Annotated in this window: 54 protein-coding genes (2 of these 54 cut by a window edge); 15 read left to right on the top strand and 39 right to left on the bottom strand. The window is 66.3% G+C overall.

The genetic code is table 11. The features are described from left to right. Positions 1-345: the start of a hypothetical protein gene (locus tag AC1M0F_RS16315; RefSeq protein ID WP_480239314.1), read on the bottom strand. Its footprint begins 735 nt before the window's first position; only the first 345 of its 1,080 coding nucleotides appear in the window; the start codon lies at positions 343-345; the stop codon falls past the left edge of the window. An 89-nt stretch (positions 346-434) separates the two neighbouring features. Here AC1M0F_RS16315 and AC1M0F_RS16310 point away from each other — a divergent pair, with 89 nt between their 5' ends. Continuing rightward, on the top strand, positions 435-1,028 hold the full coding sequence (locus AC1M0F_RS16310; protein ID WP_480239313.1) for a TetR/AcrR family transcriptional regulator: 594 nt from the start codon (positions 435-437) through the stop codon (positions 1,026-1,028). Here AC1M0F_RS16310 and AC1M0F_RS16305 read toward each other — a convergent pair. Further along, the gene (locus AC1M0F_RS16305) at positions 1,025-1,804 is read right to left on the bottom strand and encodes a glucosamine-6-phosphate deaminase (protein ID WP_480239312.1); all 780 of its coding nucleotides are present in this window, start codon (positions 1,802-1,804) and stop codon (positions 1,025-1,027) included. The genes AC1M0F_RS16310 and AC1M0F_RS16305 overlap by 4 nt on opposite strands. Before the next feature lie 116 nt (positions 1,805-1,920). On the opposite strand from AC1M0F_RS16305, the gene AC1M0F_RS16300 reads away from it, so the two are divergent. Next, positions 1,921-2,340 (top strand): hypothetical protein, encoded by a 420-nt coding sequence (locus tag AC1M0F_RS16300; protein ID WP_480239311.1) that lies wholly within the window; start codon positions 1,921-1,923, stop codon positions 2,338-2,340. A 65-nt stretch (positions 2,341-2,405) separates the two neighbouring features. Here AC1M0F_RS16300 and AC1M0F_RS16295 read toward each other — a convergent pair whose 3' ends face one another. Continuing rightward, positions 2,406-3,620 (bottom strand): NADP-dependent isocitrate dehydrogenase, encoded by a 1,215-nt coding sequence (locus AC1M0F_RS16295; RefSeq protein ID WP_480239310.1) that lies wholly within the window; start codon positions 3,618-3,620, stop codon positions 2,406-2,408. Between the two features lie 202 nt (positions 3,621-3,822). Between AC1M0F_RS16295 and AC1M0F_RS16290 the strand changes: the two genes are divergently transcribed. Together AC1M0F_RS16290 and AC1M0F_RS16285 are read left to right on the top strand one after the other, a co-directional pair. Next, complete coding sequence (locus AC1M0F_RS16290) at positions 3,823-4,272, top strand: GNAT family N-acetyltransferase (protein WP_480239309.1); 450 nt, start codon at positions 3,823-3,825, stop codon at positions 4,270-4,272. Next, positions 4,241-4,579: an MGMT family protein gene (locus AC1M0F_RS16285; RefSeq protein WP_480239308.1), complete on the top strand. Its 339-nt coding sequence runs from the start codon at positions 4,241-4,243 to the stop codon at positions 4,577-4,579. Before AC1M0F_RS16290 ends, AC1M0F_RS16285 begins: the two co-directional genes overlap by 32 nt. A gap of 106 nt (positions 4,580-4,685) precedes the next feature. Here AC1M0F_RS16285 and AC1M0F_RS16280 read toward each other — a convergent pair whose 3' ends face one another. The 8 genes from AC1M0F_RS16280 to sucC all read right to left on the bottom strand — a co-directional run bounded on the left by AC1M0F_RS16280 (position 4,686) and on the right by sucC (position 15,766). After that, complete coding sequence (locus AC1M0F_RS16280; protein ID WP_480239307.1) at positions 4,686-6,503, bottom strand: ABC transporter ATP-binding protein; 1,818 nt, start codon at positions 6,501-6,503, stop codon at positions 4,686-4,688. Beyond that, positions 6,500-8,380, bottom strand: a complete 1,881-nt coding sequence (locus AC1M0F_RS16275) for an ABC transporter ATP-binding protein (protein WP_480239306.1) — start codon at positions 8,378-8,380, stop codon at positions 6,500-6,502. Before AC1M0F_RS16275 ends, AC1M0F_RS16280 begins: the two co-directional genes overlap by 4 nt. Before the next feature lie 379 nt (positions 8,381-8,759). After that, positions 8,760-9,971: a dimethylargininase gene (gene ddaH, locus AC1M0F_RS16270; protein ID WP_480239305.1), complete on the bottom strand. Its 1,212-nt coding sequence runs from the start codon at positions 9,969-9,971 to the stop codon at positions 8,760-8,762. 94 nt (positions 9,972-10,065) lie between these two features. Further along, positions 10,066-11,655, bottom strand: a complete 1,590-nt coding sequence (gene purH, locus AC1M0F_RS16265) for a bifunctional phosphoribosylaminoimidazolecarboxamide formyltransferase/IMP cyclohydrolase (protein ID WP_480239304.1) — start codon at positions 11,653-11,655, stop codon at positions 10,066-10,068. A gap of 4 nt (positions 11,656-11,659) precedes the next feature. Beyond that, a complete protein-coding gene (gene purN / locus AC1M0F_RS16260) occupies positions 11,660-12,274 on the bottom strand; it encodes a phosphoribosylglycinamide formyltransferase (protein WP_480239303.1) in 615 nt (204 codons plus the stop codon). Positions 12,275-12,329: 55 nt separating this feature from the next. Then, complete coding sequence (locus AC1M0F_RS16255; RefSeq protein ID WP_480239302.1) at positions 12,330-13,607, bottom strand: cell division protein PerM; 1,278 nt, start codon at positions 13,605-13,607, stop codon at positions 12,330-12,332. A 91-nt stretch (positions 13,608-13,698) separates the two neighbouring features. Next, positions 13,699-14,586 (bottom strand): succinate--CoA ligase subunit alpha, encoded by an 888-nt coding sequence (gene sucD / locus AC1M0F_RS16250; protein ID WP_480239301.1) that lies wholly within the window; start codon positions 14,584-14,586, stop codon positions 13,699-13,701. Positions 14,587-14,602: 16 nt separating this feature from the next. Then, positions 14,603-15,766 carry an ADP-forming succinate--CoA ligase subunit beta gene (sucC, locus tag AC1M0F_RS16245; protein WP_480239300.1) on the bottom strand — a complete coding sequence of 388 codons (1,164 nt, stop codon included), beginning with the start codon at positions 15,764-15,766 and terminating at the stop codon, positions 14,603-14,605. 161 nt (positions 15,767-15,927) lie between these two features. On the opposite strand from sucC, the gene AC1M0F_RS16240 reads away from it, so the two are divergent. Then, positions 15,928-16,707 (top strand): oxygenase MpaB family protein, encoded by a 780-nt coding sequence (locus AC1M0F_RS16240; protein WP_480239299.1) that lies wholly within the window; start codon positions 15,928-15,930, stop codon positions 16,705-16,707. On the opposite strand, the gene AC1M0F_RS16235 is transcribed toward AC1M0F_RS16240, so the two are convergent. The 6 genes from AC1M0F_RS16235 to AC1M0F_RS16210 form a co-directional block, all read right to left on the bottom strand. Further along, positions 16,671-17,903, bottom strand: coding sequence for a low temperature requirement protein A (locus AC1M0F_RS16235; RefSeq protein ID WP_480239298.1), 1,233 nt, complete (start codon positions 17,901-17,903; stop codon positions 16,671-16,673). The genes AC1M0F_RS16240 and AC1M0F_RS16235 overlap by 37 nt on opposite strands. Before the next feature lie 111 nt (positions 17,904-18,014). Then, complete coding sequence (locus AC1M0F_RS16230; protein WP_480239297.1) at positions 18,015-19,715, bottom strand: ABC1 kinase family protein; 1,701 nt, start codon at positions 19,713-19,715, stop codon at positions 18,015-18,017. Positions 19,716-19,752: 37 nt separating this feature from the next. Continuing rightward, positions 19,753-20,334, bottom strand: coding sequence for a PadR family transcriptional regulator (locus tag AC1M0F_RS16225; protein ID WP_480239296.1), 582 nt, complete (start codon positions 20,332-20,334; stop codon positions 19,753-19,755). A gap of 164 nt (positions 20,335-20,498) precedes the next feature. Then, on the bottom strand, positions 20,499-20,921 hold the full coding sequence (panD, locus tag AC1M0F_RS16220) for an aspartate 1-decarboxylase (protein ID WP_480239295.1): 423 nt from the start codon (positions 20,919-20,921) through the stop codon (positions 20,499-20,501). Beyond that, positions 20,921-23,308 carry an ATP-dependent helicase gene (locus AC1M0F_RS16215; protein ID WP_480239294.1) on the bottom strand — a complete coding sequence of 796 codons (2,388 nt, stop codon included), beginning with the start codon at positions 23,306-23,308 and terminating at the stop codon, positions 20,921-20,923. The genes panD and AC1M0F_RS16215 overlap by 1 nt, the downstream gene beginning before the upstream one ends. Positions 23,309-23,342: 34 nt before the next feature. After that, the gene (locus AC1M0F_RS16210; protein WP_480239293.1) at positions 23,343-24,368 is read right to left on the bottom strand and encodes a glycerophosphodiester phosphodiesterase family protein; all 1,026 of its coding nucleotides are present in this window, start codon (positions 24,366-24,368) and stop codon (positions 23,343-23,345) included. A gap of 161 nt (positions 24,369-24,529) precedes the next feature. Here AC1M0F_RS16210 and AC1M0F_RS16205 point away from each other — a divergent pair, with 161 nt between their 5' ends. Both AC1M0F_RS16205 and AC1M0F_RS16200 read left to right on the top strand, forming a co-directional pair. Continuing rightward, positions 24,530-25,336 carry a Bax inhibitor-1/YccA family protein gene (locus AC1M0F_RS16205; protein ID WP_480239292.1) on the top strand — a complete coding sequence of 269 codons (807 nt, stop codon included), beginning with the start codon at positions 24,530-24,532 and terminating at the stop codon, positions 25,334-25,336. Between the two features lie 82 nt (positions 25,337-25,418). Continuing rightward, positions 25,419-26,075 (top strand): pentapeptide repeat-containing protein, encoded by a 657-nt coding sequence (locus AC1M0F_RS16200; RefSeq protein ID WP_480239291.1) that lies wholly within the window; start codon positions 25,419-25,421, stop codon positions 26,073-26,075. Positions 26,076-26,083: 8 nt separating this feature from the next. On the opposite strand, the gene AC1M0F_RS16195 is transcribed toward AC1M0F_RS16200, so the two are convergent. Beyond that, on the bottom strand, positions 26,084-26,644 hold the full coding sequence (locus AC1M0F_RS16195) for a CGNR zinc finger domain-containing protein (RefSeq protein ID WP_480239290.1): 561 nt from the start codon (positions 26,642-26,644) through the stop codon (positions 26,084-26,086). 104 nt (positions 26,645-26,748) lie between these two features. Here AC1M0F_RS16195 and AC1M0F_RS16190 point away from each other — a divergent pair, with 104 nt between their 5' ends. After that, complete coding sequence (locus AC1M0F_RS16190) at positions 26,749-27,699, top strand: EamA family transporter (protein WP_480239289.1); 951 nt, start codon at positions 26,749-26,751, stop codon at positions 27,697-27,699. 231 nt (positions 27,700-27,930) lie between these two features. On the opposite strand, the gene guaA is transcribed toward AC1M0F_RS16190, so the two are convergent. The 6 genes from guaA to AC1M0F_RS16160 form a co-directional block, all read right to left on the bottom strand. Next, complete coding sequence (guaA, locus tag AC1M0F_RS16185; RefSeq protein WP_480239336.1) at positions 27,931-29,514, bottom strand: glutamine-hydrolyzing GMP synthase; 1,584 nt, start codon at positions 29,512-29,514, stop codon at positions 27,931-27,933. Then, positions 29,510-29,959: a DUF3817 domain-containing protein gene (locus AC1M0F_RS16180; RefSeq protein WP_480239288.1), complete on the bottom strand. Its 450-nt coding sequence runs from the start codon at positions 29,957-29,959 to the stop codon at positions 29,510-29,512. Before AC1M0F_RS16180 ends, guaA begins: the two co-directional genes overlap by 5 nt. A gap of 4 nt (positions 29,960-29,963) precedes the next feature. Then, complete coding sequence (locus AC1M0F_RS16175; protein WP_480239287.1) at positions 29,964-30,737, bottom strand: SURF1 family protein; 774 nt, start codon at positions 30,735-30,737, stop codon at positions 29,964-29,966. A 55-nt stretch (positions 30,738-30,792) separates the two neighbouring features. Further along, a complete protein-coding gene (locus AC1M0F_RS16170) occupies positions 30,793-32,166 on the bottom strand; it encodes a cation:proton antiporter (protein WP_480239286.1) in 1,374 nt (457 codons plus the stop codon). A 2-nt stretch (positions 32,167-32,168) separates the two neighbouring features. After that, on the bottom strand, positions 32,169-32,699 hold the full coding sequence (locus AC1M0F_RS16165) for a cation:proton antiporter regulatory subunit (protein WP_480239285.1): 531 nt from the start codon (positions 32,697-32,699) through the stop codon (positions 32,169-32,171). An 87-nt stretch (positions 32,700-32,786) separates the two neighbouring features. Then, entirely contained in the window at positions 32,787-34,517 is a 1,731-nt protein-coding gene (locus tag AC1M0F_RS16160) for a glycerol-3-phosphate dehydrogenase/oxidase (RefSeq protein WP_480239284.1), read from the bottom strand. A 212-nt stretch (positions 34,518-34,729) separates the two neighbouring features. Between AC1M0F_RS16160 and poxB the strand changes: the two genes are divergently transcribed. Further along, entirely contained in the window at positions 34,730-36,460 is a 1,731-nt protein-coding gene (gene poxB / locus AC1M0F_RS16155; RefSeq protein ID WP_480239283.1) for a ubiquinone-dependent pyruvate dehydrogenase, read from the top strand. A gap of 18 nt (positions 36,461-36,478) precedes the next feature. Here poxB and AC1M0F_RS16150 read toward each other — a convergent pair whose 3' ends face one another. Both AC1M0F_RS16150 and guaB read right to left on the bottom strand, forming a co-directional pair. Next, positions 36,479-37,609 carry a GuaB3 family IMP dehydrogenase-related protein gene (locus AC1M0F_RS16150; RefSeq protein ID WP_480239335.1) on the bottom strand — a complete coding sequence of 377 codons (1,131 nt, stop codon included), beginning with the start codon at positions 37,607-37,609 and terminating at the stop codon, positions 36,479-36,481. Between the two features lie 443 nt (positions 37,610-38,052). After that, a complete protein-coding gene (gene guaB, locus AC1M0F_RS16145) occupies positions 38,053-39,555 on the bottom strand; it encodes an IMP dehydrogenase (RefSeq protein WP_480239282.1) in 1,503 nt (500 codons plus the stop codon). A 269-nt stretch (positions 39,556-39,824) separates the two neighbouring features. Between guaB and AC1M0F_RS16140 the strand changes: the two genes are divergently transcribed. Genes AC1M0F_RS16140 through AC1M0F_RS16125 form a run of 4 tightly spaced genes read left to right on the top strand, consistent with a single transcriptional unit; the run spans position 39,825 to position 43,868 of the window. After that, a complete protein-coding gene (locus AC1M0F_RS16140; RefSeq protein WP_480239281.1) occupies positions 39,825-41,132 on the top strand; it encodes a branched-chain amino acid ABC transporter permease in 1,308 nt (435 codons plus the stop codon). 9 nt (positions 41,133-41,141) lie between these two features. Continuing rightward, complete coding sequence (locus AC1M0F_RS16135) at positions 41,142-42,125, top strand: branched-chain amino acid ABC transporter permease (RefSeq protein ID WP_480239280.1); 984 nt, start codon at positions 41,142-41,144, stop codon at positions 42,123-42,125. Continuing rightward, positions 42,112-43,119 carry an ABC transporter ATP-binding protein gene (locus tag AC1M0F_RS16130; RefSeq protein ID WP_480239279.1) on the top strand — a complete coding sequence of 336 codons (1,008 nt, stop codon included), beginning with the start codon at positions 42,112-42,114 and terminating at the stop codon, positions 43,117-43,119. The genes AC1M0F_RS16135 and AC1M0F_RS16130 overlap by 14 nt, the downstream gene beginning before the upstream one ends. Continuing rightward, positions 43,116-43,868 (top strand): ABC transporter ATP-binding protein, encoded by a 753-nt coding sequence (locus tag AC1M0F_RS16125; RefSeq protein ID WP_480239278.1) that lies wholly within the window; start codon positions 43,116-43,118, stop codon positions 43,866-43,868. Before AC1M0F_RS16130 ends, AC1M0F_RS16125 begins: the two co-directional genes overlap by 4 nt. Before the next feature lie 464 nt (positions 43,869-44,332). Here the strand turns inward: AC1M0F_RS16125 and AC1M0F_RS16120 are convergent, their stop codons facing one another. From AC1M0F_RS16120 to groES, 3 genes are all read right to left on the bottom strand, one after another. Next, positions 44,333-45,610, bottom strand: a complete 1,278-nt coding sequence (locus AC1M0F_RS16120; RefSeq protein ID WP_480239277.1) for an ABC transporter substrate-binding protein — start codon at positions 45,608-45,610, stop codon at positions 44,333-44,335. Between the two features lie 149 nt (positions 45,611-45,759). After that, positions 45,760-46,704: an EamA family transporter RarD gene (rarD, locus tag AC1M0F_RS16115; RefSeq protein ID WP_480239334.1), complete on the bottom strand. Its 945-nt coding sequence runs from the start codon at positions 46,702-46,704 to the stop codon at positions 45,760-45,762. A 152-nt stretch (positions 46,705-46,856) separates the two neighbouring features. Next, positions 46,857-47,153: a co-chaperone GroES gene (gene groES / locus AC1M0F_RS16110; RefSeq protein WP_121672470.1), complete on the bottom strand. Its 297-nt coding sequence runs from the start codon at positions 47,151-47,153 to the stop codon at positions 46,857-46,859. A 133-nt stretch (positions 47,154-47,286) separates the two neighbouring features. Here groES and AC1M0F_RS16105 point away from each other — a divergent pair, with 133 nt between their 5' ends. Next, positions 47,287-48,474 carry a class I SAM-dependent methyltransferase gene (locus AC1M0F_RS16105; RefSeq protein WP_480239276.1) on the top strand — a complete coding sequence of 396 codons (1,188 nt, stop codon included), beginning with the start codon at positions 47,287-47,289 and terminating at the stop codon, positions 48,472-48,474. Positions 48,475-48,814: 340 nt separating this feature from the next. Then, positions 48,815-49,288 (top strand): SRPBCC family protein, encoded by a 474-nt coding sequence (locus AC1M0F_RS16100; RefSeq protein WP_480239275.1) that lies wholly within the window; start codon positions 48,815-48,817, stop codon positions 49,286-49,288. Positions 49,289-49,303: 15 nt separating this feature from the next. On the opposite strand, the gene AC1M0F_RS16095 is transcribed toward AC1M0F_RS16100, so the two are convergent. The 10 genes from AC1M0F_RS16095 to glmS form a co-directional block, all read right to left on the bottom strand. Then, positions 49,304-50,119: a nitroreductase family protein gene (locus AC1M0F_RS16095; protein WP_480239274.1), complete on the bottom strand. Its 816-nt coding sequence runs from the start codon at positions 50,117-50,119 to the stop codon at positions 49,304-49,306. A gap of 3 nt (positions 50,120-50,122) precedes the next feature. Then, positions 50,123-50,452, bottom strand: coding sequence for a hypothetical protein (locus AC1M0F_RS16090; RefSeq protein ID WP_480239273.1), 330 nt, complete (start codon positions 50,450-50,452; stop codon positions 50,123-50,125). Positions 50,453-50,465: 13 nt separating this feature from the next. After that, the gene (locus AC1M0F_RS16085) at positions 50,466-51,269 is read right to left on the bottom strand and encodes a DUF4190 domain-containing protein (RefSeq protein WP_480239272.1); all 804 of its coding nucleotides are present in this window, start codon (positions 51,267-51,269) and stop codon (positions 50,466-50,468) included. Between the two features lie 118 nt (positions 51,270-51,387). Then, a complete protein-coding gene (gene tsaD, locus AC1M0F_RS16080) occupies positions 51,388-52,461 on the bottom strand; it encodes a tRNA (adenosine(37)-N6)-threonylcarbamoyltransferase complex transferase subunit TsaD (protein ID WP_480239271.1) in 1,074 nt (357 codons plus the stop codon). Beyond that, a complete protein-coding gene (rimI, locus tag AC1M0F_RS16075) occupies positions 52,458-52,946 on the bottom strand; it encodes a ribosomal protein S18-alanine N-acetyltransferase (protein WP_480239270.1) in 489 nt (162 codons plus the stop codon). Before rimI ends, tsaD begins: the two co-directional genes overlap by 4 nt. Further along, positions 52,943-53,560: a tRNA (adenosine(37)-N6)-threonylcarbamoyltransferase complex dimerization subunit type 1 TsaB gene (gene tsaB, locus AC1M0F_RS16070; RefSeq protein WP_480239269.1), complete on the bottom strand. Its 618-nt coding sequence runs from the start codon at positions 53,558-53,560 to the stop codon at positions 52,943-52,945. Before tsaB ends, rimI begins: the two co-directional genes overlap by 4 nt. Before the next feature lie 61 nt (positions 53,561-53,621). Beyond that, complete coding sequence (gene tsaE / locus AC1M0F_RS16065; protein ID WP_480239333.1) at positions 53,622-54,050, bottom strand: tRNA (adenosine(37)-N6)-threonylcarbamoyltransferase complex ATPase subunit type 1 TsaE; 429 nt, start codon at positions 54,048-54,050, stop codon at positions 53,622-53,624. Positions 54,051-54,091: 41 nt separating this feature from the next. Beyond that, complete coding sequence (gene alr, locus AC1M0F_RS16060) at positions 54,092-55,198, bottom strand: alanine racemase (RefSeq protein ID WP_480239268.1); 1,107 nt, start codon at positions 55,196-55,198, stop codon at positions 54,092-54,094. Then, on the bottom strand, positions 55,195-55,569 hold the full coding sequence (locus AC1M0F_RS16055) for a holo-ACP synthase (RefSeq protein WP_480239267.1): 375 nt from the start codon (positions 55,567-55,569) through the stop codon (positions 55,195-55,197). Before AC1M0F_RS16055 ends, alr begins: the two co-directional genes overlap by 4 nt. A 43-nt stretch (positions 55,570-55,612) precedes the next feature. Then, positions 55,613-57,089: the 3' portion of a glutamine--fructose-6-phosphate transaminase (isomerizing) gene (glmS, locus tag AC1M0F_RS16050; protein WP_480239266.1), read on the bottom strand. It continues 374 nt past the right edge of the window; 1,477 of the gene's 1,851 nt are visible here — the last part of the coding sequence; its start codon lies off the right edge, out of view; the stop codon is at positions 55,613-55,615.

Here is a 57,089-nt window from a genome sequence, read left to right as displayed (position 1 = left end):
CGCAACGGGGCTGGCCGCGGATGCCGTGAGCACTTCAGGAGGCTGGGAGAGCACGATCGCACCGTAGACCGTGCGGTCCTCGATGAGGGCCCTGGCGTCTCCTGCACTCTCGACCTCGACCAGGTCGAGGAGCCCTGCTGCGTTCTCTTCGAGAGCGGCAGCCACCTGCTGCACCTGGGCGGTCTCACCCGAGATTGCGACAGGAAGATTTTGCGGTTCGCTTGTCACCGCCGGCCAGGAGAAGGCCAGAAGAATGCCAGCGACCATGGCGGCGAGGCCGAGGACCAGAACGGTGATCCGGCCGAACGACGTCGGTTCGGAGGTCCGGGTTGTGTGTGTGGACATGACTCCTCCTAAAAAGAATGTTCGTTCTTTATAGCGTGACACCGGTCCCGAAACTTGTCAAGAACGATCATTCTTTTTAGGCTGTGTTCATGCCCAAAGTAAGCACCGAGTACCGCGCTGCCCGTCGCGAGGAGATCGCGGAAGCCGCTCTGCGGTGCTTCTCGGAACGTGGGTTCCAGGCGACGTCGATGGCCGACATCATCGAGGCATCCGGGCTGAGCGCCGGCGCGATCTACGGCCACTACGCCGGAAAGCAGCAGATCGTCATCGCGGTGGCCGAACGAATCCTCGGGCAGCGGTCGATCGAGCTCGAGCATTTCGCCTCCGCCGAGTCGATCCCCTCCCCCGCAGAGGTGATCCGCTTGATGGTGACCCGGGTGGCCGGGGAGTTCGCCGGCACACGCGCGCTCCTCCAGGTCTGGGCCGAGGCGGTGGTGTCTCCGGAGATCACCGAGCTCGTCGACCACGTCTTCGAGCGGGTACGAGCGGCGCTCGTGCTGTACCTGGGAGCCTGGGCGGCTCAGAACCCCCACCCGACCCGCGAGGACCCCGAGGAGTGGGCAGCGACGATCGCCCCAGTGCTCTTCGGCATCGGGCAGGGCTACGTCGTACAGTCGACCCTGCTCGAGTCGTTCGACGCCGACACCTACTTCAGCGGCGTCGAGGTTCTTTTTACGCTCTAGATCCCCTGCCACCCCGGCTTGTTCGCATAGGTGTACCGGTAATAGTCCGCGAGCTTGAGCTTCGATGCCGCAGCTTCGTCGACGACGACCGTCGCGTGAGGGTGCAGCTGGATGGCGGACCCGGGCACCATCGCAGACAGCGGGCCTTCGAGCGACGCGGCGATGGCATCCGCCTTGCCATCACCGAAGGCGAGCAGGACGAGGTGCCTGGCCCGGAGGATCGTGCCGAGCCCCTGCGTGATGCAGTGCATCGGCACCTGGTCGGGCGAGTCGAAGAATCGGGCGTTGTCTCTGCGGGTCTGCTCGGTGAGGGTCTTCACCCGCGTGAGCGAGGCGAACGAGGAGCCCGGCTCGTTGAAGCCGATGTGTGCGTCGGTGCCGACCCCGAGGATCTGCAGGTCGACACCACCGGCTGCGATGATGGCGCGTTCGTAGTCTGCACCGGCGGTCTCGATGGTCTCGGTACGTCCGTCGGGGACGTGGATGCGCTGCGGGTCCAGACCGAGGGGTTCGACGACCTCGCGGGTGATGACGGAGCGGTAGCTCTCGGCGTGGGAGACCGGGAGGCCCACGTACTCGTCGAGCGCGAACCCGGAAACGCGGCTCAGGTCGAGGTCACGTGCGCGGCCGGCCATGGCCTGGTAGACCGGCAGTGGCGTGGACCCGGTGGCGAGGCCGAGGACGGCGTCAGGTTTGCGCCCGATCAGCTGGACGATCGCATCCGCAACGAGTTCCCCCGCGTCGTTCGAGTTCCCGACGATCACTACTTCTGCCACATCCGCCTCTTTCACGTTGTTTCCCCCAGTCTGGCAGAACCGCCCTCCCGGGTACCTCCCGGAATGCTGCTGGTAGTGTTTTCGGATTCCCCTCCCACCAGACCAGAGGATTTTCCGTGCCCCGAAACCGCACTACGACGGCATCCGTTTTCGGCATCGTCGCCATCGCCGGCCTGATGCTCACCGGCTGCGCCGGCGGACAGTCCAGCGCTGAAGCATGCACCGTCGTACAGACCACAATGGTCCAGGCCCAGGAGGACCTCTCCGAGAGCGTCGCATCGTTCGGCAACGACCCGGCGGAGGGCGCTAAAGCCGTCGACAAGCTGGCAACGGCGTTCGCCGGCGCCAACGACGACATCACCAACGCCGATGTGAAGAAGACCACGGACAAGGCCGAAAAGGCCCTGGACGGGTTCGCCGCCGAGATGAAGAAGGCAGCGGACGACCCGGCCAACGTGGACTCCGAGGGCCTCACCGACGCCCTCGACGACATCGAGACCACGTTCGCAGCCGTTCAGAAGGCCTGCGAGGCCTGACACTACGCCTCGACGACGAATGCCCCCGATCTCGCGATCGGGGGCATTCGTGTGTCAGCAGGGTCTTAGCCGAGACGGGCCTTGAGGTTGGCCGTGATCTCAGCGAGGAACTCCTCCGTGGTCTGGTACGACTGCTCAGGGCCGACGAGAAGCGCGAGGTCCTTGGTCATCTTCCCTGACTCGACCGTCTTGATGACGACGTCTTCGAGGGTGTGGGCGAACTCGACGAGTTGGTCGTTTCCGTCCAGCTTTCCACGGTGCTGCAGCCCGCGTGTCCAGGCGAAGATCGACGCGATCGGGTTGGTCGAGGTCGGCTTGCCCTGCTGGTGCATGCGGTAGTGACGCGTCACCGTGCCGTGCGCTGCCTCAGCCTCGACGACCTTTCCGTCTGGCGTGGCGAGCACGCTGGTCATCAGACCGAGCGAGCCGAATCCCTGCGCGACGGTGTCCGACTGGACATCGCCGTCGTAGTTCTTGCAGGCCCAGACGTAGCCGCCCTCCCACTTCATGGCGGATGCCACCATGTCGTCGATGAGGCGGTGCTCGTAGGTCAGTCCTGCGGCGTCGAACTGCTCCTTGAACTCGGCGTCGAAGATCTCCTGGAACAGGTCCTTAAACCGGCCGTCGTAGGCCTTGAGGATCGTGTTCTTCGTGGAGAGGTACACCGGGTAGTTGCGGGTGAGACCGTAGTTGAGGCTCGCACGGGCGAAGTCGCGGATGGATGCGTCGAGGTTGTACTGAACCTGAGCGATACCGTCTCCAGGCGACTGGTAGACCTCGAACTTCTGCGGTTCCGAGCCGTCCTCGGGCGTGAACTCGACGGTCAGCGTGCCCTTGCCCTTGAACAGGAAGTCGGTGGCGCGGTACTGGTCGCCGAAGGCGTGACGGCCGATGATGATCGGCTTGTTCCAGCCGGGCACGAGGCGCGGAATGTTCGAGATGATGATCGGCTCACGGAAGATGACGCCGCCGAGGATGTTGCGGATGGTCCCGTTCGGGCTCTTCCACATCTTCTTCAGGCCGAACTCCTCGACCCGGGCCTCATCAGGCGTGATGGTCGCGCACTTGACGCCGACGCCGTGCTTCTGGATGGCGTGGGCGGCGTCGATCGTGATCTGATCGTCGGTCTCGTCACGCTTCTGGATTCCGAGGTCGTAGTACTCGAGGTTGACGTCGAGGTACGGGTGGATCAGCGTGTCCTTGATGGACTGCCAGATGATGCGGGTCATCTCGTCGCCATCGAGCTCGACGACGGTTCCTTCAACCTTAATTTTTGACAATGGAGAGCTCCTAGCTTGTGGGGCCTTACGGGCCGCGGACTAGCTTACCCGAGCCGCGCAACTATCTTGATATCGAGAGATATCGCGGCGCAGCGACCGGACGCCCTGCACGCGACATCCTCCGCTGTGAACATCTGACGAATTGTGTCACGCACGAAGGCATCGCTACCGATGAGACCTCCGTTCGGGCTAGCCTTGCACCATGCCTGAGCTGAGACTTGAAGAACTGTCCGCCTCCACGATCGTCGCGGTCAACGCACTGACGCTCAAGCCCGGCCAGGAACAGTTCGTCGCCCCCGTGTCCTATTCGGTCGCCGCGGCCGTCGTGAACCCGGAGACGAGCTGGCAGCGTGTCATCCTCGACGGAGACGAGGTCGTCGGCTTCGTCCAGGCGAACTTCGACCCAGAGGGCCAGGACGAGTTCACGAGCATCCTCTGGCGAATCAACGTCGACGCGGACGACCAGGGCCGTGGCGTCGGCACCTATGCCGTCAAGGCACTCAGCGAAGAGGCCGCAGCGCGCGGCTTCGATCACGTCAACGTCATCTACGAACCGGGCGAGTCCGGGCCGGAGGCTTTCTTCCTCCGCGTCGGCTTCGAGCCCGTCGGCGAAACGCAGTATGGCGAAACAATCGGCGTCCGCAAGCTCTGATCCCGGGCGGCTGTCCCCCGACGATTTCGTCGAGGCGGTCCTCGACGTGGCCGCTTCCATCCCGCCAGGACGCGTGATGAGTTACGGCCAGCTCGCCGCGACGCTCGGCTCGAGGTCAGCCCGCGGTGTCGGGCGCGTGATGGCGCACCACGGCAGCGAGGTGCCCTGGTGGCGGGTCGTCCGCGCCGGCGGCCTTCCTCCTTCGGGACATGACGCCGAAGCGCTCGAGCACTACCTGGCCGAGTCGACGCCGATGGCGGCGATGGCGGACGGCGGTTACCGCCTGACACGGTCGGCGTTCCTGTGAGGAACGGCACCGTTGAGTCGCAGCGTGCGACGCCTGCGCGTGCCAAACGGCTTCGCGCGGGTGTTTTCACACCCGCGCGAAGCCGGAACACCCGCGTCGGCCCGCTCTAGACGAGCGACTCCCTCCACGCCGCGTGCAGCTGGGCAAACCGCCCGGTACCCGAGATGAGGTCGCGGGGTGTCCCGTCCTCGACGATCCTGCCGTGCTCCATCACGAGCACGCGGTCGGCGATCGCGACCGTCGACAGCCGGTGGGCGATGATCACGGCCGTACGGTCGGCGAGCAGGGTCTGCAGTGCCTCCTGCACGAGACGCTCACTCGGGATGTCGAGCGACGCCGTCGCCTCATCGAGGATGAGCACGGACGGGTCGGCCAGGAACGCGCGCGCGAAGGAGATCAGCTGGCGCTGCCCTGCTGACACCCGCCCTCCGCGCTTGTTGACGTCGGTCTCGTAGCCGTTCGGAAGCGAACGGATGAACTCGTCGGCTCCGACGGCCTTCGCCGCCGCGGTGATCTCGTCAGCCGTGGCATCCGGCTTGCCGATGGCGATGTTGTCCGCCACCGAGCCTGAGAACAGGTACGCCTCCTGCGTCACCATGACGATGGCCCGGCGCAGGTCCTTCGGATGAAGGTCACGCAGGTCCACGTCGTCGAGCGTCACCGTGCCGTCCGTCGGGTCGTAGAACCGCGAGATCAGCTTGGCGAGTGTCGATTTCCCGGCACCGGTCGAGCCGACGAGCGCGATCGTCTGCCCGGCGGGGATGTCGAGGGTGAAGTTCGGCAGCACGACGGTGTCGTCCTTGTACGCGAAGGTGACCTCGTCGAAACGTACGTGGCCGTGCGCCGTCCACAGGTCGACGGGCTGGACCGGGTCCGGCACCGTCGGCTTCTCCTCGAGCACGCCGGAGATCTTCTCCAGCGCGGCCGCTGCTGACTGGTAGGAGTTGTAGAACATCGCCATCTCCTCCATCGGGTCGAAGAAGCGCCTCGTGTAGAGCACGACGGCCAGCAGGGCACCGATGGCGAGCGAACCGTCGACGACACGGAAGGCACCGACCAGCAGGACGGTGGCGACCGCGATGTTCCCGATCAGCACCAGCCCGGGGTCGAACACGCCGAACAGCTGGATGACGCGAGCGTTCACGTCGCGGTAGTCCTCGACGAGACCGCCGAACTCCTTCTCGTTGCGCTTCTCCTTGCGGAACGCCTTCACGGCACGGATGCCTGTCATCGTCTCGACGAACTGCACGATCACCCGTGCAGATGCGACGCGCGACTGGCGGAACAGGACCTGTGACCGCTTCTGGAACCACCGGGTCAGGAAGTACAGCGGGATGAGCGCGCCGAGCAGCACGAGGCCGCTGGTGCCGTCGAGGAGGAACAGCGCGATTCCCGTGAACAGCATGTAGAGGAACCCGGACACGAGCTGGTTGATGCCTGAGTCGAGCAGCTCACGAATCGCGTCGAGGTCGCTCGTCTGGCGCGAGATGATCCGCCCAGACGTGTAGCTCTCGTGAAACTCGAGGCTCAGCTTCTGCGTCTGCAGGAAGACGCGCTTCCGCAGGTCGATGAGGATGGCCTGGCTGATCCGCGCGCTGAGCACTGTGTACCACGCGATGAGCCCCGCTCCCACGATCCCGGTGACGAGGTAGATGGCGACGATGAGGAACGTCGGCATCCAGTCACCCTGCTCGAGCACGGCGGGGAGGCCGCGGTCGATGCCGAACGCGATGAGGGCAGGCCCGGCGACCTGCGCGGCCGTCGACACGACGACCACGAGCATGGTGAGTACGACGCGCAGCCGGAGAGGGCGCAGCAGCGACCCGAGCAGGCGCAGCGAGCGCTCCCGGATCTGGGCGCTCTCACCTTTGGTGAAATCGTCGCGTTCTTCGCCCTCGACGCCCTGTACTGAAACGTTGGTCATGCGCCCGCCTCCACGGTGTCGGCGTCGACACTGGACTCGTCGAGCCTCTTGTCGATCTGATCTGCTGCTTCGCGCTTCTCCTCGTCTTCGAGGCTGGAGATCACGAACTTGTAGTGCTCACTCGTGGCGAGGAGCTCGCTGTGCCTGCCGACGGCCGTCACCTTCCCGTTCTCGAGCAGTGCGACGCGGTCGGCGAGCATCACCGTCGACGGCCTGTGCGCGACGACGAGCGCGGTGGTCGACGCGAGCACGCGCCGCAGGGCCGCTTCGACGAGCGCCTCGGTGTCGACGTCGAGCGCCGACAGCGGGTCGTCGAGCACGAGGACTGCCGGCTTGGCAGCGACGGCTCGGGCGAGGGCCAGGCGCTGGCGCTGTCCGCCTGACAGGCTCAGTCCTTCCTCACCGACCATGGTGTCGACCCCGTCGGGCAGGTCGCGCACGAAGTTGGCCTGTGCGATGTCGAGCGCCTCGTCGAGGACGGCTTCCCCTTCGGCGCTGCGCGGGTCGAGGTCGCCACGACCGAGCAGGACGTTGTCGCGGACGGATGCCGAGAACAGCGTCGCATCCTCGAACGCCATCGCGATGTGCCTGCGCAGGTCTTCCCTTGACAGGTCTCGGATGTCGACGCCGTCGAGGGTCACAGCACCGCCTGTCACGTCGTACAGCCGCGTGGTCAATGCCGTCAGCGTCGTCTTCCCCGATCCGGTCAGCCCCACGAGCGCCATGGTCTCCCCCGGCTCGAGTGTCAGGGTGACACCGTTCAGCAGGTCGGGGAATCGTTCGGGCGAATCCTGGTAGCGGAAGTGGGTGTTCTCGAAGCGGAGTCGGCCACGCACATCCGCGATGGTCTTCGGGTGCTCAGGGTCGGTGATCGTGTTCCGGGTGTCGAGCACCTCGAAGAACCGGTCTGTCGCCGTGCGCGTGTCGAAGGTCATGGAGAGCAGGAAGCCGATCGACTCGATCGGGAACCGGAGCACCGTGGCTGTCGCGAAGAACGCGAACAGCTGGCCGACGCTGATCTCACCGGCCGACGCGAGCCACACACCGGTGAGAAGACACAGCGCGAATGCGACGTCCGGCAGAAGCAGGAGCCACAGCCAGATGCCCGCGATCGCCTTGGCCTTCTCGATCTCGGTTCCTCGCAGGCTCTCCGCCTGCGACTCGAAGTTGCGCAGGGCGTACTTTCCCCGGCCGAACGCCTTGAGCACGCGGATGCCGTGGACGGACTCCTCGACGGCGGTCGCGAGGTCACCTGCCTGGTCCTGGCTGCGCCTGGCGATGATCGAGTACTTCTTCTCGAACACGAAGCCGTAGATCCAGATCGGAACGGCCAGGGTCAGGAAGATCGTGCCGAGCAGCCAGTGCCAGTAGAACAGCACGACGGCGCCGATCACGATCGTGACGGTGTTCACGACGAGGAGGACGAGGCCGAATGACAGCCAGCGCCGGATGAGGTTGAGGTCACTGACCGCCCGCGACAGGAGCTGGCCGGACTGCCAGCGGTCGTGGAATGACACCGGAAGATCCTGCAGCCGCGCGTACAGGGCGTTGCGCATCTCGGCCTCGACGTATGTGCCCGGCTTGAGGACGAACCAGCGCCTGAGCGCGATCATCACGGCTTCGATCACGCCGAGTCCGAGCACGGCGAGCACCGCCCACCAGATCTGCGACGTGTCACCGGTCGACAGCGGTCCGTCGACGAGTGCCTCGAGGATCAGCGGAATGCACAGGGCGACCAGGCCGGCGGCGAGAGCGGCCGCCATGCCCAGGGAGATGCGCGGCAGGGCCTTGCGGGCGTACGGGAGGATTCGCCAGAGCGCAGCCGCCGTCGACAGCTCGGACTTGTGGGACTTCTTGTCGTCGGGATGACGAGACATGTGTGGACTGATCTTCCTGCGCGGCCACGGCGGGCAGCGCGGTAAATTCCCGGGAAAAGGGGATGCGTCACCAAGGGTGAACGTCGAACGGAGAGGGAGGATTCCGACAGAACCGGAATCAAGCGCAGGGTCGCGCCGAAGCGCTGTGCGACCGGGTTATGAACCCGGTAGGGCCGGTCGGCGTGCGCCGAGCGCACCACGGACTGAGACGTGGGAAACCGTCGACCTTGATGTCGGCGATGTGATGTTGTACGTCATGACAGTCCTCCTCAACCGGTTCTGCGTCACTCCACTGCCCCGCGAACCGGCAGGACCGGAACCGCGACAGCCTTTCACCCTATGCCCAAGCCAGCCGGTTGGGCAAGAACTTTTTTCCGGGTCAGCGCACCCGGACCGAGAGGCAGGTGACGCAACCCTCGAGCTTCTCGAATTCGCTGATGTCGACGGGAACGACGGTGTAGCCGCGATCCTCGAGCAGCGCTGCGGTCGCGGGTGCGGCGGCGGAGAGCAGCACGGTGTCGTCGGCCAGCACGACGACGGCGACGCCCTCGCGCTCGGGGACGGCCAGGAAGTGCGGGAAGAAGGCCGGGTCGTCGACGAGGTCGGCGTGGCCGAGGATCGTTCCGTCCGGGAGGGCGGTCACGCTGCTCTTGAGGTGCAGTGCCTTCGTCACAGGAACGACGACGACGGTGTAGCCGAGAGGCGCGGCGATGGCGCGGAGCTGGCGGATGCCGTCGGCGTTGGTCCGGCTGGACCGGCCGACGTACACGGTCGATCCGACCTTCAGCACGTCGCCACCCTCGAGGGTGCCGGGGCTCATGATCCGTTCGATGCGCAGTCCCAGGTCCCGAGCGGCGTCTTCAGCGGCCTCGGCCTCTTCGCGGCGGCTGTCCGTCCCCGCGCGGGCGACGACGGCGGTGTCGCCGAGCAGGACGAGGGTGTCTTCGACGAAGACGGAGTCGGCCAGTGTGTCGGCGAACGCGACCTCGCTGGTCGCCCAGCCGTTCTCGACGAGTGCCGCGACATAGCCGTCCCACTGCGTGTCAGCGAGTTCGGTGTCGACCTCGGCGCGTTCCAGGTGGGTGAGCTGGCCGTCTGCGAGGTTGCCTGCAGGCATCCTGACCAGCGCGATGCGGCGGTCAGTGGCGTGCGGCGCCGTGCGGAAGGCGAGCGAACGGTTGTACACGGAGCGACCGATGGTCGCGGCAAGAATGGTGACGACGATGACGTAGACGCCGTTGATGGTGAGGAACGAGCTCCACAGGTAGGTGATCGCCTCGGCATCGAGGGCTGAGCCCGCGGCCATGATCGTGATTCCTGAGCCGATCAGGCAGGCGACGATCCCGGTGAACAGTCCTGCCGCGAGTGCCGTGTACCAGCGGACCAGGCCGCCGATGAGGGCGAAGACGAACAGCAGGAGCACGGTGAAGACGCTCGACAGGAAGTAGAAGTCGCTGACCTGGCCGATCACCGCCGCCTGGTACTGCTGCGCGACGTAGAAGAGGAAGACGCTCGCCGCGTGGGTGACGACCGCGACGGTCAGAGCGGCCAGGATTGAGGAAACGAGCCGGCGGCCCCACGAAACAGTCATGCTGCAGAGCCTATCTCCCAGGGGGAGCCGCACCGTGCGCGTGCGACTCCCCCTGCGTGACGTGGAGCGGTTTCAGAGCCCCCTCATCGGCGACTCAGTGGAAGAAGTGGCGTTCCCCGGTGAAGTACATGGTCACGCCGGCCGCCTGCGCGGCAGCGATGACCTCGGGGTCGCGTACGGAGCCACCCGGCTGCACGACCGCACGGACGCCGGCGTCGAGGAGCACCTGCAGCCCGTCGGCGAACGGGAAGAAGGCGTCGGATGCCGCAACGGATCCGGCTGCGCGGTCGCCTGCGCGGGTGACCGCGAGCTGGCAGGAATCGACCCGGTTGACCTGACCCATCCCGACTCCCACGGATGCCCCGTGGCTGGCGAGCAGGATGGCGTTCGACTTGACCGAACGGCAGGCCTTCCAGGCGAAGGAGAGGTCGGCGAGCGTCTCGGCGTCTGCCGGTTCACCGGCTGCGAGCGTCCAGGTGGAGCTGACGGCCTCACGCGGGAATCGGTCCGCCTGCTGCACCAGGATGCCGCCGGAGACCTGCTTGGCCTCGAGAGGTTCGGGGGTGAAACCCTCCGGCAGCTGAAGCAGGCGCAGGTTCTTCTTGGTGCGGAGGACATCGAGTGCGTCCTCATCGAAGCCGGGGGCGACGAGGACCTCGGTGAAGATCTCCCTGATGGTCTCAGCCATCTTGAGGGTGACCATCCGGTTGGCTGCGATCACTCCGCCGAAGGCCGAGACGGGGTCACACGCGTGGGCACGGCTGTGCGCCGAAGCGATGGCGTCTGGGGCCTTCGGGGCGGCGACAGCGATGCCGCACGGGTTGGCGTGTTTGATGATCGCGACGGCCGGCTCGGAGAAGTCGTAAGCGGCACGCACGGCGGCGTCGGCGTCGACGAAGTTGTTGTAACTCATCTCCTTACCGTTGAGCTGCGTCGCCTGGGCGATGCCCTGCCCACCCGAACGCAGGTAGAGCGCTGCTTCCTGGTGCGAGTTCTCGCCGTACCGGAGCACGTGGGCCAGTTCGGCCTGGATCGTCAGGGACGCACCGAAGCCCTCGGCGGTGTCGGTGAACCAGCCGGCGACTGCTGTGTCGTACGCGGCGGTGTGGGAGAAGGCACGCGCGGCGAGGTCGCGGCGCTGTGTGAGTGTGGTTCCGCCGGAGTTCAGGGCGTCGATGACCTCCCCGTAGCTCGCCGGTGACACGACGATGGCGACGTTCGGGTGGTTCTTCGCGGCGGCTCGCACCATCGCGGGGCCGCCGATGTCGATCTGCTCGACCACGTCGTCGTTCTCGGCGCCGCTGGCGACGGTCTCGACGAACGGGTACAGGTTGACGACGACGAGCTGGAACGGCTCGACGCCGAGGTCATCGAGCTGCTGCTCGTGCGACGCGAGCCTGAGGTCGGCGAGGAGCCCGGCGTGGACGGACGGGTGCAGCGTCTTGACGCGCCCGTCGAGCGATTCGGGGAATCCGGTCACGTTTGCCACGTCGACGACGTCGAAGCCCGCGTTGCGGATCGTCTGCGCGGTCGAGCCGGTGGAGACGATCTCCACGCCGGCGCCGGCAAGCGCCCTGGCGAGGTCGAGAAGGCCGGTCTTGTCGCTGACCGAGATCAGTGCACGCCTGATCGGGACGAGGTCGCGTTCCCGGTAGAGGCTCTTGTCGTGGCTGGGGCCTGCCATGGTGTTACTCCTTGATTGAGGCGGGAAGGCGTCGGGTCGACAGCGCGCTGAGGTCGAGGCCGTTGGCGATGTCGAGGACGGTCTGCACGAGCAGCCGGCGTTCGACGGGTTTGATGCGTTCGTGCAGTTCGTGCTCGGTGTCGCCCGGGAGGACCGGGACGCGTTCCTGAACGATGATCGGGCCCTGGTCGACTCCGTCGTCGACGACGATGATCGATGCCCCGGTCTGCTCGACGCCGGCGCGGATGGCGTCGCGGACACCGTGGGCGCCGGGGAACTCGGGGAGGTAGGCCGGGTGGGTGTTGATGAGGTTGGGCGCGAGGGCGCCGACGACGTTCGGCGGGAGCAGGCGCATGAGCCCGCTGAGGACGACGAGGTCGGGGCTCCAGACCGCGATCTGCTCGAGGAGGGCGGCGCCCCACGCGTCCCTCGACTCGTATGAGCTGTATGGGACGACGAATGAGGGGATGCCGAACTCCTCTGCGTGTGCGAGGCCCGTCGCTGCGCGGTCCGCGCCGACGGCGACGACCCTGGCCGGATACTCAGCGTCGGCAGAGGCTTCGAGGAGCGCACGGAGGTTGGACCCCGTGCCCGAGATCAGCACGACGATATTCAGCACGCGGCAATTCTACCGGTGACCGCGCGATCGGGCTGCCAGATGTCCGAGCGACGCCTCACCGCACGCGGTCGGAGGCTCGCATCGACGGCACCGGTTCAGCGTGTGACGTGTGAGTGGAACCGGATGCCATGCCGATCGCGGCGGCGATCGTCACCTCGGCTGCGGCGAAAGCTGCCACCAGCCAGGGGTTTGGGCCCACCTGCACCAGGCGGCCAGGCCCGATCGCGCCTCCGGAGATCCAGGCCAGCAGGCCGAGCAGGACTCCGGCAACAACTCCGATCCCGACAGCCGCGAGGAGCAGCCTCCCGACCAGCGGACGCCCGCTGAGAGCGCTGACCAGCCGGGGCCTGACGAGCGTGGCCGCAAAGAACCCGATGAGCACGGGGACGAGGAGTCCGAGGAATCCGAAGGCGAAGTCTCCGCTGGGCACTGCGCCGAGGATGGGGAGCCCAGGCACGGGTCCGACGATCGTGTTCACGGGGGAGATCGCACTCCCGGCCCCGAGCGCGAAGCCCGGGCCGACCAGCCACGATGCGGTCCACACGACGAGGTTGGGAACGAAGGCGATCTGCGCGAGAGTCGTGGCTGCACCGCCGGTGACGCCGAGCTGGGCGCCCTGGTAGAGGCTGGTCACGAGTCCGAAGTTGACGAGGAGGAGCAGACCGAGAAATACGGCGGACACCGCGATGATTCCGGTGACGGCCGCGAACCCGCCGCGGACGGCAGCGGAGAACACGGCACGATCGAACCGGTCGAAGCGCTCGTCGAGGCGTTCCCGGATGCGCGACACGAGACGTCCGATTCGCCCGCCCTGACCCCCCGGCATCCGGTGCCACCCTCTGACCACCCCGATCGTCAGGCCGACGCCATAGACCAGACCGGGCAACAGGAGCGACTGGACGATCGACGGCCGCAAGACCTCGTCGAGGGCGCTGAAGGCGGCGAGACCGCCGAGGAGGACGACGGTGACCAGCCCGGCGAGGACGGCGCTCTGCCAGTAGCGCGTCGCGACGGACCTGACGCCCGCTCGCGCACCCATGACGACGGTGAACGCCGTCAGGGCGAGCGGCGCGATCGTCAGGAAGAACGGCTCAGCAGCCGCAGGGAGGCCTGTACCGGCCACGACGGCCGAGGGAAGCACGACCCGGATGTCGACGCCGTTCCCGAGGAGCCAGATGTCGACGGCACCCCGCCAGAACACGAACCAGTCGACGGAGAACCCGTATTCGACGGCCCAGAGCAGGGTGAGCGGGACGAGTGAGATGCCGATGCCGATGGCCACAGTGATGAGGGCCTCGAGCGCGGCGAGCATGGCGAGCGTTGTACGGTTCATTCGACTCGAAGTTTAGCTGGCATGCCGGTGGTGCCCGGCCGGAACACGACGAAGGGCGGCAGTTTCCTGCCGCCCTTCTGTGTTGCCTGACCTACAGTCCGGCGATGATCTCCCGCATGAGCCGGGCTGCCTCGCTCGGCGTCTTGCCGACCTTGACTCCCGCGGCCTCGAGGGCCTCCTGCTTGGCCGCTGCGGTTCCCGCAGAGCCAGAGACGATGGCGCCGGCGTGGCCCATGGTCTTGCCCTCGGGTGCTGTGAAGCCGGCGACGTAACCGACGACGGGCTTCGTGACGTGAGCCTTGATGTAGTCGGCTGCGCGCTCCTCTGCGTCTCCGCCGATCTCACCGATCATCACGATGGCCTTCGTCTCGGGGTCGGCTTCGAATGCGGCGAGCGCGTCGATGTGCGTCGTTCCGATGATGGGGTCTCCACCGATGCCGATGGCCGTTGAGAAGCCGATCTCGCGCAGTTCGTACATCATCTGGTAGGTCAGGGTGCCTGACTTCGAGACGAGGCCGATCGGACCCTTGCCCGTGATGTTGGCCGGGGTGATGCCGACGAGGGCCTCACCTGGCGTGATGATGCCTGGGCAGTTCGGACCGATGATCCTGGTCGTGTTGCCCTTCTTCTGTGCGTACGCCCAGAACTCGGCCGAGTCGCCGACAGGGACACCCTCGGTGATGATGACGAGCAGCGGGATCTCGGCGTCGATGGCCTCGATGACGGCGTCCTTGGTGAAGGCAGGGGGGACGAACGCGATCGACACGTCTGCGCCGGTCTTCTCGATGGCCTCAGCGACGGTACCGAAGACGGGCAGTTCGACGTCACCGTGCAACACGGTGGTGCCGGCCTTGCGTGCGTTCACTCCGCCGACGACGTTGGTGCCGGCCTTGAGCATCAGCGCCGTGTGCTTGGTGCCTTCACCGCCGGTGATGCCCTGGACGATGACCTTGGAATCCTTGTTGAGGAAAATTGACATTTTTTCGTTCGTCCTTTTACTTCGAAGCCAGCTCGGCGGCCTTGTCGGCGCCTTCGTCCATGGTTGCGGCGAGGGTGACCAGCGGGTGGTTGGCCTCGTTGAGGATGCGTCGGCCTTCTTCGACGTTGTTGCCGTCGAGGCGGACGACGAGGGGCTTGTTCGCGGCTGAGCCGAGCTCGGCGAGTGCGCCGACGATGCCCTTCGCGACTGCGTCGCAGGCGGTGATGCCTCCGAAGACATTGACGAAGACGCTCTTCACCTGCGGGTCGCCGAGAATGACGTCGAGGCCGGCTGCCATGACCTCAGCGGATGCTCCGCCTCCGATGTCGAGGAAGTTGGCCGGCTTCACGCCGCCGTGGTTCTCACCGGCGTACGCGACGACATCGAGCGTCGACATGACGAGTCCTGCGCCGTTGCCGATGACGCCGACTTCACCGTCGAGCTTGACGTAGTTGAGGTCGGCCTGCTTGGCCTTGGCCTCGAGCGGGTCTGCGGCGTCCTTGTCCTCGAGCTTCGCGTGCGATGCGTGGCGGAATCCGGCGTTCTCGTCGAGCGAGACCTTGCCGTCGAGGGCGACGATGTCGCCTTCCTCGGTGAGAACGAGCGGGTTGACCTCGACGAGAGTCGCGTCTTCGCTCTTGTAGACGTTGTACAGCTTGACGAAGACGTCGGCGACCTTGTCGACGAGTTCTGCCGGGAAGTTCGCGGCGACAGCGATCTCACGCGCCTTGGCGGCGTCGATGCCGTCGAGCGGGTTGACCTCGATCCGCGCGAGGGCTTCAGGCTTCTCGACTGCGAGAACCTCGATCTCCATACCGCCCTCGACGCTTGTGAGCGACAGGTAGGACCGGTTGGCCCGGTCGAGGAGGACCGAGAAGTAGAACTCCTGGGCGATGCGTGCGCCGCCTGCGACCATGACGCGCTTGACGACGTGGCCCTTGATGTCGAGGCCGAGGATGGCCTTCGCTGCCTCGTATGCCTCGTCGGGGGTCTTGGCGACCTTGACGCCGCCGGCCTTGCCGCGGCCTCCGACCTTCACCTGGGCCTTGACGACGACGACGCCGCCGAGCTTCTCAGCTGCCGCGCGCACCTCCTCCGGCGTTTCCGCGACGATACCCGGCAGCACCGGGACCTCGTATTTTTCGAACAGGTCTCGTGCCTGGTATTCGTAAAGATCCACGTGGGTTTCCGTTCCGCTGAGTGCATTGCTGATGTTCGCGTTGGGTGGCGGTCCCGGCGTGAGGGTATCTCGATGCCGAGAGAATTTTGGCCGGTTCCACTCTACTTCGTTGCGGAAGAGCGTGAGCACGCCGCAGAATCCGCTGGACTACAGTTGCCCGGGTGAGCACTCTCCGCGATATGGCCGGCGACGCCGTCCTCATCGCGGGTGGCGGGCGGGCGATTCTGCTGCAGATCGCTGAGCCGGCGGTCGGCGCAGGCGTCGCTGCGCACAGTGATTTCTCGTCTCGACCCCTCGACAGGCTCCACGCCACACTGACCTTCGTCTACACCCAGGTGTACGGCACCGACGCCGAGAAGGACCTGGTGGCGCGGCGTGTCAATCGGGCCCACGCGCCGGTGAGCGGGGACGGGTCAGCGGATGCCCCGCCATACTCCGCATTCGACCCTCACCTGCAACTCTGGGTCGCAGCGACGCTCTACGACACGGCCACGCGGGTGCATGAGCTCATCTATGGCCCGCTCGACGATGCGGCGGCCGACGAACTGTATGCGGAGTATTCGATCATCGGAACGGCATTGCAGATGCCTGCGGAGCTCTGGCCGGAGGACCGTGCTTCGTTCCGGGCCTGGTTCGACGACCACGTCGAGGAACTCCAGGTGACACCTGCGGCACGGGCCGTGTGCTGGCAACTCCTCACGGCTCGCTCGGCACCGGTGTGGGTGCGCGCCCTTCTTCCTGTCGTTCGCCTGGCGACAGCCGGGCTGCTGCCTCCCCGCCTCCGCCGCCCGTACGGCTTCGTCTGGACGCCGAAGCAGCGCAGACGGTTCGACCGGATGATCCGTGTCGCCCGTTTCGTCTGGCCGAAGATCCCCCGAGGCATCCGTCACCTGCCTGTGCGGTTCTACCTGGGGCGGTTCCGCGCCTCCACGGGCGGCTGATTGCGCGTCCGGCGCCGGTGGCTGACGTGGTCGGCGGCGACAACTGCCGCGAGGATCAGGTTCGCGATCCAGCTGAGCGTCAGTGGGGAAACGGTGGAGAAGGTGAAGAAGAGCAGAGCCAGCGCGCCCGCGCCGACGAGGTGGGAGAACTGCCACGGCAGGCCGACGGCACGCTTGAACAGGAAGTTGCCGATCAGGTAGACCGTGCTCGAGCCGCAGATGAGACCGGCCGTCCACCGTTCGACTGCATCCCCGCCAGCGCCACCCAGGGGATGGGCAAGAACCATCTCGTCGGCCACCGCGGTCAGCAGAATGCCGACCACGAGTAGTAGCGGAATGTAGGTGTATGCCACCTGCGCGACAAGTCCTGGTTTCTCGGCCTCGCTGATGAAGTCGCGTCCACCCTCCTGGCTGTGGTTGAAGTAAAGCAACCACATCAGCACGGTGCTCGTGAAGGCGGCCAGGAACGAGAGCATGTCCAGCGGGCTGAGCGTGCTTTCGGCGAAGGACCGGCCGGTGACGAGAATCGACTCTCCGAGCACGATGATGAGGAACAGGCTCACCCGTTCGGCGAAGTGCTCACCCGAGACGTTCCACGTCTCGGCGTCGGAGCGTCCGAGACCCGGAACATGGAACCGTACCCGGGGACCGATCATCGCAATGACAATGGCTACAGCCCAGATCCACAACCGCGTCTCTTCCGACATGAAGGCTCCACCCAGCCACAGCAGGCCGGTGCCGACATTCCAGATCGCGATGCGCACGAAGTTTCTGGCGTTCTCCGGACGTGACCTTCGGAAGGCGATCGCCGCGAAGACGCTCCGGCCAAGCTGAAGCGTGACCAGGCTGGCCGCGAACAGGATGGCGTGCTCACCGAACGCGTCCGGAATGGCACTCGACATCAGTACGCCCAGCAGCATCAGCACGAAAAGCATGCCGCGCACGCGGGGATTCTCCGGGTTGAGCCAGTTGGTCACCCACGTCGTATCGACCCACACCCGCCAGACCGCAGCGATGAGAATCAGGGTCTGGAGAAGGGTGACGAGATCGGGGTGGTCGATCAGGGAATGCGAGATCTGCGTGACCGCGAAGACGAAGACGAGGTCGAAGAAGAGCTCGACGTAGGTGACGCGGTGTGCGTCGGCGCCTTCGGTCGGACGCAGCAGGCTGCCGGGTTCCCGCTTCGAAGAATTCATGTCCGTCTCCAGATCGTCGTGCACCCGCTGTCATCCTGCCACCCGCGAAGCGGCCACGCCGGGAACCGGCCGGTCACATCGAATGAGCTGACCCGTTGGCGGCGTCGATGTTCAGGGCACGCGGCGGCTGACCCACCCTGCGAACAGGGCGTGCAGCAGTGGCAGGACGGAGATCGCCATCAGCACCGTGCCGAAGACGGCGTCGTCGGCACGCAGAATGATGCCGCCGAGGAAGAGCGTGGCGAACAGGATCGCGGAGATCACCCGTCGGGTCGTGCGTTCGAGGCTGCCGATGCGCCGCTCGAGTCGGGGATTCTGTACCGAGAACCGGCCCTCGTCGATCCGCGTGGTGAGCTCGTCGAGTCGCTGCGGGAGCCGGGCGACCGTGCCGGCGACCGAAACGGCCTGCTGTGCGAACGACTGGACGACGTTGCCGCTTTCCTGGCGGATCAGCTGACCGGCGTACGGTTCGACGGCATCCCAGATGTTGAAAGCGGGGTTGAGCGAACTGCACATTCCAGACACCAGGGACATCGCACGGATGACGAGCAGGAAGTTCTCGGGGAACTGGAACGGGAGCGAGCGCACGACGTCGCCGAACTCGATCGCGAACGCCCGGAACTCGCGCGGATCCACCTCAGCGAGCTCGGCGAAGCCCATGCCGCCGAATCGAGCGAACAGCGTGGTCATCGCCCGTTCGAGCTCGGCGGTGTCCGCGGACGGCAGCAGAACGCCGACGTCGCGGATGCCGTCCACCATGCCCTTTCCGTCACGCGACGCCGCAGCGATGAGCACCCTGCGCAGGCCCTTCCGGAGTCCTGGGGGCACCTCGCCCATCATCCCGAAATCGATGAAGGTGAAGTGCCACGCGCGCATGTCTGGCTCGCTGTCGCCGGTCTCGCGGTGAGGTGTCACGAAGATGTTGCCCGGGTGCGGGTCCGCGTGGAAGAACCCGTCCGTGAAGAGCTGGTCGAACATGACGGATGCGAAGTCGATCGCGACCTCGGCGGGGTCGATTCCCGCGGCCCTCAGACCGTCGAGGTCGTTGATCTTGATCGCAGTGACATCCTGCAGCGTCAGCACGCGCCTGGTCGTGCGCTCCCAGACGATCTCGGGAACGCTGACCCGCGAGTCGCCGGCGAAGACCTCCGCGAAGCGCTCGGCGTTCGCCGCCTCGTGCAGGTAGTCGATCTCCTCGCGGCTCGTCGTTGCGAACTCTTCGACGAGGGACGGGGCGTCGACGCGGTCGGAGACGAGCCGGATGCGGCTCAGCCAGCCCCCGACACGGCGGAGCGCCCGCAGGTCGACGTCGACGATCAGGTCGATGCCCGGCCTCTGGATCTTGACCACGACATCGCGCAGTCCGGTGTCCTGGGCATCGGCATCCGCCAGCGTCGCCCGGTGCGCCTGGCCAAGCGATGCCGCCGCCAGAGGCACCGGGTCGACGAACGAGTACGCACGTTCGAGCGGGACGCCGAGCTCTGCCTCGGCGAGAGCCCGGATGGCGTCGAACGGCACGGGCGGGACCTCATCCTGCAGCCCCTCGAGTTCCTTCGTGATCTCGGGCGGCAGCACGTCGAGGCGCGACGACATGAATTGTCCGACCTTGATCATGAGTCCACCGAGTTCGACGGCGAGCGCGTGGAAGCGCTGTGCGATGCGCTGCAGTCGCGCCGCCCTGCCCCGCGCGGCGAGTCCGCCGAGACCGATCCGGGGAAGGAACAACTCGAACCACCACGTCTGGACGAGGTAGCGCGCGGCGAACCGCGTGATCCTGCGGTACCGGGCACGCAGCCTACCGGCGTCGGTCATCGAATCTCCTTGACGCCGACGTGCGGCGGGTACGCGGCTAGTCCTGAGCGAGAATGGAGAAGAGCTTACGGCGCGCGTCCTCGAGGACGGCGATGGCCTCCTTCACCTGCTCAGGGCTGCCTGAGCGCCCGACCTGCGCGACGGCCTGGGCGAGGTCGATGCCGGCCTTCGGCAGCGCGCTCGAGCGACCGCTGTCACTCGTGCCTGAACCCTCCCACGGTGCGGCCTTCCCGGCTGCGGCATCCGCGACCTCGCGCCCTTCCTCTGTGAGCGAGTATGTCTTGCGGCCGTTGGACTCCTCAGCCTTGATCAGACCTTCGTCGGCGAGCAGCTGGAGCGTCGGATACACCGATCCTGGACTCGGCTTCCAGCTTCCGCCGCTTCGTTCCTCGATCTGCTGGATGATCTGGTAACCGTGCATCGGCTTCTCGGCCAGAAGGGCGAGCACCGCAGTGCGTACGTCGCCGCGGCCCATCCTGGTGCCGCCGACCTTGTGTTCGAACTGCCCCCGGAGCTGCTCCATCGCTTCCCACAGACCCGTCATCGGCCAGCCCTGCCCTGGACCGCGGGTGCCACCGGCGCCGCCGCCGAACCAATCGCCCATGTTCGAATTACTCATGATGACCTCCTCCGCGCCGTCACCCGGTCTGGGCTGAGCGATACTCAACGATATATCGCCCACGCGCTCCGAGGGAAGATTCCGAGCAGACTCCAAGGCAGCGACCCGGCGTCGGAGAGCATCTTCGCTGCGTGGGTGGATGGCATCCCGCCCCGCTCTCGGAGCTACGCCTGGAGCGACATGGAGTGCGGTGGGGATTCCACGCCGCCGACCACTGCCTCCGCCGGGTCCGTCCCGAGCGCGACGATGCGATTGGCAGAATCGACGTGGACGACGTTCGGGACGAACGCCAGCGCCTCCTCCGTCGTCATCTGCCCGTACGAGATGAGGATGACGGTGTCCCCGATGTCGACGAGGTGCGCGGCCGCACCGTTGATCCCGATCACTCCGCTTCCCCGCTCCCCCGCGATCGTGTAGGTCTCCAGCCGGCTGCCGTTCGTGACGTCGACGATGGAGACGAGTTCCCCCGGCAGGATGTCGGCGGCGTCGAGCAGGTCGAGGTCGACGGTGACGGAGCCGACGTAGTGCAGGTCGGCGTGGGTGACCCTCGCCCGGTGGATCTTGCCGGTGAACATGGTGCGGAGCATCAGATCTTCTCGATCGGGGCGATCTTGATGAGGAGCTTCTTGAACCCGGCGCCGTCGAACGCGACGTGCGCGATGCGCTTCGCCCCTTCGCCTGTCACGGTCTGCACTCGCCCCTCGCCGAAGTCGGTGTGTCGGATGCGGTCGCCTGAGGCCAGTTCGAGGTTGCCGTTGTCGCGGACCTGGTTGGTGATCCGGTTGGGCCAGTCGCGTTTCTCGGTGAGCGGCTTGTTGCCGAGTTCGCCGCCCGACCACCTTCCTCTGTTCGCGTTGAGCGCCCTGGGCTGGGTGCCCCCGCGCGAGTTCGCCATGCCAGGCGACTGACGCCACTCGATGAGTTCGGCGGGGATCTCCTGGAGATACCGGCTCGGCATCGCGACCGCGGTCTCGCCGTATTGCGCTCGCGTCATCGCGAGTGAGAGGTAAAGACGTTTGCGGGCGCGGGTGATGCCGACGTAGAACAGGCGGCGTTCCTCGGCAGGGCCACCGGGTTCGGAGGCGGACATCCGGTGCGGCAGCAGGTCTTCCTCGATGCCGGTGAGGAACACGGCGTCGTACTCGAGGCCCTTCGCCGTGTGCAGGGTCATCAGCGAAACAGTGCCGCTGGCGTCGTCGAGATCGTCGGTTGCCGCGACGAGTGACACCTCGGTGAGGAAGTCGACGAGTTCGCCGTCAGGGTTGTTGCGTTCGAAGTCCTTCGCGACGGCGACGAGCTCTTCGATGTTCTCGGCACGTGCTTCGTCCTGGGGATCGCGTGAGGCGCGAAGCGCCTCGATGAGGCCGCTCTTCGTGACGAGGAGGCTGAGGACCTCGGCGACCTTTCCTTCTGCGACGAGCTTCTCGCCCTCGTCGAGCAGCGCGGAGAGCGAGAGGATGGCGTTCGTCACCTTCGGCCCGAGCCCGAGCGCGGTCGCCTCTCGCATCGCCTCGCGGAAACTCAGTCCGTTGTCTTCCGCGAAGCTGAAGAGTGCGGTCTCGGTGGCGGGGCCGATCCCCCTCTTCGGCGTGTTGAGGATGCGACGGAGGGCGAGCATGTCTGCGGGGTTCGCCACGGAGACGAGGTACGCCATGGCATCCTTCACCTCGGCTCGTTCGTAGAACTTCGTTCCGCCCATGATCCGGTACGGCAGCGCCGACCGGATGAAAATCTCTTCGAGCGCACGTGTCTGCGAGTTGGTCCGGTAGAAAACGGCGACGTCGCTGTATGCCATGCCGGCCGAGTGCAGTTTCTCGATCTCGTCCGCGACGAACTGAGCCTCGTCGTGCCCGGAGTAACCGGTGTAACCGACGATCTTCTCGCCGTCCCCCACTGCCGTCCAGAGCTTCTTGTCCTTGCGATCGAAGTTGTTCGCGATGACGGAGTTTGCCGCGGTGAGGATGTTCTGGGTGGAGCGGTAGTTCTGCTCGAGCAGAATCACTTTCGCGCCGGGGAAGTCACGCTCGAATTCGACGATGTTGCGGATGTCGGCGCCACGGAACGCGTAGATCGACTGGTCGGAGTCGCCGACGACCGTGAGCGACGCACCGTTCCCCGTCGCGATGAGCGCGTCGTCGTCGACGGTCGGCGGACGCGTCAGCTCACGGATGAGCGCGTACTGTGCATGGTTCGTGTCCTGGTACTCATCGACGAGCACGTGGGTGAACCGCGTGCGGTACGCGGCGGCGACCTGCGGGAACGCACGGAACAGATACACGGTCTGGCCGATGAGGTCGTCGAAGTCGAACGCGTTGGCCGCTGTGAGTGCGCGAGTGTATGCCCGGAAGATCTGCACGAAAGCTGCTTCGTTCGGGTCTTCCGTGTTGGCGTTCCTGGCGTAGCTGTCGACGTCGGCAAGTTCGTTCTTCAGCTTGGAGATCTTCGCGGAGACATTGGACGGGGTGAACCCGAGGACGTCTGCCCCCTGCTCCTTGATGATGCGCTTGATCAGCACGCGTGAGTCTGAAGAGTCGTAGATGGTGAAGTTCTTCGTGAAACCGAAGTTCTCGGCTTCACGGCGGAGGATGCGCACGCACGCGGAGTGGAAGGTGGAGATCCACATTCCCTCTGCCGCCTGGCCGACGAGGGCACGGACCCGGTCACGCATCTCGGCCGCCGCCTTGTTTGTGAACGTGATGGCGAGGATCTGGCTCGGCCACGCCTCACGGTTCTCGAGCAGGCTAGCGATGCGCCTGGTGAGCACGCTCGTCTTGCCCGACCCGGCGCCTGCGACGATCAGGAGCGCCTGGCCGCGGTATTCGACCGCCTGGCGCTGCTGCGGGTTGAGTCCGTCGAGCAAACGACTGCCGCCGGGTCGGGAGCCCCCGTCGTTCCCTGGGATGGCGGCTGAGTGCCGGCCGTCCATGATGACCGGTGTCGCGGAGTGGGTGTCTGGGGTAGGAGTGCTCGCCATATCTCTCCCAGTTTAGGCCGGGAGTCTGACATTCTCAGCCGGTGAACGCGTCCCTGGCCGCGACACCGAAATCGGGGTGGTCGCAGAAGACGCCGTCGACGCCCGAGGCGAGGATCTGCCCGAACTCGCCCTGCCAGTCGCCGTGCTCCGCGGGCTGCCCGATGCCACGGAACGATTTCGAGAGAAAGGCGTTCTCTGGCCGGAGGGTCCAGGTGTAGACGGCCAGACCGCGCCGGTGGGCGCGGGCGACGAGATCGTTGGTCCCTCCGTCAGCCGCGAACAGCAGGGATTTGTCGACGCTGATCCCGTCGACCCGGAATCCGTCCTTCCCTGCGGCGAGCGCGTCCAGCCCTGTGTCGGTGAGCGTGTCCGCGTACCGGGGAGCCGATTTACCGAGCGCGGCCACCTGGTCGAACGGCCGGCCCTTCTTCTCGATCAGATAGACGTAGCTCGCGGGAAGCCCGCGAGCGGCGAGCTTCGCCAGGACGGTCTGCTCGAATGCTTCGACGAACAGCCCCGCCCCGTCGGCGAAACGCGTTCCGGCCAGTTCGGATGCCAACAGCGCGTCGAGCGGAAGGCCCGCCTGCTCGAAGTACGTCGCGTGCTTGATCTCGGCGACCATGCCGAGCCGGCGACCGCTCTGCTCCGAAGCCGCATCGATGATGTCGATCAGGTCACGCAGCCGGAGGACGCCAGAGGTCCCGTCGAAACTCGCGCTCGAACGTCGCAGGTCGGGGATCCGTTCCTTCGAACGCAGAGTCGACAGCTCCTGCCAGGTGAAGTCCTCGGTGAACCAGCCGGTGAGCTCGCGCCCGTCGACGTTCTTCGTCGTCCGGAGGGCGGAGAACTCGGGCCGGATGGCGACGTCGGTGGTGCCAGAGATCTCGTTCTCGTGGCGCAGCACGAGAACGCCGTCCTTCGTTGCGACGATGTCGGGCTCGACGGCGTCCGCACCGAGGGCGAAGGCGAGTTCGTACGACGACCTGGTGTGCTCGGGGCGATACCCGGGCGCGCCGCGATGACCGATGATGAGGGGTCTGGCCGGCCGGGACGGTGTCATGATCCGAGCCTAGTTCGCGGGAATCCGGATGCAGGGAACGGGCCGGGAATGGACGCTGAATCCTCGGTGTTTCACAGCAAAGACCGCTAGATTGGACGCAGGTTCCGCTCAGCGGGCCGATCACATTCCAGCCGTCACGACTGAGAAGGAACGACACAGACATGGCAATGAACAACCCGGCGTTCAACAACCCGGCTTTCACGCGGCCGAACGCGGCGGCAGTCGCCGTGAAGACGGCCAGCGCGACCGAACTGCAGGACATGTACAACCGTCCGGCAGCGGGCATCCAGCAGGCTGACCGGATGACCGTCGAAGACACGGTGATGAAGAGCGCCGTCGCATTCGGCGTTCTCGTCGTCGGCGCCATCGCCGGATGGTTCGTCGGTGCCACGATGCCCGGCCTCGTCTTCGGCGCCGCCATCATCGGCTTCATCCTCGCGATGGTCAACATCTTCAAGAAGGAGCCGTCCGCTCCCCTGATCCTCGCCTACGCGGCGGCACAGGGTGTCTTCGTCGGCGGAATCTCATACATCTTCGAGCAGACCGAGCCCGGCATCGTCATCCAGGCCGTTCTCGCGACGCTGACCGTCGTCGGCGTGACCCTCGCCCTGTTCGCGAGCGGCAAAATCCGCGCGTCGAAGAAGGCCACGAAGATCTTCCTGGTCGCCATGGTCGGGTACCTCGTCTTCTCGCTCATCAACGTCGGCCTGTCGATGTTCGGTGTCATCAACCAGCCGTTCGGCCTCGGAAGCACGTTGATCTTCGGTATCCCGCTCGGTGTCATCCTCGGTGTGCTCTGCATCATCATGGGTGCATACTCACTCGTCCTGGACTTCGACTTCATCCAGAAGGGCGTGCAGAACAAGGCCCCGCGCAAGTACGGCTGGTCGGGAGCATTCGGCATCATGGTCACCGTCATCTGGCTGTACCTCGAGATCCTCCGCATGCTCGCCATCGCGCGCGACTAGACGATCACGCATCGAACCCCCGCCGCCCGGTCTCCCGGTGCGGCGGGGGTTTTCTTCTGTCCGCCCGACACCGAGGACCACCGTGAAACCCCGAACCCACCCGCCCCGAATCGACACCCTCCGTGCGATCACGCTGACCGACGGCGACGCCGCATCCCTCGAACCGGATGACGACCGCGAAGGCGAACGGTTCGCCGATGCGGACCTCAGCGGCACGGATCTCTCCGGCGTCACCCTCAGGGAATGCGCGGTCTCCGACACCGACCTCGATGACGCGAACCTGCGCAGTGCCCGGTTCATCGAGACCGTGCTCACGGCAATCCGGGCCCCGGTGCTGCGCGCCTCACGGTCGACCTGGCGTGACACCGTCCTCGAACGCTCGAGGGTGGGCTCTGTCGAGGTCTTCGACGCGGACTGGAACGCTGTGCGGATCCGCGGGTGCAAGCTCGGGTACGTCAACCTGCGAGGCGCACGCCTGACCGACGTGGTCTTCGAGGACTGCACGATCGACGAGCTCGATCTCGGCGGCGTCACCGCCACCCGCGTCGCGTTCCCCGGGACGACGGTGAAGACACTCGACGTCACCCGCGCCACCCTCGCGCACGTCGATCTGCGCGGCCTCGATTTCCGGGCCGTACACGGACTCGAGGGGCTCACAGGGGCGACAGTGAATGACATGCAGGTCGCCGAGCTGGCACCGCTCTTCGCCGCCCAGCTGGGCATCGTCGTCGAGGGCTGAGGCCAGAGCTACGACTGGGCCGAGCGTTGCCTCGACCGGTACGCCGCCACGTTGGCGCGGTTGCCGCAGTTCCCGACGTCGCAATAGCGGCGCGACCGATTGCGCGACAGGTCGACGACGACGGCGTCGCAGTCCTCTGCGGCACACTCGTGCAGGCGTGAGAGTTCGCCGGCGCGGATGAGGTCGATGACGGCCATCGCGGCCTCCACCTGTGCCCGCTGCGACACTGGCGCAGACGCGGGGGTCGCGTGAAGGTGCCAGTCCCAGTTGTCATGCCTGACGAGTTGCGGCAGTGCGTCGGCTTCGCGCAGCAGTTCGTTGACGAGGTCGACGACCCCGTCGTCATCCCGCGTCCACAACTCGCGCAACCGCGGTCGGAGCGCACGCATCTGTTCCAGCTCGGTGGCGTCGCCCGTGCGCGACCCGGTGAACTCGAACCGGTCGAGGAACTCCGTCAGGTGGTCGGGCGTCGACAGCTCGTCGTCGCCGCTGTGCGACGCGCCTGGCACCGTGTTGATGAGCGCTGCTGTCGTCGCCAGGGACACTTCCGTGTCATGTGCAAAGAGCATGTTGACTCCTGACGCGCTTCGGGTCTAGTGTCATGAGCATAACCCCATCTTACTCCTGACATCGCGACATCCGGCTTCCTCGAGAGGCCGCGGGCGGAGCTCCCATGACAACACAGACCACGCGAATGGATGCCGTCGCGCCCGCGACGCGAGGGCAGGCATCCGGGATCCTCGTCGCCCTGGCCTCCGCGCTGATGTTCGCCCTGAGCGGGCCGTTCGCCAAATCCCTGATGGAGTCCGGCTGGTCCCCAGGGGCCGCGGTCCTCGTCCGGATCGCCGGTGCCGCTGTGGTGCTCCTCGTTCCGACGCTCATCCTGATGCGTGGACGGTGGGGCACACTGAAGCAGAACGGTCGCACCGTCGGACTGTACGGACTCGTGGCGATCGCCGGCGCGCAGGTCGGATTCTTCAACGCCGTCTCGTACATGTCTGTCGGCGTCGCCCTGCTCATCGAGTACCTCGCGCCTGTTCTCCTGGTGCTCCTCGTCTGGGCCAGGACGCGTCGTCGCCCCGGCATCCTGACCATCGGCGGCACTGTAGTCGCCGTCGTCGGGATGGTGCTGGTACTCGATCTCACGGGCGAACAGACCGTGCATCCGCTCGGCGTTGCGTGGGCCCTCCTCGCGGCGGTGTCGCTCGCGACGTACTTCGTGCTCGGCACGAAGGTGGGCGACGACCTGCCTCCCCTCGTCCTCGCGGGCGGAGGCCTCCTCGTCGGCACCGTCGTCGTCGCACTCTGCGGTGTCATCGGGCTGCTCCCGCTGGCGTTCGCGACGGCGGATGTGGGGATGTTCGGCATCGAGATGTCCTGGCTGGTCCCTCTCGTCGTTCTCGTGGTGGTATCGACGGTCGCGGCGTATGTCACCGGGATCATCGCGACGTCGCGCCTCGGCACCCGCATCGCGTCGTTCGTCGGTCTCTCGGAGGTCGTCTTCGCGGTCCTGGCGTCCTGGCTGCTGCTGGCAGAGCTGCCTGGCCCGCTGCAGCTGCTCGGTGGCCTCGGCATCCTGGCCGGGGTGATCATGGTGCGAGCGGACACCTACACCCCCGCGTAGTAGGACTGCGCGCGCTCGACAGAAGCACGATCCCGTGTCTTGCCTGGCACCCACTCCAGCCGCGGGCGGAAAGCCGATCGTTTTCGGGGTGTCGAGTTATGAGGATTCCAGGACCGGCTCATCAACGGCTGGACCCGCTCATTAACTGAACCAGGACCGGCTCAGCGAGCCGGTCCTGGAATCCTCATTGTTTGAGCTGAGGAGAAAATGATCGGCTTTCCGCCGCCACCCCTACTCCCACTCAATCGTTCCCGGCGGCTTCGACGTGACGTCGAGCACGACGCGGTTGACGCCGTCGACTTCGTTGGTGATGCGGTTGGAGATCTTGGCGAGCACGTCGTAGGGAAGCCGGGTCCAGTCCGCCGTCATGGCATCCTCTGAGCTGACGGGGCGGAGCACGATCGGGTGACCGTACGTGCGTCCGTCGCCCTGGACCCCGACGGAGCGGACGTCGGCGAGGAGAACGACGGGGCACTGCCAGATCTCGTTGTCGAGGCCTGCGGCCGACAGTTCGAAACGGGCGATGGCATCCGCCTTGCGCAGCAGGTCGAGCCGTTCGGCGGTGACTTCTCCGACGATGCGGATGCCGAGGCCTGGGCCGGGGAACGGCTGGCGGCCGACGATGACCTCGGGAAGGCCGAGCTCGCGGCCGATGGCGCGGACCTCATCCTTGAACAGGGTGCGGAGCGGTTCGACGAGTTCGAAGGTCAGGTCGTCAGGGAGCCCGCCGACATTGTGGTGGCTCTTGATGTTCGCGGTGCCTGAACCGCCGCCGGATTCGACGACGTCCGGGTACAGCGTTCCCTGCACGAGGAAGGCGATGGGGTCTCCGTCATCCTCGAGCGACTCGGCGATGAGATCGGCCTGGGCCTTCTCGAACGTGCGGATGAACTCCCGCCCGATGATCTTGCGTTTCTGCTCCGGGTCGCTGACACCGGCGAGGGCATTGAGGAACTGTTCGCGGGCGTCGATGGTGATGAGACGAACTCCGGTGGCGGCGACGTAGTCCTCTTCGACCTGGCGGCGCTCGTCCTGGCGGAGCAGACCGTGGTCGACGAAGACGCAGACCAGCTGGTCGCCGACCGCTTCGTGCACGAGGGCTGCCGCGACGGCGGAGTCGACGCCTCCGGAGAGGCCGCAGATGACCTTGCCGGTGCCGATCTGGGTGCGGATCCGTTCCACCTGCTCGGCGATGACGTTGCCGGAGTTCCAGTCGGCGGGGATCCCTGCGGCACGGTGGAGGAAGTTCTCGATCACGGCCTGGCCGTACGAGGAGTGCTTCACCTCGGGGTGCCACTGCACACCGTAAAGCCGGCGGGCGTCGTTGCCGAACGCGGCGACCGGGGTGGATGCCGTCGAGGCGAGGACGGTGAAGCCCTCAGGTGCCTTGGCGACGGAGTCGCCGTGGCTCATCCAGACCGTCTGGTCGGTGGGCTGGTCGGAGAGCAGCACTCCCCCGTCGACCGACAGGGCGGCATCCGTCGAGCCGTACTCACGGAGACCGGTGTTGGCGACTTCGCCGCCGAGGGCGCGAGCCATCACCTGGAAGCCGTAGCAGATGCCGAGTGTCGGCACCTCGAGGTCGAAGATGGCGGAGTCGAGAGCAGGGGCGCCGTCCTCGTACACGCTTGACGGACCGCCGGAGAGAACGATCCCCACCGGGTTCTTCTCAGCCACCTCTGCGGCGCTGATCGAATGGGGGACGATCTCGGAGTAGACACCGGCCTCGCGCACGCGCCGTGCGATCAGTTGGGCGTACTGGGCGCCGAAATCGACGACGAGGACGGGGCGCTGGCTGGTTGCCTGCTCGCTAATGGGATGCCTCCACTGGGTCGGGGGTGGCGTCTGCTGCGGCTGTGCGGGCGGCGAGGTACGCCGTCACCTCACGGGCCACGCGGACTTCGAGGAAGAAGGACAGGAACGGGATGATGCCGCCGAGCGCGATGAGAAGGAACCGTGTGAACGGCCAGCGCATGAGACTCCAGATGCGGAAGTCTGCGAAGAGGTAGATCACATAGCCCCATCCGTGCACCATGAGGATGCCGAGGGACAGGTTCACGGCCTGCACGCTGTCCGTCGGGACAAACGCGAGGAAGCCGTACGCGCCGCCGAGCTCGAGTTCGAGTCCGAACGCGTATTTCATCAGCATTTCGGCGCAGAGCAGCAGCAGCAGGGTTCCGGTGACGATGGAGGAGATCTTGTAGAACGTCAACGCACCGGGGATGCGCGGCAGATCACTCTCTCGAGGTTGCAGGGGCATGGTCCTATTCTACCGGCCCGTTTCCGGCGCCGAGCGCGTCGGCTTCCTCCTGCGCGCGCTCCCAGGAATCCTTCACGAGCCGGTACCAGAGGAAGATGGCGAAGCCGGCGAAAACCACCCATTCGATGGCGTAGAAGATGTTGAGCCAGTTGACCGTCGTCTCCTGCTCGACGGCGGGGGCGTCGATCGCCTCCAGGCCGTCAGGGGCATCCGCGGAGACGATGTACCCGTTGTAGATCGGGCGCTCCTCCATGCCGGGCCAGATGTTCACGAGGGCGGCGACGCTCATCGTCGTCTGTTCGAACGGGTCGTCCCCGTCCGGAACCTCAGGGGCCTGCGAGGCGTTGAGACGTCCGGAGACGGTGACGACGGATGCGTCGGTGCCGGCGTTGAGCGCGGCGGCCGCGTTCTCAGCGGTCTCCCGTTCGGCTGCCCATCCGACGGCGACGGCGACGGCGGGGTCGGACGGCGCCGAGCCTGTAGCAAGGTGCCCGGCCACCCAATACCCGGTCGTACCGAGGTTCACACGCTCACTGATGACCAGGAAGTCGCCGGGCACCCAGCTGCCGTCGATCTCCACGAGCTGTCCGACGACACTGTCGCGGAGTGGTTCGCCCGGGGTGGCCACAGAGGCGAGACCCACGACGTTCTCGGTGGGCGTCTCGGCTGCCTCCGAGGAGACGACGGCTCGCTCGAGCTGCCACTGCCCGAGCCAGGCGAAGGCTCCAGACACGAGCAGGGCGAGCAGGAGCATGGCGATCCAGCGCGGTTGGACCATCGTGCGAACGAGGCTCACCGGTGTGCTGACGTCGTTCTCAGGAGTCGGTGAACTGCTAGTAATCGTCGTCTCGCTTCGTTCTGTCCTGGATGTTGTCGGTCTGGTTCATCGCCTGTTCGACGATCCTGTCGACAGCCCTCGTGGTCTCGTGTCCGCCGGCATCCGATGTCGCCGCTTCGACGAGTGCGATCTCCTCAGCGAGAAGGGCGTCGGCCGCTCGTGGTTTGGGCGCCACCTTCTTCTTGCGGAGCACAGCGGCACCGATCTTCTCCGAATTCGACGCCAGGAGCGGCCCCATCACGCTCATGACGAGCACGTAGAGTCCCGCGAATGGCTGGAGCCGCTCATCGAGTCCGGCGGTGAGCGCGAGGATGGCGAGGATGAGCGCGAACTCGCCCCGGTTCATCAGGATCGCGGCAGCGTTGATCCCTGCCTGGGTGCTGAACCCGTACAGCCTTGCCATGAACTGACCGGCGACGACGTTGAGCACGAGGGTGAGTATCACCGCGAAGAAGACCGGCCAGATCACCAGCGGGAACTGGCTGGGGTCGAGGGTCAGCCCGAAGTTCAGGAAGAAGAAGGCGCCGAAGATGTCGCGGAGCGGCACGGCGACGTGTTCGATCTTCGCGCTGTACCTCGTCGCGCCGAGCACGAGGCCGATGAGGAACGCGCCGATGGCGTCGCTGACACCGAGTACTTCACCGAGGCCACCGAACAGCACAGCGAGACCGAAGAACAGGATGGTGAACAGTTCGTCATCCTTGGTGCGGAACAGTCGACTGACGTATGCGCCACCCCAGCGGGCGATGCTGAACATCACGACGAGGAAGGTGAAGGCGATCGCCAGCTTTCCGGCGACGTGCCACGGCTCTGATTCCCCGCTGAGCACGACGGAGACGATGGCGAGGTAGATGGCCAGGAAGATGTCCTGCACGACGGTGACGCCGAGGATCATCGGCGTCTCGCGGTTGGCAAGCCTGTTGAGCTCGATGAGGAGTTTCGTCACGATGGCGCTCGACGATGTGCCGATGATGCCGGCGACGATGAGTGCCTCCCTGGTCCCCCAGCCCAGCACGAAGCCGAAGATGAGCCCTGCGCCCATGAGCAGCACCAGGTAGGAACCGCCGGAGATGAGCAGTTTGCCCGCGTTGCCGAAGAACTCGTCCTGGTCGAATTCGAGTCCGAGGTTGAACAGGAGGAGGATCAGCCCGAAGACGGCGATGAGCTCGATGTATGCGCTCTCGAAGTTGAGCGGGAACCAGCCGGTGTTCGGGCTCGCCAGGAATCCGACGATCATGTAGATCGGGATGGCGGGAAGCCCGATGAGTTTGCCGAGGCGGCCGAGGATGTATGCGACGACGAGCAGAGTACCGAGGACGATCAGGTCCGTCCCCAGGGACGTGCTTTCAGCTGCGGCGGCGAACGACATCACTAGCTTCCCGGCGGAGCTTCTGCTGCGCCCTTGAGCCGCGATTCACCGGTACGGAAGAAGGCGAACGCCTTCGCGACCTTCTCCGGGCTGCCTGCCACCACGAGTGTGTCTCCGGGGAAGACCCGGAAATCGGCCGACGGGGCCGGGTTGGCGCTCTCGCCGCGGACGACGGCGACGACGGTGAGTCCGACGATGCCGCGGTCAGCGGGGTCGCCGAGGGGCTGGCCGGCAATGTGGTCCTCGTAGTCGACCCTGAACCAGTCGATGGAGAGCCCGGGGATCTGGTCGAGCGCCGTGAGGGACTCGGTGATCTGGGTGCCGCCGAGCAGTTCGGCGAGGGTGTGCGCCTCGTCCTCGCTGAGCCGGAGGGACACTTTGCTGGCATCCGAGCCGTCTTCGTCGTCGGCGAAGGTGATGAGGTCACTGTGTCCTGAGCGGTGGGCGATCACGCCGACCTTGCCACCGTCATCCGTGACGAACGTGTGCAGGACACCGACTCCGGGAAGCTTTACCCGCCGAACATCGACCATCGCCGGACTCCTCAAGGCTTGTGGGCAGTCCTGCAAGTCTAACGGAGCGCGTGCTCGCCTCCCGCCCTGTCCGGCGGGAGGCGACGGTCACTTGGAGACGACGATGTCCGGTGCCTCCAGGCGGATCCGGTCGGCGGACTCGTCGTCCGGTTGCTCCTGTGATGCGCGCTCGGCTGCGACCCGCTTGAGGTACACCGCGACCTCGTGCTGGGTGCGTTCCTCGTCCCAGCCGAGCACGTCGGCCATGAGGGCAGCGGCCACAGGAGCAGCGGACACGCCACGGTCCCAGGCCTCGATGGAGATGCGCGTGCGCCTGGCGAGGACGTCCTCGAGGTGCAGAGCCCCCTCGTGAGACGCAGCGTACACGACCTCAGCGCCGATGTAGTCGTCGGCACCCGGGAGGGCCTCACCCAGCTCGGGGCGCGCCCGGATGATGTCGAGCAGCTCGTCGGTGAGCACACCGTACCGGTTGAGAAGGTGCTCGATCCGAACCTTGTGCACACCGAACGCCCTGGCGATCTTGCCTCGCTTGTTCCACGCGGCCTGGTAGCCCTCGGCGCCGAGCAGCGAGATGTTGTCGGTGATCGACTTGGCGACCTTGCCGTCGAGCGCATCGGCCGCCGCATCGATGGCATCCTTCGCCATGATCCGGTACGTGGTCCACTTTCCGCCGGCGATCACGACGAGGCCGGGAACGGAGTGGGCGACGAGGTGCTCACGGGACAGCTTGGAGGTCTGGTCGGACTCACCGGCGAGAAGCGGCCGGAGCCCAGCGTAGACGCCTTCGACGTCGTCCCGGGTGAGCGGGACGGCGAGGACCTGGTTGACGTGTTCGAGCAGGTAGTCGATGTCCGCTGCGGTGGCGGCGGGGTGGGATTTGTCGAGGTTCCAGTCCGTGTCTGTGGTTCCGATGATCCAGTGGCGACCCCACGGGATCACGAACAGGACGCTCTTCTCGGTGCGGAGCAGAAGGCCCATGGTGGACTGGAAGCGATCGCGGGGAACGAGCAGGTGGATGCCCTTCGACGCGCGGACCTTGAACTGGCCGCGTTCGCCGACCATGGCCTGGGTGTCGTCGGTCCAGACGCCTGTGGCGTTGACGACCTGCTTGGCTCGCACCTCGAAGCGTTCGCCGGTCTCGAGGTCGTGTGCCTTCACGCCGACCACGCGCTGCCCGACCTTGAGGAAGCCTTCGACCCTGACGCGACTGGCGGCATGGGCGCCGTAGGACGAGGCTGTCCGCACGAGGGATGCCACGTAACGGGCGTCGTCGACCTGGGCGTCGTAGTAGGTGAGTCCGCCGACGAAAGCGTTGTTGCGCAGCGACGGGATCGATTTTTGGATCTGTCGCTTCGACAGGTGACGGTGGTGTGGCACGCCGGGCGGGCGACCGCCGGTGTAGCTGAAGATGTCGTAGAGGAGCATCCCCGCACCGATGTAGATGCGTTCGAACACCGGGCGGTTGAGCGGATAGAGGAACTTCACCGGCTTCACCAGGTGCGGTGCGATGCGCTGGAGAAGCAGGCCGCGCTCGATGAGCGCTTCACGCACGAGCCTGAAGTCCAGTTGCTCCAGATAGCGGATGCCTCCGTGCACGAGTTTCGAGGACCGGCTCGATGTGCCGCTCGCCCAGTCCCGCGCCTCGAGGATGCCCGTGGAGAGCCCACGGGTGACGGAGTCGAGAGCGCTTCCAGCGCCCACGATCCCTCCGCCGACGACGAGGACGTCGAGTTCCTTGGTTTTGAGGGCCTCGATTGCGGCGACCCGCTCCTCCACTCCGAGCTTGGTCGAGAATGAAACGCTGTTGGAATTGGCCATTCTTGCCTCCACCGGGATCGAGCCTGTCACGATTCCCGGACTGCCGCTCGAGGTGGCACCGACAGGCTACGCCACCGCATTTACTTTGACGCTAACGCACAGGATGGGCAGTCACAACTGCCTTGCGCCGAGCCTGGCGCGCCCGTACTAATTGGGAGTGGACTGTGCTGGACTCGAACAGGACGCCATCCGCGAAACCGTCAGGAGCTCCCATGGGAACCATCGCCGAGAACATCGTCGCGACGCTCAAGGCCAGCGGCGTCAGCCGTGTGTATGGCCTGCCTGGCGATTCGCTCAACGGACTCACCGACGCGCTCAGGGCGGATGGGGACCTCGCCTGGGTGCACGTCAGGCACGAGGAGGCCGCCGCGTTCGCCGCGTCAGCGGATGCCGGTCTGACCGGTGAACTGGCGGTCTGCGCGGCGAGTTGCGGGCCGGGCAACCTGCACCTCATCAACGGGCTCTTCGACGCCAACCGGTCCCGGGTTCCTGTGCTGGCGATCGCGGCCCACATCCCGAGCGCCGAGATCGGCAGCACCTACTTCCAGGAGACGCACCCGCAGGAGCTGTTCCGCGAGTGCAGCGTGTTCTGCGAGATGGTCGGGTCCCCCGAGCAGATGCCCCGGCTGCTCGAGGTCGCCATGCGGACGGCCATCGAACGGCGCGGGGTCGCCGTGCTCGTCATCCCTGGCGACGTACTCCAGGCGAAGGCGGAGCAGGCCAGGACCGTTGCGATCCGGCCGACGTCGAGTTCGGTGCTCCCGACCGCCGAGGGCCTGGCCGAAGCGGCAGCGCTGCTCAACGGCGCAGAGAAGGTGACCATCCTCGCAGGGGCGGGTGTCGCCGGCGCGCACGCCGAGGTCCTCGCGCTCGCGGACGCTCTCGGAGCGCCTATCGTGCACGCCCTGCGCGGGAAGGAGCACATCGAGTTCGACAACCCGTTCGACGTCGGCATGACCGGGCTGCTCGGTTTCGCGTCCGGCTACAGGGCCATGGAGGCCTGCGACGCGCTGCTCATGCTCGGCACCGACTTCCCGTACCAGCAGTTCTACCCGGAGGATGCCGTCAAGATCCAGGTCGACGTCCGCGGTGAGCAGCTCGGCCGGCGAACCCCGCTCGACCTCGGCCTGGTCGGGACGGTCAAGGACACCGCGCAGGTGCTGCTCCCGTTGCTGGAACCCAAGACCGATCGCAACCACCTCGAGAAGTCCGTCAGGCACTACCGGAAGAGCCGCGCAGGGCTCGACGATCTCGCCACCAACGACAGGAACCGCGCACCGATCCATCCGCAGTACCTCACGCGGCTCATCGACGAGATCGCCGCTGACGACGCGGTGTTCATCCCTGACGTCGGCTCCCCCGTCGTCTGGGCGAGCCGGTACCTGACCATGAACGGGCGCAGACGGCTGATCGGATCGTTCAGCCACGGGACCATGGCGAATGCGGTGCCGCAGGGAATCGGCGCACAGGCATCCCACCCCGCGCGGCAGGTCATCGCCCTGGCCGGCGACGGGGGCCTCACGATGCTGCTCGGTGAGCTGATCAGCCTCACCCAGAACCGGCTCCCGGTGAAGATCGTCGTGTTCAACAACTCGTCGCTCAACTTCGTCGAGCTGGAGATGAAGGCGGCGGGACTGGTCAACTACGGCACTGAGCTGGTGAACCCGAACTTCGCCGACGTGGCGACGGCCATGGGCATCCGCGGCATCCGTGTCGAACGCCCCGACGACCTCGACGGCGCCCTCAGGGAGGCGTTCGCCCACGACGGCCCCGCGCTCGTCGACGTGGTCACCGCGAGGCAGGAGCTGTCGCTGCCACCCGCGATCACCGCCGAGCAGGCGAAGGGCTTCACCCTCTACGCCATCCGCACCGTGCTGTCAGGGCGCGGCGAGGAACTCATCGACCTCGCGCACACCAACGTCGTGCGAAGGATCCTCGACTGAGGTTCCGGACGACCGGGATCAGCGGACGCCGGCCTGCGGCGCGTACGGAGCCAGGACGACCTCGACCCGCTGGAATTCCTTGAGGTCCGAGTAGCCTGTGGTCGCCATCGACCGGCGGAGTGCGCCGACGAGGTTGGCCTTGCCGTCAGCGACGGTGGCCGGGCCGTAGAGGACCTCTTCGAGCGAGCCGATCTGACCGACCTCGACGCGGCGGCCGCGCGGCAGCTGGGAGTGGTACGCCTCCGTACCCCAGTGGTAGCCGCCGCCAGGGGCATCCGTCGCCCGCGCAAGGGTCGTGCCGAGCATGACGGCGTCGGCGCCGCATGCGACAGCCTTGACGATGTCGCCCGCTGTGCCGAGACCGCCGTCTGCAATGACGTGTACGTACCGTCCGCCTGACTCGTCCATGTAGTCGCGGCGGGCACCGGCGATGTCTGCGACGGCGGTGGCCATCGGAGCGTGGATGCCGAGGGTCGCGCGAGTGGTCGACGCGGCTCCCCCGCCGAATCCGACGAGGACGCCGGCGGCGCCGGTGCGCATGAGGTGCAGTGCGGCCGTGTAGGTCGCTGCGCCTCCGACGATGACCGGGACGTCGAGTTCGTAGATGAACTCCTTGAGGTTGAGCGGTTCCTGGTTCTTCGACACGTGTTCGGCCGAGACGGTGGTTCCGCGGATCACGAAGAGGTCGACGCCGGCGGCGACGACGGTCTCGTGCAGCTCCTGGGTGCGCTGGGGCGAGAGGGCACCGGCGACGGTGACGCCTGCTGCACGGATCTCGGCGAGGCGGGCGGTGACGAGCTCAGGCTTGATCGGGGCGGAGTAGATCTCCTGCATCCGGGCGGTGGCACGCTCGTCGGAGAGTTCGCGGATCTCGGCGAGCAGCGGCTCCGGGTCGTCGTAGCGCGTCCAGAGGCCCTCGAGGTCGAGGACCCCGAGTCCGCCGAGCTTGCCCATCATGATCGCCGTGGTCGGCGAGACCACGGAGTCCATCGGAGCGGCGAGGAACGGGATGTCGAACTGGTAGGCATCGATACCCCAGCTGATCGACACGTCTTCGGGGTCACGCGTCCGACGCGATGGGACGATGGCGATGTCGTCGAAGGCGTAGGCGCGGCGTGCGCGCTTGGACGCACCGATCTCAGTTTCCATACTCACGGTTCCAGCCTATCGTTCGGGGTGGGGGCTGGTCGGTCGCCCCGGAAGGTCGGGCCGGGCCGACGGGCCGAGCGAGTGTTTTCTCCTCCGCGATGCGGAGCATCGCGAAAGGCGGCAGCCCCTGCCAAGGAAATCTCGGAAACGAGACGGCGATCCCCAGCCATGCAGCAGCGGTGGCCGGGCTGTCACCCCTGGGCTCACGCCTCATAACTCGACACCCCGAAAACACTCGCACGGCCCTCGAGTTGCACGACCGGTGGGACGCAGCGCCTTCGGCGGCTGCCGGTGCACGCACTCACTATTTCCGGACGCACTCACGTGGTGCGAACGGTGAGTAGGTCCGGAAGTGGTGAGTAGGCGGGTCGGGGCGGGCGGGCGCACGCAGAAACGCCCGACCGGAGCAGCAGCTCGGGCCGGGCGTTTCAGGGAGTGGGGTCTCAGCGGCGGTAGTTCGGTGCCTCTACGACGATCTGCACATCGTGCGGGTGCGACTCCTTGAGCCCTGCAGGCGTGATGCGCACGAACTTGCCCTTGCTCTTGAGCTCGTCGATCGTGCGGGCACCGACGTAGAACATCGACTGCCGGAGGCCGCCGATGAGCTGGTAGGCGACGGCCGAGAGCGGACCGCGGTACGGAACCTGGCCCTCGATGCCCTCGGGGATGAGCTTGTCGTCCGACGGAACGTCGTTCTGGAAGTACCGGTCCTTGGAGTACGAGGTCTTCTCGCCGCGGGTCTGCAGCGCACCGAGCGACCCCATGCCGCGATAGGTCTTGAACTGCTTGCCGTTGACGAAGACGAGCTCGCCAGGGCTCTCGTCGCACCCGGCGAGGAGCGACCCGAGCATGACAGTGTCCGCACCGGCGACGAGGGCCTTCGCGATGTCACCCGAATATTGCAGGCCACCGTCGGCGATGACCGGGATGCCGAACTCGCGGGCGGCGAGGGAAGCCTCGTAGACCGCGGTCACCTGCGGGACGCCGACACCGGCGACGACGCGGGTGGTGCAGATCGAGCCTGGGCCCACTCCGACCTTGACGGCGTCTGCTCCTGCTTCGGCGATCGCCTTCGCGCCTGAACGGGTGGCCACGTTGCCGCCGATGATGTCGACCTTCGCGAATGCGGGGTCTGCCTTGAGCTTGCGGATGATGTCGAGCACTCCGGCGGAGTCGCCGTTGGCCGTGTCGACGACGAGCACGTCGACTCCTGCGTCGACGAGAGCGCCGGCGCGCTGCCAGGCGTCGCCGAAGAATCCGATGGCGGCGCCGACGCGGAGCCTGCCTTCGTCGTCCTTGGTGGCATGCGGGTACTTCTCGCTCTTGTCGAAGTCCTTGACCGTGATGAGGCCTTTGAGCCTGCCTGCGGCGTCGACGAGGGGAAGCTTCTCGATGCGGTGCTGGGCGAGGATCGCGATGGCGTCGTCCGGGTCGATGCCGACCGGCGCGGTGATGAGCGGCATCCGGGTCATGACATCGCGGACGGGGGTCGTGGCCTTCTCGAACGGGGCGACGAATCGCATGTCCCGGTTGGTGATGATGCCGACGAGAACGCCGTCACCGTCGATGACGGGGAGCCCTGACACACGGAACTGGCCGCAGAGTGCGTCGACTTCTGCGACGGTGGCGTCCGCTGTGGTCGTCACGGGGTTGGTGATCATCCCGGACTCGCTGCGCTTGACGAGGTCGACCTGTTCGGCCTGGTCGGCGATCGAGAGGTTGCGGTGCAGGATGCCGATTCCGCCCTGGCGCGCCATGGCGATGGCCATGCGGGATTCGGTGACGGTGTCCATGGCGCTGGAGAGAAGGGGGGTGGCGACGGTGATGCGCCGGGTCAGACGAGAGAAGGTCTCCGCCTCGCTCGGGATGACGTCGGTGTGCCCGGGGAGCAGCAGCACGTCGTCATAGGTGAGTCCAACAAAGCCGAACGGGTCTGAGGTTTCCATTGCTTCCCTTCACGGTGGCGTACCGGCGTCATTGGGGGGAGATGACGGATGCCAGAAACACTGCGCATGGGACCGGTAGTTAATGCTAACCGCAGAAAGGTAACGATTATGCCCTGAAGATGGGCACTTTGAGGTGAGGAATACCCATGTACGAAACATGTAGGTCATAATCGGGTCGTATCGTCAAACAGAGCCGTCTGGCGAAAGTTAATCAGGAGACCTGGCGGTCCCCTGCTCGAGGGACCTGGCGGTCCCGCACTGGAGGTGCAGTGAGTTCCCCTCATTCAGTCCAAGCCCCGCGCCTCAGGCGCACGATCCTGCTGTTTTTTGCGCTGCTGTTCGGCGCTTTAATACTGCAATCGGCGTCAGCGGCACCCGCTCAGGCTGACGAAGTCGGCACGGAATACGACTTCTACTTCGCCGGGAACGTCAAGTACGACAGCGAACCCCTCGAGGGGGTGAACATCACTGTCGACGGCAACGGCTACAAGGCAGACGTCGACACCGATGCCGAGGGCAAGTGGAAGATCGGCGTCCCCGAGAAGGGCACATACACGGTGACCCTCGACGAGGAGACCCTCCCGAAGGGCGTCATCGTCGCCGAAGGCTCCGCGTCCGTCGAGGCGGAGATCAAGCTCACGAACTCGAAGATCGTCAACTACTTCCTCGGTGAGGGAGTCCGGGTGACGGTCAGTTTCTGGGACCAGCTGGCCGAGCGAATCGTGAACGGCCTCAACTTCGGCCTGCTCCTCGCTCTCGCGGCCATCGGCGCCTCCCTCGTCTTCGGAACAACGGGACTGTCGAACTTCGCACACGGTGAGATGGTGACATTCGGTGCCGTGATGGCCCTGATGTTCACCGGTCTCCAGTTCCCGCTCTGGCTGGCGCTGCTCGCAGCGGTGATCATGAGCGGGGTGTTCGGCTACGCGCTCGACACCGGCCTGTGGAGACCGCTCCGCCGCAAGGGCATCGGAATCGTGCAGGTGATGATCGTCTCGATCGGTCTGTCGCTCTTCCTCCGCTACATCTTCCTGTACTTCATCGGTGGTGGGACCTATCAGCTCCCCGGCGCGGGCGAGGCACGCATCACGCTCTTCGGATCGATCGCGCTATCGGTGACGGACATGATCAGCATGGGGACCTCGATCGTCGTGCTGCTCGGCGTGGCCTGGTGGCTCGTCAACACCCGCACGGGCAAGGCGACGAGAGCGATCTCGGACAACGCGTCACTCGCCGCAGCGAGCGGTATCGACGTCGACAAGGTCATCCGCATCGTCTGGATCCTCTCCGGCGCACTCGCCGGTCTCGCAGGCATCCTCTGGGCGTACTTCCGCCCGGGGATCAAGTGGGACATGGGAACCCAGATCCTGCTGCTGGTCTTCGGTGCCATCGTCCTCGGTGGACTCGGGACAGCGTTCGGCGCACTCCTCGGCTCGATCATCGTCGGGCTCCTCGTCGAGATCTCGACGCTCTGGATCCCGTCGGACATCAAATACGTGGGCGCACTCGTCGTGCTCATCGGCGTGCTGCTGGTCAAGCCACAGGGCATCCTGGGGCGCAAAGAGAGAATTGGATAGGAGGACGCCATGGACTGGGAATCAATTCTGTCGAACACCGCCTCCTGGCTGATCAGCCCGGAGACCATTGCCTACGCATTGGCCGCCCTCGGACTCGCCGTCCACTTCGGATACGGCGGACTGCTCAACTTCGGTATGGCCGGCTTCATGGCGCTCGGCGCCTACGGCTACGCCATCTCGATCCTCACATTCGGACTGCCCTGGTGGGCAGGCATCATCGTCGGCATGCTGGCATCCGTCGCCTTCGCCTTCATACTCGGTATTCCGACGCTGAGGCTGAGAGCCGACTATCTCGCCATCGTGACCATCGCGGCCGCTGAGATCGTCCGCCTGCTCTTCACCACGCAGGTCTTCGACGATGTCACCAACTCGGCGGACGGACTCGGCAACTACCACGCCGGTTTCCGCGCGGCCAATCCGTTCCCCGAAGGCACGTACGGTTTCGGGCCATGGACATACAACGCCAACGGCTGGTGGGTCAGGATCTTCGGCATCGGACTGCTCATCGTCGCGGCGCTGCTCGTCTGGCTGCTCATGCGCAGCCCGTGGGGCCGGGTGCTCAAGGGCATCCGTGAGGACGAGGATGCCGTGCGTGCGCTCGGCAAGAACGTCTTCGCGTACAAGATGCAGGCGCTTGTCGTCGGTGGCATCTTCGGCGCCCTCGGCGGTGTGGTGTTCGCACTGCCATCGGCGGTGGTGCCCAGCGTGTACGTCACGAGCCTGACCTTCTTCATCTGGACGATCCTCCTCCTCGGTGGAGCGGCCACGGTGTTCGGTCCCATCCTCGGCTCGGTCATCTTCTGGGTGATCATGGGCTTCCTCTCCAACGTCCTGCCCGCGATGGCGTCGAGCGGCCTGCTGCCGTTCATGTCGACCACCCAGGCGGCGACACTCCGCTTCATCCTCGTAGGACTGGCCCTCATGCTGATCGTGATCTTCAGGCCACAGGGCATCCTCGGCAACAAGAAGGAGCTGACCTTTGTCAAGCAATAGCTCAGCGTCGGCCCGTCCGGTCAAGACCACAGGCCTGCACGTCGGAGACGCCACCCCCGGCGTCGCCAAGGTGGACCCGATCGTCATCGCCGACAACGTCACCCGCACGTTCGGCGGCCTCAAGGCCGTGGACGTGGAGCACCTCGAGATCCCGCGCGGCGCCATCACAGCCCTCATCGGCCCGAACGGTGCAGGCAAGACGACCCTGTTCAACCTGCTCACCGGGTTCGACAAACCGGACACGGGCACCTGGACCTTCGACGGCACGCGCCTCAACGGAGTTCCGGCGTTCAAGGTGGCCAGGATGGGGCAGGTCCGCACCTTCCAGCTGACCAAGGCGCTCGGCCTGCTCACCGTGCTCGAGAACATGAAGCTCGGGTCGCAGAAGCAGTCAGGCGAGAACATCTTCACCAGCCTGATCAAGCCGCTGTGGCGCAAGCAGGAGGACGAGATCGAGGAGCGGGCGATCGAGATCCTCGCCCGGTTCAAGCTCGACACCAAAAAGGACGACTTCGCTGCGAGCCTCTCCGGCGGGCAGCGCAAGTTGCTCGAAATGGCGCGGGCGTTGATGAGTTCGCCGAAGCTCGTCATGCTCGACGAGCCGATGGCCGGCGTCAACCCGGCCCTCACCCAGTCACTCCTCGATCACATCCTCAACCTCAAGGAAGAGGGCATGAGCGTCCTCTTCGTCGAGCACGACATGCACATGGTCAGGCACATCGCCGACTGGGTGATCGTGATGGCAGAGGGACGCGTCGTGGCGGAGGGTGACCCGGAGAGCGTCATGCAGGATCCTGCCGTGATCGATGCCTACCTGGGAAGCCACCAGGACGTCGACCTCGGCGTCGTCACCGGCCGGGTCTCCGGCGAGAAGACCGCAGCGGTCGAAGAGCTGCTCGCGGAAATCGATGCAGAGGTGGGACTGACGGATTCTTCGGCGTACGTCACGGACACGCAGACAGACGACGCAGCGAAAGACGAGGACACCAAGTGAGCACCGCAACGATCGCACCCGAGACCGTCGTCGAGGTCACCAACCTCACCGCCGGTTACCTGCCGGGCGTCAACATCCTCAACGAGGCGAACCTGATCGCGGCCAAGGGCGAACTCATCGGGATCATCGGACCGAACGGCGCGGGCAAGTCCACGCTGCTCAAGGCCATCTTCGGCCAGGTCAAGGTTCGCGGTGGTGAGATCCGCCTGAACGGTGAGGACATCACCGGGCTCAAGGCCGACAAGCTCGTCTCTCGTGGCGTCGGTTTCGTCCCGCAGACGAACAACGTCTTCCCGAGCCTGACGATCGAGGAGAACCTGCAGATGGGGCTCTTCCAGAATCCGAAGATCTACAACCAGCGCCTCGAGTTCGTCACCGGGATCTTCGCGGAGCTCGGCAAGCGGCTCAAGCAGCGCGCCGGTTCGCTGTCCGGTGGTGAACGCCAGATGGTCGCCATGTCCAGGGCGCTCATGATGGACCCGCACGTGCTCCTGCTCGACGAGCCCAGCGCCGGTCTGTCGCCCGTTCGCCAGGACGACGCGTTCCTGCGTGTGTCAGACATCAACAAGGCCGGCGTGACCACGATCATGGTCGAGCAGAACGCCAGGCGCTGCCTGCAGATCTGTGACCGCGGCTACGTGCTCGACCAGGGCACGGATGCGTACACCGGCACGGGGCGCGAACTGCTCAACGACGAAAAGGTGATCGGGCTCTACCTCGGTACCCTGGGCCAGGACGACGAGGAATAACCCTCCCCGACCACGCACGACGAAGCCCCGCAGGCCTGGCCTGCGGGGCTTCGTCGTGCGGTCAGGCTCCTGCGGTGATCCGGAAGGTCAGCGACCGCGACTCCGGTCGGAGGATGAAGTCGGCCAGACGTCGGGACCGCAGGCACGGGAGTCGGGGCCGTGCTGGACGGCATCCAGGTAGAGATTGCTGCGATCAGCTCGTGGGGCGCTCCTGTAGCCGCTTTCCTGCGGTCGGGCATACCGGGACGGGCAGGTCGTCGATGCAGGGCGTGTGGCGCCAGATGCGGGCGGCGCGCATGCTGTCCGGGTACGACTCCGGCGGCCCTGCGCTCATCCACCAGGCCCGCCACAACGAGTCGCTCCACGGTGTGATGGAGCTGTGTGCCGTTCTCGTGCGGGAGTCCCCGTGCCACGAAAAAACGGTGGCCGCGGGAGACCCGCGACCACCGTCCGTTCAGTGCGACCTAGTTGATGCGGTCGTACTTGTTCTCTTCGTTGTACTCGTAGACGCCGATGGTCGCCTCGGTCGGGTCGCCGTTCTCGTCGAACGTGATCGGACCGGAGTTTCCGTCGTAGTCAGCGGTCTTGCCGTCGTTGATCAGTGCAGCACATTCTTCGAATGTCTTGCACTTCTCGCCGTCGCCTGCACCACCGGAGACTTCCTGGAGCTTCTCGGCGATGTCGACACCTTCGGTCGAGTTAGCCGCCATGGCAGCCAGCGCGAGGAGCACGACAGCGTCGTACGTCTCAGCCGCGTAGCTGTAGTCCTTCAGCTCTTCGTTGCCCTCATCGGCCCAGAACGCCTGCAGTCGATCGGTGAAGTCACCGAGCTTCGCAGTGTCGAGACCCGGCAGCGTTCCCTTGGCGCCCGTGAGGGTGCCTGCCGGGAAGTCAGCCGAGTAGTCCGAGAGGTTTCCGTCGACGAAGTACATGTTCTCTGACGGGTAGCCGGAGAGAGCAGGAACGATCGTCTTCGTCTCCTCGAACGCGATCAGGGCGATCGCGTCGGGGTTGGCAGCCTTCAGCGCGCTGACCTGTGCGTCGAACGAGGTGTCACCGGTGTTGTATGACTGCTCCTCGACGACCTCGCCGCCCGCGGCCTCGAACGCTTCACCCGTGAACTTGGCGAGGCCGGTTCCGTATGAGTCGTTGAGGTACAGGATTCCGAGGGTTTCCTTGCCGTCTTCGGCAATGAGGTTTCCGAGGACCTCGCCCTGGAGGACGTCGCTCGGAGCGGTTCGCCAGAACAGCCCGTTGTCGTCCCACGTGGTGAAGTCGGCCGAAGTGTTGGCCGGCGAGAAGTGAATCACGCCTGCACCGGTCACCTCATCGATGAACAGCTTCGACACACCGCTGGATGCGGCGCCGACGATGGCTGAAACGCCTGCCTGGAGCAGTCGCGGAACCTCGGTGGCGTATGCCTTGTTGTCGGTGTCGCCTGAGTCGCCGTATTCCATCTCGATCTCGATGCCAAGGTCAGCGTCGTTGATTTCCTTGGCTGCGAGTCCGGCGCCTGCTTCCTCGGGCGGGCCGAGGAATGCGAGGTTGCCCGTCTGAGGCAACTGCGTACCGATCTTCAGGGTCAGGTCGCCTGACGGCTTCTCGTTGTCCCCGCCTTCGCTTCCTCCAGGACTTGCGCATCCGGTGAGAACCAGCGCGCTGGCCCCCAGGAATGCAAGCCCACTCAGAGTGGCTGTGCGGGTGCGTGAGCGGGAGGCCGTAGCCCGGGTGAAAACGCCCATGTTGCTCCTATGCTGTGTCGTATCCAAAGGACAGTGCTCTGTACTGTCGTTGTGCCAACCTATTCGAGCAATCGCCGGCGAACAATACGTATGGGTTACATCCGTGTAACGAGAGCGCAATCGTTACAGTTCGTGATCTTTTCGCGCGGTCAGGGCGCCGCTGGTGCAGATTTGTTGCGCATCACGGACGACCGTCGCGCGCTCGCCGCCATATCGACGGTCAGGATGATGAGAGCGATCCAGACCAGGCCGAATCCGATCCAGCGCTCGATCGGCATCTCCTCATGCAGGATGAGCACCCCGACGAGGAACTGGATCACCGGCGCGAAGAACTGGATGAAGCCCATCCAGACGAGGGGCAGCCGGCGGGATGCCGCCGCGAAGAAGAGCAGGGGAACGGCCGTGACGACGCCGGTGCCGATGAGCAGCGCTGTGTGCATCGGGCTCACCGTCCCGATGGTCAGTCCGCTGGTGACACCGACGACGATGAGCTGGATGATCGCGACGGGCAGGAGCCACGCGGTTTCGAGAGTGAGTCCTGCGACGGCATCCACCCGCGGTCCGACGCGCTTCTTGATGTACCCGTAGAAGCCGAAGGAGAACGCGAGCACGAGGGCGATCCAGGGCACGCCGTTGCCCCCGACCGCGAGGACGAGAACGGCGACGATGCTGATACCGACCGAGATCCACTGCACGGTCCTCAGTCGTTCACGGAGGAAGAAGACCCCGAGGAACACCGTGACGATCGGGTTGATGAAGTACCCGAGCGACGCCTCGACCACCTGATTGCTGAGCACGCCGTAGACGTAGGTCTGCCAGTTGATGAAGATCAGCACCCCGGCGAGCGCCATCGTGAAACTGATCCGGGGGGTGACGAGCAGCCGCGAGAACGGCTTCCACGCCCTGGTGACGGTGAGGAGGAGGGCGCAGAACACCAGCGAGAAGATGATGCGTGCGGCGACCAGCTCGAATGGTCCGGTCGGAGCAAGGAGAAGGAAGTAGAGCGGGAGCCCACCCCACAGGGTGTACGCGGCGATCGCGGAGGCGAGGCCCGCGCGGTTCAGCCTGGCGGGGACTTCGGCACCTGGGGTCACAGTGCCTCCTGTGACGACGTCGACATCGGCAGGGTCTGACGCGGTAGGCACCTGTCGATGCTACTCGCTGCCTCGCAGGACACCCGGCGGTTAACGGACGAATCCCGGATGGTTTCCGCCATCCGGGATTCGAGCGTGTACAGGGTGCTGTATTAGCGGACCACCACGGCGAGAACGTCGCGGGCCGAGAGGACCAGGTAGTCCTGGCCATCGAACTTCACTTCGGTTCCGCCGTACTTGGAGTAAATCACCTTGTCGCCGACGGCGACGTCGAGCGGAACGCGGTTGCCGTTGTCGTCGATGCGGCCGGGGCCTACTGCTTCGACGACGCCCTCCTGGGGCTTCTCCTTGGCGGTGTCAGGGATGACGAGACCCGAAGCAGTTGTCTGCTCGGCGTCGACCTGCTTGATGACGATGCGATCCTCGAGCGGCTTGATGGAGACCGACACGGTTGACCTCTTTCTGAACTAAGACTTGAGTTAGCACCCTCACATCGAGAGTGCTAACGCCAGTCTAGGCATCCGCTGGCACTCTCGCAACGTGAGTGCCAATCCAGCGCCGTGGCCTTGGTAGGTTTGCGGGATGGAGAGAGCCGAACTGGTCGAATTGCTGACGCCGGAGGGACTGACCCTGCTGGACGAGGTCGCCGGGGCGGATGCCGTCGGCGATGTCGTGGCCGCCGTGTCACGTCTCAGGGCAGCAGGGTACTCCCCCTCCCTCGTCGCCACCGTGCTCACCCAGGCCAGGCTGCGGCACAAGGCGAGGGGCAAGTTCGGCGACTTCGCGTCACGGATGCTCTTCACCGAGGCAGGACTGGAGCAGGCAACACGGCTTCGTGTCGCTGCGCTGCACGCAGGCCGGTTCGAATCTGCAGGGCTCCGCCGTGTCGCCGACCTCGGCTGCGGCATCGGAGGTGACGCCATGGCCCTCGCCGCCCTCGACCTCGAGGTGACCGCCGTTGACGTCGACGAGGTGACCGCGACGGTCGCGAGTTACAACCTCGCCCCGTTCGAATCCGCCCGTGTCGAGCACGCGGCCGCCGAGGACATCGACCTCACGTCGTTCGACGCACTGTACTTCGACCCGGCCCGCCGCACCGCCGGGCACGTGAACACCGCGAGGCTCACCCAGTACTCCGACTACACCCCGTCGCTCGACCTCGTCTTCGGCGCGGCCGCAGACCGGCCCACAGGCGTCAAGCTGGGCCCGGGCTTCGACCGCAGCCTCATCCCCGAGGACGCGGAGGCCCAGTGGGTCAGTGTCGACGGGCAGGTCGTCGAGCTCGGCCTGTGGTTCGGGGCGCTCGCACGAGACGGCATCCGCCGGTCAGCCCTGGTCCTCGATTCGGCCGGGAGCCATGAGATCCACGCAGGTGAGGACAGCGCCGACGTTCAGGTCGGCCCGCTCGGCGGTTACCTCTGGGAGCCGGACGGCGCGGTGATCCGTGCCCGCCTGATCGGCGATGTGGCCCGTTCGCTGAACGCCCGCATGCTCAGCGACGGCATCGCCTATCTCACTGGCGACGAGCCTGCGGGGAGTCCGTTCGCGACCGGCTTCCGTATCGTCGAGCGTTTCTCGCTCGACGAACGCACGCTCAAACGGGAACTACGGTCCCGCGGGATCGGAACCCTCGAAGTGAAGAAGCGCGGGGCGGACATCGATCCGGCCGCGTTCCGCAACCGGATGAGCCTCAAGGGCCCCAACAGCGCCACCCTCGTCCTCACCCGGGTGGACGGACGGCACGCGGCGCTGCTCTGCGAACGCCTCTGACCTTCCACTTTCACTCTATTACCGCGAGGGGGCTGGCCAGCAGGCGCTGGACCGGAACCTGGTGCACACGCTGGCCGCTCGGCTCCGCCGTTTCGGTCTCGACCTGTGCCTCGGGCGGATGGTCGGCGTCGGGAGCCCAGACCGGTGTATGTCGGGCGGTTCGGGTGCTGTGGACCATCACGTCGCGATGACCCGCGCCACCGAGCGGCTCGTGATTCTCACGACGTGACTCGAGCTGGTCTCTTCACATGCGGGGCGCCGCACTCGCAAGCCCTCGACAGTGCGCCGACGAGCGTGATGTCCTGAGGATTCATCCACCAACGAGAGAGAAGGATGCCCCATGGCAACTGTCAACTCCGACATCGACGTCCACGCACCGATTTCCACCGTGTACAACCAGTGGACGCAGTTCGAGTCGTTCCCGCAGTTCCTCAGCGGAGTGGACGAGGTCGTGCAGAAGACGGACACGTCGACGCACTGGACGGTGTCGATCGCCGGTGTCACCCGTGAGTTCGACGCCGAGATCACCGAGCAGAACCCCGACGAGCGCATCGCCTGGAAGGGCACAGGCGGAGAAGACCACGCAGGGGTCGTCACCTTCCACCGTCTCAGCGATGACGAGACGCGGATCTCCGTCCGCCTCGACTGGTCCCCGAAGGGTGTCGTCGAGAAGGCAGGCGCACTGCTCCAGGTCGACGACATCCAGATCGGCCACGACCTGAAGAAGTTCAAGGAACTGATCGAGTCCAACGGCTTCGAGACCGGCGCCTGGCGTGGTTCGGTCGACCGCGCGCCTGACGTGACCGGGCGCTAGAGCCCCAGCCGCGCCTCAGGCCTGGTTCCCCGCTTCGGCTGGGGTATCCCACCCGGCCTGGGGCGTTTGGCATGTCCCGCGGAAGACGTACTGCGATGGCAGCTTCCGTTCGTGGCTCGACCAGTCGATCGCCGGACGGCGCTGTTCGGCAGGCAGATAGCCGAGCCGGTACACCGCCATCAGCTCGAGGCTGTCCGGTACCTGCAGGATCTTCTCGATCTTTGCCCAGTTCCCCGGAACTTCCATCGGGAACGAGACGAACTGGATGCCCATCCCCAGTTCGACGGTCGCCAGCCAGACGTTCTCCATCGCTGCGCCCATGCTGAAAACGGAATAGAACGACGACAGTTCGCCTGGCCGGTATTCCGCGCGGTCGAGCATCACGCCGAGGAGCAGGGGCGACCCGGCGACGAGCCGGCGGTTCTCTTCCCCGAGCTTGTGCGGAACCCGCATGGTGTTCATGAGCTTCTGCCCGCGTGAGGTGAAGACCTGGCTGGTGAACGGCCGGAGGGCGGCCGGGAGCCGGTCGAAGAGCATTCCGTCCCGACGCGTCGCCATCTCTTCGGCGCTGAATCGGAAATACGGCTTGTACCGCTCGAAGAAGGTGCCATTCGACATGGCCTCCGTCATGCTCTCGCCGCTGATGGTGGCGATCTCCTCGATGGTGGAGCGGTCGTCGACGATCACGAAACGCCACGGCTGGCTGTTCAGCTGGGACGGCGCGCGCCCTGCGAGCTCCATGAGGAGGCGCTGGTGCTCTTCACTCACCGGATCGGGCAGGAACGGCCCGTTCGTGGTCTTCCTTCTGCGAACGACGTCGAGAAACTCCATGGGCTACCTCCAGGCCTTGATGAGGCTCGCCACGAAGAACGGCGCGGCGCTGAGTGCCGTCACGATGTGCCGTCGGGAGTGCGAGCTGATTGCGGGAATGAGAACGAGGGGGACGGCGGCAGGGAGCAGGAGCCACCCAGCGCGGTTGCGGCTCCAGAGGAGCGAACTGGCCGCCGCTCCGGCGAGGCTGGCCGTCGAGATGTAGAGCGCGTGGTGAACCCAGTGCGCCCGCCCCGTCGTCAGCGTGCCGGTGGCGACGGCGACACCGAGCGCGCAGTTGGCCGCGTAGCTCGTCGTCGCGGCGGTGAACAGCACAGCGGGATTGACGGACACGGGCATCCTCCTGTTATGACGAGGTCAGGGCGAGCCAGGTGACGATGCTGTAGACCAGCCACCCGGCGGAGAGGATCACGCCGACGAATCCGGTGACGATCGCCGACAGCGCGATGCCGGACGCGTGCGATTCACGGGATCGGGCGAGGAAGCCGAGCACGATGGCCGCGACCGAGAGCAGGATCGTCCAGCCGAAGAAGATGCCACCGACGACTCCGATGATCCCGAGGACGAGGCCCGTCTTCGCGAATCGGGCGGACGGGCCTGCCTGCACCGCGGGGGCAGGCATGCCGTACGACTGTGCGTACCCTGCCTGTGCGGGGTAGGCGGGCTGACCGTATCCTGGCTGGTACTGCTGGCCGTAGCCGGGCTGCTGCTGGCCGTATCCCGGCTGCTGCTGCCCGTATGGAGGCTGGCCGTATGCCGGCTGCGGGCTGCCCTGTGCAGGCCCGAAGCCTGGGGAGCTGGGCGGGGCGAAGCCGGATGGCTGCGGGGCCGGGACGCCGTATCGAAGGTCCTGCTGCGGCTGCTGCGGGGCGGCGGCGGGCTGCTGCGGGGCGGCGGCGGGCTGCTGCGGTGCAGGCGGTTGCTGCGGGGCGGCGGGCTGCTGCCGCGGCGCGTGCCTGGGCGCAGGCTGGCCGAAGGGGTTGGGCGGCGGTGTCGACGGGCTGCCGTAGCCGGGAGTGCCGACGGGCTCGGACGACGGACCGGAACCGGGGGCCTCCGCCCGCGTCTCGCCGGAATCCGCCGGCGGAACCGCCAGCGGAGGAAGAGGCGGACGTTCGGGCAGGCTCTCGGAATTCCGGGGGTCTGTCATGGGTTCTCCTGTCGCCGTCGCACTGGTCGCCGTGTCGTCCTCGTGAGAGCGTGCACAGGCATCCCAGACTGCCACACTACAGCGGCGATCCGCTCGGATGCCGCTCCGCCGCGACGGTTCAGCGCACCTGGATCTCGGTGACCGGCAGCGTCGAATCGGCGGAGAAATCGAGGGTCGACGGGTCATGGCCCGCCATGATCAGCTGCGCACCGAGTTCGGCGATCATGGCACCGTTGTCTGTGCACAGGGACAGCGGAGGGATGCGCAGGGCGACACCGGCCGCTTCTGCCCGTTCGACGGCGAGCTGCCTCACCCTGGCGTTGGCCACCACGCCGCCGCCGAGGAGGAGCCGGGGTACGCCGTGGTCGGTGCAGGCCGCGATCGCCTTGGTGAGGAGGACGTCAGCGACGGCCTCCCTGAAGCTGGCCGCGACATCCGCGACGGGCACCTCGTTGCCGAGATCCTGTTGCTTTTCGACCCACCGGGCAACCGCCGTCTTCAGGCCGGAGAACGAGAAGTCGTATCGGTGCCTGACGAGGTCCTTCGGCAGTGTCAGTCCACGGGGGAAGCGGATCGCCTTGGGGTCTCCTGATGCGGCCATGCGGTCGATCTCCGGGCCACCGGGGTATGGCAGACCGAGCACCCGGGCCACCTTGTCGAATGCCTCCCCCGCCGCATCGTCGATCGTCTCTCCGAGGAGCTCGACGTCGCTGACCAGGTCGCGCACGAGCAGTAGCGATGTGTGTCCCCCCGAGACGAGAAGCGCGATGGTCGGGTACTCGAACGGTGTCCCTGACTCGTCCAGGATGTCGGCACCGACGTGCCCGACGAGGTGGTTCACCGCGTAGATCGGCTTGTCCAGGGCGACGGCCAGCGCTTTCGCCGCTCCGACGCCGACCATCAGCGCCCCTGACAGGCCCGGTCCACTCGTCACGGCGATGGCGTCGAGGTCGTCGAGCCGGATTCCCGCCTCGTCGACGGCTGCGGTGAGCGCCGGGATCAGTGCTTCGAGGTGTGCGCGTGCCGCGACCTCGGGAACGACGCCGCCGTAGCGGGCGTGCTGGTCCATCGACGAGGCGATGGTGTTGCTGAGGAGCGTCCGGCCGCGCACGATACCGATCCCGGTCTCGTCGCAGGACGTCTCGATGCCGAGGACGAGGGGAGCGTCCCGGTTGATCACGCGATCGCTCACGAGGCACCGACCGCCGGTGCTGGACGGGTCAGTTCGAGTTTCATCACGATGGCATCGACGTCATCGGGCTGGTAGTAGCCGGGGCGTACACCGATCGCCTCGAAGCCGAGCGATCGATACAGTTCCTGCGCTCCGTCGTTGTCCGCGCGGACCTCGAGGAACACGTCACGGACTGCTGCGGCTCGTGCCGTCCGGATGAGGGCATGCATGAGGACGCGGCCAAGCCCCATCCTGCGGACGTCGGGAGAGACGGCGATCGTCTGGACGTCCGCCTCTGTCGCGCGCGGAGGAGCCATCAGCCCCGCGTAGCCCTGGACGATGTCTGGGGCTCCGAGTGCTGTTGCGACCACGTAGTGAGTGTTCTCCGAGGCGAGCTCGTCGCGCATCGCCGACTCGGACCAGGCATCCGTGGCGAACACCGACGTCTCGATCTCCATGATGTGGTGCAGGTCGGCAACGGTGGCCGTTCGCAGCTTCCAGGTCATGCGGTGACCCGCTTGCGCGTCGACAGGCTGACATCGGGAGAGCGAAGATACAACGGCTCGTCGGGGGCGAACGCAGCTCCTGCGGCCCAGGTCGCCTCTGCGAGCATGCCGAGCGCGCCCGCCGACACGTCGACGGCATCCAGCCGGAATCCGGCGTCCGTCGGCACATCGTCGGGTTTGGCCAGGCCGGGCCCGCTGGACCGGACGGGGAGCCCGTTGGCGGTGGCGCCCGAATACGTCGACCAGTACAGCTCCCGCCTGCGGGCGTCCGTCGCGATGAGGAGATCGCCGGTGTTCCCCCGGCCGTACCAGTCGAAGGCGACGGCGTCGTGGCTCACGAGCGGGACGATCGGTTTGCGAGCACCGAAGGCGAACGCCCTCGCGGCCGCGATGCCGATACGGAGGCCGGTGAACGGACCGGGGCCCATCCCGCACGCCACGGCAGACAGATCGGCGGCGGAGACCCCTGCGCCGGCGAGCGCGTCCCGGATGAGCGCTCCGACGACTTCGGCATGCCGCATGGTGTCGTCGACGGCGAGTTCGGAGAGGATGCCGCCATCACGATCCACGACGGCGACGGAGGTCCCGGTGGAGGAGTCGATGGCGAGAAGCACGGATCCAGCCTACGCGTTCGTCGGGGTCGCTTCCTGTTCCTGCTGTGGCACGGTTTTCCGCTCAGGAATCATGGCGGGTGATCCTGATGCGCCTGGGCTCGTCCGCCGGATCGGCTTCGTCGACGTCCGACTCCCCCGCACCGGTGGGCCTGTCGATCTCCACATCGAGCCAGCGGGAGGCGACCGCGTCGACGAGCCCCCTGCCCCACTCGACGATGACGACGCTCCCGGCGAAGTCGATATCGAGGTCGTCGAGTTCGAGGGCGTCGGTGAGCCGGTAGGCGTCCACGTGCACGAGGGGAGGTCCACCGACGAGGCTGGGATGGGTGCGCGCCAGGACGAAGGTCGGGCTCGTGACCGGGCCACGGACGCCGAGACCCTCGCCGATCCCGCGGGTCAGGGTGGTCTTGCCTGCACCGAGCGGCCCGGTGAGCACGAGAAGGTCTCCTGCCGCCAGCGTTCGCCCGAGCCGGACCCCGTAGGCATGCATGTCGTCCGAGGTCGGAATCACGGTGTCGACGGGGACCTCGATCACGACTCGTACCTTCGCGTCACCCTCGCACCGATCCTGGTCACGATCTCGTAGTTGATCGTCCCTGCAGCCGCCGCCCAGTCTCCTGCGCTCGGGTAGCCGGCAGCAGGGTCGCCGAACACGACGACGTCGTCGCCGACCGCGACGTCCGTGTTGCCGACGTCGACGACGAACTGATCCATGGCGATCCGACCGGCCACGCGGAACCGGCTGCCGGCGATCGAGACATCGCCGGCGCCTGAGGCCTGGCGCGGGATTCCGTCCGCATAGCCGAGCGGGACGAGGACAAGGGTCGATTCGCCCGTGGTGCGATAGGTGTAGCTGTAGGAGACACCTCTGCCCGCTGGTACACGCCGCACCGCCGCGACCTGGCCGTGGAGTGTCATTACCGGCTTCAACCCGAGGTCCGCCGAACTGCGGTCGTCGAACGGAGACAATCCGTACATGCCGATCCCGATCCGCACGGTGTTGAACCGCGACTCGGGCAGGTCGATCGCAGCGGCCGTCGCCGCGAGGTGCACGAGGTCCGGGGCGAGGCCGGCCTGCTCGGCGAGGGCAAGCCCCTGGTGGAACGCGGCGAGCGCGGCACGGTCGTCGGTCGCCGAGGCGTTGGAGAGGTGCGAGAAGATTCCCCTGACCCTGACGGCACCCGACTGCTCCAGTTCCCTCGCGCGACGGAAGGTCTCCGCCCAGTCTGCCTCGGCGATGCCGTTACGGCTGAGACCGGTGTCGAGTTTGAGGTGGATCTGCGCGGTCGCATCGCCGACGGCATCCGCGATCTCGTCGAGTTGCGCAGCAGAGGACACCCCCAGGTCGACCTGCCGTCGTGCCGCACCCGCGAAATCGGCGCCGGGCGGGTGGAGCCAGCAGAGCAGCGGTGCCTCGATACCCGCGTCGCGCAAGGCGAGGGCCTCGGGGATGTCGGCGGTTCCGAGCCAGTCGGCTCCCCCGGCGAGCGCGGCGCGTGCGACGGGAAGGGCGCCGTGCCCGTAGCCGTCCGCCTTCACCACCGCGATGAGATGGGGCGTTCCGACGACGGCGAGGAGATGGCGGATGTTCGCGGTAACGGCGTCGAGGTCGATCACCGCTTCCCTGAACCCGCTCACGCGGCTCCCACCGGGGCGTCGGCGCGCTCGGCGACGACGAAGGCGACGGCCGCGCCGGCGTCGTGGCTCATCGACAGATGCAGCGAGGTGATGCCCCTCGCTGCGATGACATCCGCGGTCTCACCGCTGATCTCGAACCGGGGGTCGCCCTGCGGGTCGTTCGAGACGGTGATGTCGAGCCAGTGCACGCCGTCCGAACTTCCGAGCGCCTTGATCAGGGCTTCCTTGGCGGCGAACCGTCCGGCCAGCGAACGCAGTGGCCTGTCCCGTTCGCTCTCGGCGAACAAGCGGTCGCGGAGCCGGGGCGTCCTGTCGACCGCACGCTCGAAGCGTGCGAGGTCGACGAGGTCAACACCGATGCCGACGATCACACTGCACCTCTCTCCCCCGCGGAAACCCTGCCCGCCGACGGCGCTACTCGACCGTGACGGACTTCGCGAGGTTGCGCGGCTGGTCGACGTCGAGCCCCTTCGCGCTGGCGAGCTCCATGGCGAAGATCTGCAGCGGGATGACCGCAAGGAGCGGCTCGAACAGCGGTGCGGCGAGCGGGATCCGGATGACGACGTCGGTGAACGGAAGCACCGAAGCATCCCCCTCTTCGGCGATCGCGATGACCTTCGCACCGCGGGCACGGATCTCCTGGATGTTGGAGACGACCTTCGAGTGGATAGTCGCGGAGCCACGCGGGCTCGGCACGACGACGAAGACGGGCTGTCCGGGCTCGATGAGCGCGATCGGCCCGTGCTTGAGCTCGCCTGCCGCGAATCCCTCTGCGTGGATGTAGGCGAGTTCCTTGAGCTTGAGCGCTCCTTCGAGCGCGATCGGGAACCCGACGTGGCGGCCGAGGAACAGGACGGCACGGGAGTCGCTCATCCAGCGCGCGAGCTGGGTGACGACATCCTTCTCGCCGAGGATCGTCCGGATCTTCGCCGGGATGTCGACGAGCTCGCGGGACTGCTCCGCGAGGACCTCAGGGGTCTGCGCGCCGCGGACGCGCGCGAGGTGCAGTGCGAACAGGTAGAGGGCGGTGATCTGCGCGACGAACGCCTTCGTCGATGCGACAGCGACCTCGGGGCCTGCGTGCGTGTACACGACGGCGTCGGACTCGCGCGGGATGGTCGCACCCTGGGTGTTGCAGATGGAGAGGGTCTTCGCTCCGGCCTCGCTCGCGTACTTGACGGCCATGAGGGTGTCCATGGTTTCACCGGACTGGCTGATCGAGACGACCAGGGTCTGCGGGGTGATGACCGGTTCGCGGTAACGGAACTCGTGGCTGAGTTCGACGTCGACCGGGATGCCCGCCCACTTCTCGAGCGCGTACTTGCCGACCTGTCCGGCGTATGACGCGGTGCCACAGGCGATGACGACGATGCGGTTGATGTCGGTGAAGAGTTCGTCGAGACCGTTGAGCTCAGGGATGACGACCTGACCGTTCTCATCGATGCGTCCGCGCAGTGTGTTGGCGACGGCATCCGGCTCTTCGTCGATCTCCTTGGCCATGAAGCTGGACCAGCCGCCCTTCTCGGCTGCGGAGGCGTCCCACTGGATCTCGAAGGGCTCGACCTCGACAGGAGCGCCGAAGAAGTCGGTGACCTCGACCGAGTCAGGAGTGATCGAAACGATCTGGTCCTGGCCGATGGCGAGGGCGTTCTGGGTGTACTCCACGAAGGCGGCGACGTCGGAGGCGAGGAAGTTCTCGCCCTCTCCGAGGCCGATCACGAGAGGCGAGTTGCGGCGGGCGCCGACGACGAGGCCCGGTTCGTCCTCGTGCACGGCGAGGAGCGTGAACGCGCCCTCGAGCCGGGCGACGACGTGCTGGAACGCCTCACGGAGGTTCTGGGTCTGACGGTACTCGCGGCCGAGGAGAACTGCGGCGACCTCGGAGTCGGTC

It is taken from the genome of Mycetocola sp. Y719, from assembly GCF_056713205.1.
The sequence above is the reverse complement of the archived record's forward strand: the minus strand, read 5'-3'. Positions and strand labels throughout refer to the sequence as shown.

Excerpts from the sequence above, each read along its gene's own strand:
- AC1M0F_RS16310 (WP_480239313.1), top strand. The coding sequence starts at position 435 with ATGCCCAAAGTAAGCACCGAGTACCGCGCTGCCCGTCGCGAGGAGATC.
- AC1M0F_RS16290 (WP_480239309.1), top strand. The coding sequence starts at position 3,823 with ATGCCTGAGCTGAGACTTGAAGAACTGTCCGCCTCCACGATCGTCGCG.
- AC1M0F_RS16285 (WP_480239308.1), top strand. The coding sequence starts at position 4,241 with ATGGCGAAACAATCGGCGTCCGCAAGCTCTGATCCCGGGCGGCTGTCC.
- AC1M0F_RS16280 (WP_480239307.1), bottom strand. The coding sequence starts at position 6,503 with ATGACCAACGTTTCAGTACAGGGCGTCGAGGGCGAAGAACGCGACGAT.
- AC1M0F_RS16275 (WP_480239306.1), bottom strand. The coding sequence starts at position 8,380 with ATGTCTCGTCATCCCGACGACAAGAAGTCCCACAAGTCCGAGCTGTCG.
- ddaH (WP_480239305.1), bottom strand. The coding sequence starts at position 9,971 with ATGACTGTTTCGTGGGGCCGCCGGCTCGTTTCCTCAATCCTGGCCGCT.
- purH (WP_480239304.1), bottom strand. The coding sequence starts at position 11,655 with ATGGCAGGCCCCAGCCACGACAAGAGCCTCTACCGGGAACGCGACCTC.
- AC1M0F_RS16255 (WP_480239302.1), bottom strand. The coding sequence starts at position 13,607 with ATGAACCGTACAACGCTCGCCATGCTCGCCGCGCTCGAGGCCCTCATC.
- sucD (WP_480239301.1), bottom strand. The coding sequence starts at position 14,586 with ATGTCAATTTTCCTCAACAAGGATTCCAAGGTCATCGTCCAGGGCATC.
- AC1M0F_RS16235 (WP_480239298.1), bottom strand. The coding sequence starts at position 17,903 with ATGAATTCTTCGAAGCGGGAACCCGGCAGCCTGCTGCGTCCGACCGAA.
- AC1M0F_RS16230 (WP_480239297.1), bottom strand. The coding sequence starts at position 19,715 with ATGACCGACGCCGGTAGGCTGCGTGCCCGGTACCGCAGGATCACGCGG.
- AC1M0F_RS16225 (WP_480239296.1), bottom strand. The coding sequence starts at position 20,334 with ATGAGTAATTCGAACATGGGCGATTGGTTCGGCGGCGGCGCCGGTGGC.
- panD (WP_480239295.1), bottom strand. The coding sequence starts at position 20,921 with ATGCTCCGCACCATGTTCACCGGCAAGATCCACCGGGCGAGGGTCACC.
- AC1M0F_RS16215 (WP_480239294.1), bottom strand. The coding sequence starts at position 23,308 with ATGGCGAGCACTCCTACCCCAGACACCCACTCCGCGACACCGGTCATC.
- AC1M0F_RS16210 (WP_480239293.1), bottom strand. The coding sequence starts at position 24,368 with ATGACACCGTCCCGGCCGGCCAGACCCCTCATCATCGGTCATCGCGGC.
- AC1M0F_RS16205 (WP_480239292.1), top strand. The coding sequence starts at position 24,530 with ATGGCAATGAACAACCCGGCGTTCAACAACCCGGCTTTCACGCGGCCG.
- AC1M0F_RS16195 (WP_480239290.1), bottom strand. The coding sequence starts at position 26,644 with ATGCTCTTTGCACATGACACGGAAGTGTCCCTGGCGACGACAGCAGCG.
- AC1M0F_RS16190 (WP_480239289.1), top strand. The coding sequence starts at position 26,749 with ATGACAACACAGACCACGCGAATGGATGCCGTCGCGCCCGCGACGCGA.
- AC1M0F_RS16180 (WP_480239288.1), bottom strand. The coding sequence starts at position 29,959 with ATGCCCCTGCAACCTCGAGAGAGTGATCTGCCGCGCATCCCCGGTGCG.
- AC1M0F_RS16175 (WP_480239287.1), bottom strand. The coding sequence starts at position 30,737 with ATGGTCCAACCGCGCTGGATCGCCATGCTCCTGCTCGCCCTGCTCGTG.
- AC1M0F_RS16170 (WP_480239286.1), bottom strand. The coding sequence starts at position 32,166 with ATGTCGTTCGCCGCCGCAGCTGAAAGCACGTCCCTGGGGACGGACCTG.
- AC1M0F_RS16165 (WP_480239285.1), bottom strand. The coding sequence starts at position 32,699 with ATGGTCGATGTTCGGCGGGTAAAGCTTCCCGGAGTCGGTGTCCTGCAC.
- AC1M0F_RS16160 (WP_480239284.1), bottom strand. The coding sequence starts at position 34,517 with ATGGCCAATTCCAACAGCGTTTCATTCTCGACCAAGCTCGGAGTGGAG.
- poxB (WP_480239283.1), top strand. The coding sequence starts at position 34,730 with ATGGGAACCATCGCCGAGAACATCGTCGCGACGCTCAAGGCCAGCGGC.
- AC1M0F_RS16150 (WP_480239335.1), bottom strand. The coding sequence starts at position 37,609 with ATGGAAACTGAGATCGGTGCGTCCAAGCGCGCACGCCGCGCCTACGCC.
- guaB (WP_480239282.1), bottom strand. The coding sequence starts at position 39,555 with ATGGAAACCTCAGACCCGTTCGGCTTTGTTGGACTCACCTATGACGAC.
- AC1M0F_RS16135 (WP_480239280.1), top strand. The coding sequence starts at position 41,142 with ATGGACTGGGAATCAATTCTGTCGAACACCGCCTCCTGGCTGATCAGC.
- AC1M0F_RS16120 (WP_480239277.1), bottom strand. The coding sequence starts at position 45,610 with ATGGGCGTTTTCACCCGGGCTACGGCCTCCCGCTCACGCACCCGCACA.
- AC1M0F_RS16105 (WP_480239276.1), top strand. The coding sequence starts at position 47,287 with ATGGAGAGAGCCGAACTGGTCGAATTGCTGACGCCGGAGGGACTGACC.
- AC1M0F_RS16100 (WP_480239275.1), top strand. The coding sequence starts at position 48,815 with ATGGCAACTGTCAACTCCGACATCGACGTCCACGCACCGATTTCCACC.
- AC1M0F_RS16095 (WP_480239274.1), bottom strand. The coding sequence starts at position 50,119 with ATGGAGTTTCTCGACGTCGTTCGCAGAAGGAAGACCACGAACGGGCCG.
- AC1M0F_RS16085 (WP_480239272.1), bottom strand. The coding sequence starts at position 51,269 with ATGACAGACCCCCGGAATTCCGAGAGCCTGCCCGAACGTCCGCCTCTT.
- rimI (WP_480239270.1), bottom strand. The coding sequence starts at position 52,946 with ATGACCTGGAAGCTGCGAACGGCCACCGTTGCCGACCTGCACCACATC.
- tsaE (WP_480239333.1), bottom strand. The coding sequence starts at position 54,050 with ATGCATGCCTACGGGGTCCGGCTCGGGCGAACGCTGGCGGCAGGAGAC.